The sequence below is a fragment of the Pseudonocardia thermophila genome (genome assembly GCF_900142365.1).
Taxonomy (GTDB): domain Bacteria; phylum Actinomycetota; class Actinomycetes; order Mycobacteriales; family Pseudonocardiaceae; genus Pseudonocardia; species Pseudonocardia thermophila.
Genome location: NZ_FRAP01000013.1, coordinates 115,344 through 171,368, shown reverse-complemented (window position 1 = coordinate 171,368; position 56,025 = coordinate 115,344). Strand labels below are relative to the sequence as shown.

The following is a 56,025-nucleotide window of genomic DNA, read 5'->3' as shown; positions in this document are numbered from 1 at the left end:
GTGGATCGGGCACCTCTGCGGGCTGTGCCTCGCCCTGCGCGACGCGCACGGTCACCTGGCGCGCGTCGCGACCAACTACGACGGCCTGCTGATCTCCGTGCTGGTGGCGGCGCAGACCGGGCAGCGGACCCGGATTGCTGGCCCGTGCGCCCTGCGCGGCCTGCGGTCCGCGACCGTGGCGACGGGGGAGGGGGCGCGGCTGGCCGCCGTCGTCTCCCTCGTGCTGGCCTCCGCCACCCTCAAGGACCACGCCGCCGACGGCGACGGCCCACTCGCCCGGCCGGCCCTGGCCCGCGCCGCCACCCGCCTGGCCGGGCGCTGGGCCCGTCACGCCGCGGCGGACGCCGCCGCCCTCGGGCTGGACACCGCTGTGCTGCTCGACGCCGTCGCGCGCCAACCCGGCCTCGAGCGCACGGCGACATCGCTGCTGGCCGTCACCGAGCCGACCGAAACCGCCACCGCCGCCGCGTTCGCCCACACGGCCGTGCTCGCCGAGCGGCCGGAGAACATCGCGCCGCTCACCGAGGCCGGCCGCCTCTTCGGCCGCCTCGCGCACCTGCTCGACGCCGTCGAGGACCTGCCCGCCGACGAGCGCAGCGGGGCGTGGAACCCGCTCGTGGCCACCGGGACCGACCTGGCCGCCGCCCGCCGCCACGCCGACGACGCCGTGCTCGGGGTGCGGCTGGCGCTCGCGGACGTCACCTGGGCCTCGCGCGCCAGCGGGCGGCTGGCGCACCGGCTGCTCGTGCACGAGCTGGACCGCGCCGTGCAGCACGCGTTCGCGCACGCCGCCAAGCCGTCCCTCGACAAGGAGCCGATCCGCGGCCGTGGTCTGCTCGCGGGGTGCGGGACGGCCGTCGTGCTGTTCTGCACGTGCCAGGTCTGCTGCGGGGAGTACGAGGGGCCGTGGTCGGGCAAGCGCCGCGACGGCTGGTGCCAGAACTGCTCCTGCGACGGCTGCGAGGGCTGCGACGGCTGCTGTGACTGCTGCAACTGCTGCGACTGCGGCAGCTGACCTGCCCGTATCCTCGTGCGGATCCCCCGCCCGGTCGACCCTGGAGGACCCGTGACCGTCGCCCCATACCTCGTGGGGCTCGACCTCGCCGGCCGCCGCGTCGTCGTCGTGGGCGGAGGCACGGTCGCCCAGCGGCGGGTCGCCGGCCTCGTCGCCGCAGGCGCCGACGTCGAACTCATCGCACCCGAGGTGACCCCCGCCGTCGAGGGCATGGCCGTGGCCGGGGAGCTGCGCTGGACCGCGCGCCGGTGGACGCCGGGGGATCTGGCCGGTGCCTGGTACGCGCTGGCCTGCACCGACGATCCCGAGGTCAACGCCGCCGTCTGCGCGGAGGCAGAGCAGCGGCAGGTGTTCTGCGTGCGGGCCGACCACGCCCCGGGCGGTTCCGCGGTCACCCCCGCCGTCGGGCACCACGACGGACTCACCGTCGGCGTGCTGGCGGGGCGTCGGCCGCGCCGGTCCGCCGCCGTGCGGACCGCGATCGTCGAAGCCCTCGCCGCCGGGCTCGCGGACGCCGTCGACGAGGGTGCCGAACCGGTCCGGCCCGGCGTGGCGCTGGTCGGGGGCGGGCCGGGCGATCCCGAGCTGATCACGGTGCGCGGACGGCGGCTGCTCGCCCGCGCCGACGTGGTCGTCGCCGACCGGCTGGGGCCCCGTGACCTGCTCGACGGGCTCGCCGAGTCCGTCGAGGTCATCGACGCCAGCAAGATCCCCTACGGCCGGGCGATGCAGCAGGAGAAGATCAACGAGCTGCTGATCGAGCACGCTCGAGCCGGGAAGTTCGTGGTGCGGCTCAAGGGCGGCGATCCGTACGTGTTCGGGCGCGGGTTCGAGGAGGTCCTCGCCTGTGCCGAGGCCGGAGTTCCGGTCACCGTCGTGCCCGGTGTGACCAGCGCGTTCGCCGTCCCCGCCCTCGTCGACGTGCCGGTGAGCCACCGCGGGGTGGCGCACGAGATCGTCGTGGTCTCCGGGCACGCAGCACCCGGGGACCCGCGCAGCCTCGTCGACTGGGACGCGCTCGCCCGGCTGCGCGGCACCCTCGTGCTGATGATGGCCGTCGAACGGCTCGGCGCGTTCGCGGACGCCCTGCTCGCCGGTGGTCGCGACCCCGAATCCCCGGTCGTGATCGTGCAGGACGGCAGCACCCGCATCGAGCGCGCGGTCCGCGCCACGCTGGCCACGGTCGCCGAGGTCGCACGCGCCGAGGAGGTCAGCCCGCCCGCCGTCGTGGTGATCGGCCCGGTCGCCGGGCTCGTAGATCACCCGGTGACGAGCCGAGCAACCTGATTCGCACCCGAGTCGAGATCGACGTCGCCGTGATCAACGAGGCGACCCGACCACGGCGACGTCGTCCTCGACGGATGCTCAGAACGTGAGCAGGCGCTCGAAGAACTTCCGGTAGCGCTGCATGGCCTGACGCAGGTCCTCGGTCGAGGTGGCCTCGTCGTCGAGACCGCGCTCCAGCTCGGCGCGCTGCGCGGCCAACGCGCGGGTGATCTCGTCGAGCACCTCGCCGACGAGCGTGTCCGCCTTCCGCACCGCTTCCCGCGGCTCGTCGACGAAATCGCCCTTCACCTCGTTCCACCGGGCGGTGAAGCTCTGCGCCCGGTCGGCCGGGACGATCCGCTCCGGCTCGGTGGAGGCGCCGGTCGGGGTCGTGGTGCTGGCGGTCGTGGTGCTGGCCGCCGCGGGCCGGTGCGCCGCGGGCCGGTGCACGGCCGTGCTCTGGGGGCTGTTGTGCGAGCCAGCCGAGTCCGTGCCAGCCGCGTTTGTGCCAGCCGCGTTTGTGCCAGCCGAGTCCGTGCCGGCCGAGTCCGCAGAACCCTTCGCGGTGTCCGTGTCCTTCGCGGTGTCCTTCGCGGTGTTTCTCGCCGTGTCCGCGGCCGGGCTCTCGGTGGTGTCCTCGGCTGGATCCGTCGAGCTCGACGACGTGCCCTCGCCGGATGTCCGGGTGTCCGCGTCAGCCGTGGCCGTGGATCCGGTGTCGTTCGCGGGCGTGAACAGCCCGTGGTTGCCCTGCGCCTCCGCCGTGCCGTTCTGCTGCCCACCGGGTGGCGTGGACGCCGTGGTGGCCTGCTCGGCGTCCGGCGCGTCCGACCGCGCCGTGCTCGATGATCCGGCCGCCCCGGGTTCGGTCCACCCCGACCGGCGGTCACCGAGCCCCGGCACCGGCTGGGGTGCGGGCTGCGCTGATGGCTGGGGCGCTGATGATCGGGGCGCTGACTGTTGGGGCGCTGATGGTTGGGGTGTCGGCTGCGGGCGGCCCTGCGGCGGCACCGGCGGTGCGGCGCCGGGCGTGCCTTCCGCGCCGACCGGGGCCGGAGCGGCACCCCAGCGCGGGATCGGCCCGCGCGCGGTGGCGGCGACCGGTTGCTCGTGGGGCACCGGGCCCTGCTGGTGCGGCACCGGGGAGGTGGGCCGCGGCACCGGGCCCTGCTGCGCCACCGGCCCGGTGCCGAACTCGGCGGGCTCCAGGCCGCTGGCGTGCTGGGCGGTGACCTCGGGCCGGACGTCGGCCGGGTTCGCGGTGCCCGGCGGCGCGGGCCGCTTCTCCCAGCCGTCGGTGCGGGGCTCCTCCTGCTGGTCCGTCGCGTCGGACTGGTCGTCGCGGGTGCCGACGGCCTCCCGCCACACCGACTTCAGCTTGTCGAGGGCGCCGCCGGTGTCTCCGTCGGACGTGGTCATCGGGTCTGCTCCTTCGCGGGCGAGGCGGTGGACGCCGATTGTTCGCCTCCGAGCAGGGCATCGACAAGATCGCGGTACGCGGTCACGGCGTGCCGCTGCGTCTCGGTGTCGACGGGGCCCTGCTCGGTCGCCGACCGGACGGCGCGCGCGTCACGGTAGCGCTGGGCGATCTGCGGGTGGTCGACGGAGATGTCCTCGGTGCGGCGGTCGGCGTCGTCGGTCGGGAAGCCGCGGGTCCGCATGATGTCGACGACCAGCCGGTCGGCGTCGTGCACGGCCCGCACCGGGTCGTCGACGAAGCCGCGCTGGATCTGCGTCCAGTGCCCGGCGAAGCGGTCCCGCTCCTGGTCGGACAGGTCCCGCACGTCCAGCTTCCGGCGGCGGGCCTCGCGCTCGGCGAGGTCCTCCTCGGCGGCCTTGCGGTCGCCGGTTTCGTGCAGTGTGCGCTCGTACTCCGGGCCGTAGCGCTCCTGCAGCTTCTGCGAGCGGCGCGCCCTGGCGAGCAGGGCGCCGCCGACCGCGATGACCACCAGCAGCAGGACAACCACGATGACCAGCACGAGGACGGTCGTGTCCACCTCGCTCACCCCTTCGCGTGTGTCGGATGCCTCAGGTGCATCCCTCCGCAGCGGCGAGGTGAAACATCCCTCGCCCGCACGGCGGCACCGGGGGAGCGGTCAGCAGGTGGCCGGTGGATCGCCCAGCCGGACCGGGCCGTCCGGCGCGGCGGGCTCGGCCGAGCCCGCCCGCAGCGCGTGCCACGACACCCGCATCAGGTGCAGGGCCAGCGCCATCACGACCCCGATCTGGAACGCCATCGACGCCCGCTGCAGCAGTCCACCGAAGTCGACGACGCCGATCGCGGCGAACGCCTCGGGCGCCAGCTCGATGACGCGCGAGGCGATGTACAGGGAGGTGAGCACGCCCGCGCCCAGGGACAGCACCCGCACGATGGGCACCACCGGCTGCCACGCCGGGTTCTCGGCCAGCTGCGCCGCCGCGGCGAGCCCGGCGAACGACAGCAGCATCAGGATCCCGGCCCCGGCGAACTGGTGGACCCACCCGCTGAACGACGTGATGTCCGGGCTGTTGTCCGTCGGGAAGATCGCGGCGAGGATCAGGCACAGCGACCACACCGAGAACAGCACGGTGGGCCGACCGGACATGTGCGCGCCCGCCCACGTCATCCCCACCAGGACGGCGAGTGCGGCGACCGCGAGCGCGACCGCGGCGGACGTGAACGGTGCGCTGCCGCCCTCGACGAACACGTAGTAGCTGGCCGGCGTGCGGATCGGGTTGACCTCGGCGCTGAACTCGAACCCGAGGTAGACCATCGTGATCACGCAGCGGGCCGCCGACAGCAGCGCGAGCACGGCCAACAGCAGGGTGCCGACCCCCCACCATCGGCGTGCCGACCGCGTTCGCACGTGCACCGCCTCTATCCCTTCTCGACCGACCGGGCCGTCCGGAGCGGGCGGAGCACCGGTACCTGCGAGGTTACGCTGCCGTCGATCATCGCGGTACTGACCAACGACCCTGTCGGAACAGGTTCACCCGCAGGTCACTCCAGGCTCGCCAGCGGATCGGCCCGGGTGAGCGCAGGATCGTCGGCGGAGAAGGTGACGGCCCGGCCGGGGCCGGTGCTGCGGGTCTCGAACCGGACGGTGACCCGCCCGTGCCCGGCGCCCTGCACCCACCCGTGCCCGTGGTCGGGATGGTGGACGTCGTCCCCGGTGCGCCAGGGTCGCGGCGGTTCCGGGGCGGGCTCGGTCACCACCGGGAGGGGCGCGGGCGCCGGCGGTGGCTGCGGGTCGAACAGCGCAGGCGGCGGATCGTCGGTGAGCCCGGCGAGCGACACCCCGATCAGCCGCACCCCGCCCGCGGGTACCGCGGACCCGGCCAGCCGCACCGCCGTGGCCGTGAGCGTGGCGAGGTCGGTGCTGGGCAGCGGCGAGGTCTCCGAGCGGCTCGTCGTGGTGAAGTCGGCGGCGCGGACCTTCACGGTGACGGTGCGCGCCGCCCGGCCGCTGGCGAGCAGGCGGCGGTGCGCGGCGGCCGTCATCTTCGCCACGGCCTCGTGGACCGCGGACATGGCGGTCAGGTCGGTGTCGAACGTGGTCTCGGCGCTCACCTGCTTGGCGGCCCCGCGCGGGGCGACCGGGCGGTCGTCGATGCCGTTCGCCAGGCGGTGCAGCTCGGTGCCGACGGCCGTGCCCAGCACCGCGGTGACCTCGCGCAGGTCCATCGCCGCGAGCTGGCCCACGGTGTGCACGTCGATGCTGCGCAGGCTCTGCTCGGCGACCGGGCCGACGCCCCACAGCGCGCGCACCGGCAGCGGATCGAGCACGGCGCGTTCCTCGTCGGGGGCGATGACCCGCAGCCCGTCCGGCTTGGCCAGCTCGGAGGCGATCTTCGCCAGTTGCTTGCCGGAGCCGGCGCCGAGCGAGGCGGGCAGCCCCGTGGCCTCCCGGACGGCCTTGCGCAGGCGGACGCCGAACTCGTGGACGGTGGCGGCATCTGCGCCGGCGAGGTCCGGCGGTTCGAGGAACGCCTCGTCCACCGACACCGGCTCCAGCACGGGCGCGGCCTCGGCGAGCACCGCCATCACCCGTTCCGAGACGGCCGAGTACAGCGGGAACCGGGCCGGGAGCACGGTCGCGTGCGGGACCAGCCGCCGTGCCTGCGCCATCGGCATCGCCGATCGGGCGCCGAAGGCCCGCGCCTGGTAGCTCGCCCCGGCCACGACGGACCGCGGTCCCAGCCCGCCGACCAGTACCGGGCGGTCGGCGAGGGTGGGGCGGGTGAGCTGCTCGACGGATGCGAAGAACGCGTCCATGTCGAGGTGCAGCACCCACCGCCGGCTCACGGCCCCATTGTCCGGTGGCGCACCGACGCCTCCGGGTGCCGCCGGGTCCGAGCCGACGCAACGAACGGCCCTTTCGTCCACTCCAGGTGCACGGAAGGGCCGTTCGTTGCGGTCGGCCGCGGACGCTACGCGCGGATCACGAGCCGGGTCGGCCAGCCCGGCGGCGGTGAACGCGGCCACGACCCCTTCCCGGCTCTCGGTGACGTGGGCCAGCTGTCGCAGTGGTCGGGCACGACCCGGCGGGCGCCGAGGATCCCCGCAGTCTCGGCGGCCCGGGCAACGGTCAGCACGACCGGCTCACCGCCGAACAGGACGGGGATGCGCGGCGGTCCCGGTGGACAGGACGGCGGTGTCGAGCTGCTCGCCGCCCCGGAGACGGTGAACCGGTGGGTCGCCGAGCGCGGCCTCACGCCCGCGGACGCCGACCTGCAGGAGGCGTGCGCGGCGCGGCTGCGTGCGAGGCGCGACCACGTCAGGGCGTTGTTCGCCGCCCGCGTCGCCGGCGAGCCGGCCCGCCCCGAAGCGGTGGCGGCCGTCAACGACGCGCTGAACCGGGCCCCGGTGGGCCCCTCCTGCACCGGGCCGCCGCCGACGGGTCCTACCGCGCCGTGCGGCCGTCACCGACCGGGTAGTCGATCGCGCCCGCGCGCTACTCGCGGACGACGCCGCCGACCTGCTCACGGGCCCGGACGCCGAGCGCCTCGTCGCGTGCGGCTCCCCGCCCTGCACCCGCTACCTGCTGCGCCGGGGCCGGCGCCACTGGTGCTCCACCCGCTGCGATGACCGGGCCCGCGCTGCGCGGGCCTACGCGCGCCGCGTCCAGGCGCGAACCCCGATGATGGCCGGCCTGGGCCGGGCGCGGCGAACGGCACTTTCGTGCGCTCCAGGTGCACGAAAGGGCCGTTCGTTGCGTCTGCCCTGTGCTACCGCAGCAGGGCGTTGCCGTCCTGCTCCACGACGGCCGGGGGTTCGGTGCCGAACCCGGCGACGGCGGCGACGTAGCCGGGGGCCGGGCTGGACTCGTGCACCCACATCGGCTCACCCGGGTCACCGTCGCCGGTCCACTCCTTCACTCGGCCGGGCCCGAGCGTGACCGACTTCATCGGCACGGACAGTCCGTCGCCGGTGGCCTTGAGCACGGCCTCCTTGCGCGTCCACACCGAGAAGAAGCCCTCGGGGGTGGCGCCGGCGCCGGCCGCCAGCTCGGTGTCGGAGAGGGCGTGCTCGGCCATCGCGGTGAGATCGGAGAGCGGGCGGATCTCCTCCACGTCGAGGCCGACGGGGGAGGTGTGCACCGCGACGCCGACGAAGTCGCCGGCGTGGGTCATCGAGAACGCGGGCGCCAACGGCTGCAGCAGCACCGGTTTGCCGTGCTGGCGGCCGCAGCGGCAGGTGCGGTCGAACGTGAGCCGGTCGGGGGGTGCGCCGAGCACGTCGGCGAGGACGACGCGGGTGAGCGCGTGCGCGGCGAGGTAGCGCGCCTGGTCGGCGGGCCGCCGCAGCCGCGCCATGCGTTCGCGTTCGTGGGCGTCGAGCAGTCGCACGAGGTGCGGTGCCGAGGTCGGCTCGACCGGTGCGGCCCAGAAGATCCGGCAGGTCGCCGCGGGGGTGCCCACGCCGCAATCTTCCCAGACGGGCGGGGTGTCGATCGGGGCCGCCGGTCCCGTGGACGCGGGACCGGCGGCCCGATGCGGATCAGCCGGTGCGGCGCACCGGGTTGATCCGCCGGCCTTGCTGAGGCCGCGCGTGCACCGGTGGCTGGTAGCGAGCCGAACCGGGCACGGGGGATCCGCTGGACCGGCCTCGGCCGCGCCGGGCTGCCCGGTTGGTGGGCGCGGGCGCGTCGGCGTCGGCGGTGAGGTCGAGCGGGAGTCGGGGCGATCGGGAGGGGTGCGGCGAAGGATGCGCAGCCATGGGCGGCCTCCGGTACGAGGGATGCGGCTGACGGCAGCTGGTGGCGGCGGTGCCGGCCGGGGAACCGAGGGACGGCGGCGACCGGACCGGTCCGGGGCCGCGGGCTCCGCGTGGCCGCGGGAGCTGCTCGTCACAGGCGCATGAGCAGAAGGTAGGCCCGACCGCGGGAGGAGCGCCATCGATTTACGGCGGTAGCGTCGGGCCGCATGGGGATGCCTGACGCGGTGGTGATCGGGGGTGGGATCGCCGGGGCATCGGTGGCCTACGAGCTGGCCGCCGATCGCGCGGTGGTGCTGGTGGAGGCCGAGCCGGTCGCGGGCCGGCACTCGACGGCGCGGTCGGCCGCGACGTGGGTGCCCGGGCACGGGGTTGCCGATGTGCGCGCGCTGATCGCGGCGAGCGGTCCGCGGTTCGCGCGGCTGGTCGACGAGCTCGGCACGCCGCCGCTGCTGCTGCCGCGGCAGGTGCTGTTCGTCGCCGGCGACGACGAGGCCGAGCGCCGGCTCGCGGAGTACCTGGCTGAGCGGGAGGGCGGGCCCGGGGCTGCGGAGCGGATCGATCCCGCGGAAGCGGAGCGGCTCTGCCCGGCGCTCGCGCCCGGGTGGCTGCGCGCGGCCGCGGTGGTCGACGCCGCGGACGTCGACACCGATGCGCTCCACCAGGGCTACCTGCGCGGGCTGCGGGCGCGCGGGGGAGAGGTGCGGGTGAGCGCGCCCGCCGAGCGGATCGAGCGGACCGGCTCGGGCTGGCGGGTGCACCTGGGCGGGGGAGCGGTGCTGGACACCCCGCTCGTCGTGGACGCGGCCGGGGCGTGGGCGGACGTCGTCGCCCGCCGGGCCGGGGTGACCGAGGTGGGTCTGGTGCCGCACCGGCGCACGATCGCGGTGGTGCGGGTGCCGGATCCGGCGCGGCTGCGCGGGCCCGCCGAGCGACTGCCGTTCGTGATCGAGGCGGCCGACCGCTTCTACTTCAAGGCCGACGGCGACGACCTCATGTGCTCCCCGGTCGACGAGAGCCCGGCCGAGCCGGGTGACGCCAAGCCGGATCCGCTCGACGTCGCGCTCGCGCTGGAGCGGGTGGAGGAGGCGACGAGGCTGGGGCTGCGCTCGGTGCGCACCAGCTGGGCCGGGCTGCGGTCGTTCGTGGCCGATCGGCGGCCGGTCGTGGGCTCCTGGCCGGACGCGCCGGGGTTCGCGTTCGTGGCCGGGCAGGGCGGCTCCGGCATCGAGACCTCGCCCGCGCTCTCCGCGTACGCGGCCGCCGTGCTGACCGGGCGGCAGCCGGCCGCGGATCTGCCCCAGGACGTCGCGCTCTTCGCCCCGGCCGAGGCCCGGTTCCGCATGTAGGCTGGCGCTCACATCTGCATGTGAGCGACTGCTTACATCGATCCGAGGAGACCGGTGACCGCTTCCGCCACGCTCTACGAGGGCGACTTCTGGCACGACCCGTACCCCGCCTACAGCGCACTGCGCACGGACGATCCCGTGCACCGCATCGAGCTGCACGGCACCCCCGCGTGGGTGCTCACGCGCTACGACGACGCGCGCGCGGCACTGGCCGACCCACGGCTGTCCAAGGACTGGCGCTACACCCTCCCGCCCGAGCAGCGCGCCACCGCGCCCGGGCCGCCGGTCAAGATGATGATCCTGATGGACCCGCCGGAGCACACCCGGCTGCGCAAGCTCGTCTCGCGCACGTTCACGCTGCGCCGCATGGAGGAGCTGCGGCCGCAGATCCGCCGGCTCGCCGACGAGCTGATCGACGCACTCCCGCAGTCCGGCGAGGTCGACCTGCTCGCCGAGTACGCGTTCCCGCTCCCCGTCTTCGTGATCTGCGAGCTGCTCGGGGTGCCCGCCGAGGACCGCGAGGACTTCGCCGCCTGGTCCAACACCATGGTCGACGCGTCCGACCACCAGCAGGCGATGGAGGCGATGGGCAAGCTCAACGGCTACATCGTCGAGCTCGTCGCAGCCAAGCGGGAGAATCCCGACGACCGGCTGATCAGCGGCCTGATCGAGGTCGCCGACGACGGTGACCGGCTCTCCGAGGACGAGCTCAACGCCATGGCGATGATGCTGCTCATCGCCGGGCACGAGACCACCGTCAACCTCATCGGCAACGGTCTGCTCGCCCTGTTCACCCACCCCGAGCAGCGCAAGCTGCTGCTCGATCAGCCCGAGCTGATCACGAGCGCCGTCGACGAGTTCCTCCGCTTCGACTCCCCGGTGCACACCACGCCCGCCCGGTTCACCACCGAGGACGTCGAGTACAGCGGTGTGACGATCCCCGCGGGGTCGCAGGTGCTGCTGTCCCTCGCCGCGGCCAACCGGGACCCCTCGCGGTTCTCCGATGCCGATGAGCTGCAGGTCGATCGGGACGCCTCCCGGCACGTCGCGTTCGGCCACGGCGTGCACCACTGCCTCGGGGCGCAGCTGGCGCGGATCGAGGGACAGGAGGCGATCGGGCGGTTCCTGGCTCGGCGGCCGGGGACCGAGCTCGCGGTGCCGGCGGACGAGTTGGTGCACCGGCACTCGAACCTGGTTCGGGGGTTGACGAAGCTGCCGGTGCTCATCGGGCCGGAAGTCTGAGGCTCTTCCGCATCAGCGTCATCGTTGCTTCGTGGCGGACCACCCTGCCGTCCGGGGTTTCGGTGTCCCACGCGGCCCGCGTCTCGCCGTACGCCCGGTAGCCCAGGCGGTCGTAGAGAGCTCGTGCTCTCCTGTTCGTCGTCTCCACGGCGAGCTCTGCGCGGTTCCTCCTGCGTGCCCTGATCCTCTCCTCGGCTGCTCGGACGAGGAAGGTGCCCAGTCCGCAGCCGCGCAGGGCCGGGTGGATCGTCAGCTGGGCGATCGTCCCGACGTCTTCGTCGTCGGTCCAGTCGATGTAGGCGAGGCCCACCGGGAGGTCGGACGGCGGGCAGAGGGCCAGGTAGTCGATCTCTCCTCGGTCTGCCCGGGCCAGTTCGGCTCGGACGTAGCGCAGGTGGGTGGGGGTGCCGGACCAGGTGCAGGACGGCAGGTCGTCCGTGGTCAGGGGCCGGATGGTGAAGGGGATGGGGATCTCGGGCACGGTTGGACGGTAGGGCCTCGCCGGGGCCCTACCGCCAGGGCTCGGCCCCTGGTCACCGGGCCTCTCGAGCGGCGCTCGTCGGCGGCTGAGCGGGCTGCGGAACCGAGGTGATCTTGCCCGAGGTGATCTTGGAGGAATGCGGCTCTCCGCCGGGAGACGGCGGGAAGCCACAGCGCTGACTTGCGCCCGGCTCCGTCGCGTTGATCTGCGCCCGGTTCCTTCGTCGCCGGCTCGCGGCTCGCGCGTCCCCCGCGTCGACGACGGCTCCGCACGGGATCGGTGCTCGCGGCCTGGTGAGTCGTCGAGGTGCTCGCGCCCTCGTTCCTTCGGCGCTGCGCGTCTCCTCCTCCTCCTCCTCCTCCGCCGTCGTCGACGCGCGCGAGCTGTGTTGATTGCGCTCGGCTCCTCCGTCGCCGAGCGCGGGCTCGCGCGCCTCGGGTGTCGACGACGGCTCCTGCGGTGCTCGCGCCCTCGTTCCTCGGGCGCTGCGCGCCTCCTCCGCCGTCGTCGACGCGCGCGAGCAGGCGGCCACCTTGCGGTGGTGCTCGGCCCGGTGCGGTGCGGCGCAGTGCGGTGCGCGAGGCGGGTGGTGGAGGTGGATCACGTCTGCAGGAGCTCCTTCCCGGCGGCTCGAGCTGATCCCTCCCGGCGGGTGGCCGGGGTCGTCTGGGGCGCCTCGCCGCGCCCCGGGGATTCGGGTGGCGGCTTCCGGGCAGGCGGTGCGCCGTAGGCTCGGGTGCCGTGCGGACAGTCCTGGTGCCTGCGGCGACGGTCGCGGCCGCCGTTGTGCTGCACGGCGATCGGATCGGCCTGCGGGGCGGGCCGGCCGACCGGGTGCCGATGATCGGGCTGGTCGCGCTGCGGCCGTACCTGACGGTGGCGACCGCGGTGGCGGCGGTCGGGCTCGCCCGGCGGCGGCCGCGGTCGGCGGCGGTGCTCGGTGGGCTGGCCGCGGCTGCCGTGCCGTCGTTGGTGCGGCGGGCCGCAGCGCCGGTGTGGGCGCCGGAGGAGCCCGCGGACGTGACGGTGCTGGCGGTCAACGTGTGGCACGGGCGGGTCGAGCCGGCGGCGTTCGCGGCGCTGCTGCAGCGGGAGCGACCCGACCTCGTGGCGTTGTCGGAGGCCGGACAGCCGTTCCTCGACCGCATGGGGCCGCACCTGTCGCTGCTCGGGTACCGCGGGTGGACGTCGGCGCCGCCGAGCGCGCCCGACGGGGAGGGGGTCGCGGTGCTGGCGGGGCCGCGGGCCGGCCGTGTGCAGGTGACCGGTGGGCCCGAGCTGCGGTCTCGGCATCTGCGGGTGCGGGCCGAGGTCCTCGGGCCGCGGTCGCTCGTGGTGGCGCACACCGCTGCGCCGACGACGCCCGCACTGGCGCGGCAGTGGCGCGAGGATCTGGCGCACTTGGCGCGGTGGAGCCACGAACCGGTCGCGCCGATCATCGCGGGGGACCTGAACGCCACGCTCGACCACGCGGCGCTGCGGGCGGTGCTGGGGCCGGTGGTGTCGGCGGCGGCGGAGAGCGGGCACGGATTGACCGCGACGTTCCCGACGCCGCTGCGGTCCGGGTGGCCCGCGCTGCTCGGCATCCAGATCGATCATGTGCTGGTGCCCGCCGGGAGTGCGGTTTCGCGCTGCGCGGTGCTGGACGTCCCCGGCAGCGATCACCGCGCGGTGCTGGCGCGGGTGCGGCCGCCGCGCGTCGGAGATCAGCGAGAGGAGCGTTCGCGATGACCGGCCCCCTGTTCGACCCGCTGCTCGGCGCCGACCGGGTGGCCGAACGCCTCGACGCGGCGTCGTGGGTGGCCGCGCTGATCGCCGTCGAGGTCGCGCTCACGCAGGCCGCGGCGGAGCACGGGATCGTGGCGCAGGCGGACGCCGACGCCGTGCAGAAGGCCGCGGCGCAGCTGCGGATCGATCCCGCCGAGCTGGGGAAGCTGGCCGTCGAGGGTGGCAACCCGGTGATCCCGCTGGTGCGCACGCTGCGGGCCGCCGCCGGGCCGGCCGGGCGCGCGGTGCACCCCGGCGCCACCAGCCAGGACATCATGGACACCGCCGCGATGCTGCTGGTCGGCTGGGCCGGCGAGGTGGTCCTGGACGATCTGCGCGGGGCCGCCGACGCCGCCGCGCGGCTGGCGGCGGAGCACCGGGACACCCCGATGATCGCCCGCACCCTCGGCCAGCAGGCCGTTCCCACGACGTTCGGACTGGTGGCCGCCGGATGGTGCGCAGGGCTGGACCGGGCCCGCACGGCGCTGGCGGTCGAGCTGGCCCACCGGTCCGTGCAGCTGGGCGGCGCCGCCGGCACGCTGGCCGCGCTGCACCCGCACGGCCCGGCCGTCGCGGCGTCGCTCGCGGCCCGGCTGGGGCTCGCCGACGCTGCGCCGTGGCACACCGAGCGCACCCGGCTCGGGGCGCTCGCGTCCGCGCTGGCCGTGGCGGCCTCCGCGTGTGCCACGCCCGCCACCGACGTCGTGCTGCTCGCGGCCACCGAGGTGGGGGAGGTGCAGGAGGCGGCGCCGGGGGACTCGTCGTCGATGCCGCACAAGCGCAACCCCATCGCCGCGATCACCGCGCGGGCCGCCGCGCGCCGGGCCCCCGGGCTCGCCGCCGTGATCATCGGTGGGGAGCACGAGCACCAGCGGGCCGCCGGGGCGTGGCACGCCGAGTGGCAGGCGCTCACCGACCTGCTCTGCGCGGCAGGGGGAGCCGCCTCCCGGCTGCGAACGAGCCTCTCCGGGCTGAAGGTCGACACCGACCGGATGGCCGCCAACCTGGCGCTCACCGCGGGCGAGTTCGATCCCGGGCACGCGGGCGAGCTGGTCGACCGGCTGCTGAAGGAACGCCCGTGAGCCACCGCGACACCATCGAGCGGTACTACCGCGGCTGCTCGACCGCCGACGTCGACCTCATGCTGAGCACCCTGCACCCCGACGTCGTGCACTACTTCCTCGCGCCCAACACCGGCACCGCCCCTGTCCGCGGCGGCGAGCACCTGGCCCGCTACTGGCGCAAGGTAGCCGGGCTGATCGACGCTCGCTGGGTCGTCGACCACTGCCTGGAAGGCCCGGACGAGGCCGTCATCGAGTGGACGATGTTCTGGCGGCCCGGCGGCACCGGCGAGCGCATCGCCACCCGCGGCGCCGAGTGGTTCACCTTCGCCCCCGACGGCCGCATCACCGAGATCCGCAGCTACTACCAGCAGCGCGACCGCACCACCGAGCTGGACGGCTTCCCGTACACCGAACGCGGCTACAGCACACTGGACGGGTGATCCCCACCTTCGCCGACGTCCAGGCTGCCGCGGACCGCCTCCGCGGCCACGCCCACCGCACCCCGGTGCTCACCTCCCGCCGCTTCGACGCCGAGGTGGGGGCCGAAGTGCTGGTCAAGGCGGAGAACCTGCAGCGGATGGGGGCGTTCAAGTTCCGCGGCGCCTTCAACGCGCTCGCCAAGCTCGACGCCGACCAGCGCCGCGCAGGTGTGGTCGCCTACTCATCCGGCAACCACGCCCAGGCCGTCGCGCTGGCCGCCCGCATCCTCGGCATCCCCGCGACGATCGTCATGCCGCACGACGCTCCCGCGGTGAAGGTCGCCGCGACCAAGGGCTACGGCGCGCAGGTCGTCACCTACGACCGCTACACAGAGGACCGCGAACGGCTCGGCGCCCAACTGGCCGCCGAGCGCGGCCTCACCCTGATCCCGCCCTACGACCATCCCGACGTCGTCGCCGGGCAGGGCACCGCCGTCATGGAGCTGATCGAGGACGCCGGCCCGATCGACGCGCTGTTCGTGCCGCTCGGCGGGGGCGGCCTGCTCGCCGGCTCGTGCCTGGCCGCCCGCGCGCTCAGCCCGCAGGTGCGGATCTTCGGCGTCGAGCCCGAGGCGGGCGACGACGGGCGGCAGTCGTTGGCCAAGGGCGAGATCGTGCACATCGACACCCCCGTCACCATCGCCGACGGTGCTCAGACCCAGCACCTCGGGGCCACCGGCTTCCCGATCCTGCAGCGCGAGGTCGCCGACGTGCTGACCGCGAGCGATGCCGAACTGGTCGAGGTCATGCGGATCTTCGCCGCCACCTACAAGACCGTCGTGGAGCCGACCGGTTGCCTCGGCATGGCCGCGGTCCGCGCGCTCGCCGGGCGGCTCCCCGGCCGCCGCATCGGCGTGGTCGTGAGCGGCGGCAACGTCGACATCGAGCGCTACGCCGCGCTGCTCGCCGGCGCCTGACCCGGAGCCGTCCGCGCTACAGCCACCCCCGCTCGGTGGCCAGGCGCGCGGCCTCCACCCGGTTGCGCACCCCGAGCTTGGCGATCACCGTCGAGAGGTAGTTGCGCACCGTGCCCTCGGCCAGGTGCAGCCGGGCGGCGATCTCCGCGTTGGGCAGCCCTTCCGCGGCCAGCCGCAGCACCTCCCGCTCGCGGTCGGTCATCGGGTCCGTGCCCTCCCACGCCGCCACAGCCAGCTCGGGATCGATCACCCGGCCACCGGCGTGCACCCGCCGCACCGCGTCGGCGAGCCGGTCGATCGGCGCGTCCTTGAGCACGTAGCCGGCCACCCCGTGGTCGAGCGCGCGGCGCAGGTAGCCGGAGCGCGCGAACGTCGTCACCACCACGACGCGGGGCGCGTCCGGTTCGTCAGCGAGCCGCGCGGCCAGGTCCAGGCCGGACGCGCCGGGCATCTCGATGTCGGTGAGCAGCACGTCCGGGCGGTGCTCGCGGACGGCGCGCAGCGCGGCGTCCCCGTCGGCCGCGGTGGCGACGACGCTGATGTCCGGCTCGAGGTCGAGCAGCTGGGCGAACGCACCGCGCACCATGCCCTGGTCCTCGGCCAGCACGACCCTGATCACGTCGCTCACGTCGCCACCGCCGCAGGCACCGCAACGGTCAGCGCCGTGCCGTTCCCCGTCCGCCGGGACACCTCGCCGCCGATCGCGGCGATCCGCTCGCGCATTCCGGTCAACCCGTGCCCCTCCGGTGCGGACCCGCCGATCCCGTCGTCGCGGACCTCCAGGACCACGCGGTCGCCGTCGCGCCGCAGCGCCACCGTGCAGTGCTTCGCCCCGGCGTGCCGCACCACGTTGGTGACGGCCTCGCGCAGCGCCAGACCCAGCGCGGACGCGACCGACGGCGTGAGGGTGATCCCGGGGTCCCGCTCGACGTGCAGCTCGACGTCGACGGCGGCGAGCGCCCCGGTCGCTGCAGCCAGCTCGTCGTCGAGGTCGACGTGCCGCCAGCCCGCGACGGTGGCCCGCACCTCGGCCAGCGCGTCGCGGGCGATCCGTTCGATCTCGCGCATCTCCTCGACGCTGCGCTCCGTGTCGAGCGTGGCCAGCCGCTGGGCGAGCTGCGAGCGCACGACGATGCCGGTGAGCGTCTGGCCGAGCAGGTCGTGCAGGTCGCGGGCGATGCGCTCGCGCTCGGCGACCCGAGTGAGGTGCTCGACCCGGGCGTTCTGCAGCCGCAGTTGCGCATAGGTCCGCGCGTCCTCGGCACCGCGCACGCACAGCATGCCGATCACCCAGATGAAGATCGCCGACGGGACGAACGACAGCGCCGCGTACGGGTGGCTGACGGCCGCGAGCACCGCCGCTACGGCGTTGACGACGGTGAGCGCTGTGAACCAGCGCAGCGCCGTCGCCTTCGGCAGGTAGCGGCCGGCGCACGCGGCGGCGTAGACGAACAGGACCGAGGCGGAGTTGTTGAGCAGGACCGTGGCCGCGGCCAGCACGGTGAACGCGACGTGGCCCCACCGGCGCAGCGGCCCGTCCCACCACTCCACCTCGATCCACAGCACGGCCGCGGCCACCGCTGTCCCGGCAGCCAGCGGCCAGCCCCACGGAGTGGGCGCGAACAGCGGCTGGAAGCACAGGAACCCCAGATAGGCCAGCGGCCACAGCTCACCGGTCGGGAAGTCCGACCAGCGCCGCCGGGTCGCCGTGCCCGTCATACCCGCAGGTTACGGTAGGCCCATCCGGCTAGACCGCCGGTGACGACCGTCGCCGCGAGCAGCACGAGCACGTGCGCCGCCGCGGGAGCCCCGGTCAGCTGCGCCAGCGCCAGCTGGGCGAGGTGGTAGGTCGGCAGGAACGGCGCGATGCCGCCCACCCAGGCGGGCATGGCCTCCAGCGGGATCCACAGCCCTGAGGCGATCACCATCGGGAACAGGATCGCGTTGAGGATCGCCGTCGTCGCGTTCGCCGAGGCCAAGAACCCGACGGCGAGGCCGAGGCAGGCGAACGGCAGCGACCCGAGCAGCAGCACCACGACCAGCCGAAGCCACGGGCCCACGCCGATCACCGGCCCGACCACGGCGAGCGCCACCGCGGTGAGCGCGGCCAGCACCGCCAGCGCGTACGGCAGCGCGGCGAGCACCTTGCCCGCGATCGTGATCCACACCGGCGCCGCGGACACCTTCTTCATCCGCAGCCAGCCGCTCTCGCGGTCGGACGCGACCGAGATCCCCGGGTTGAGCTGCATCACCGACACCACGCCGAACGCGCCGAACGTGGCGAGCATCGACGCGGCGACCGGCAGCCCGTTCGGTGAGGGCATGCTCCCGAACAGCGCGGTGAACATCGTGAAGAACAGCACCGGCACGACGACCGAGAAGAACAGCGCCGCCGGCTCGCGGATCACCCCGCGCAGCCCCTCGGCGACCTCGACGCCGAGTACGGCACCGGCACCCGGCGCGGTCATGCGAACACCCCCGCCCGCTCGGTCAGCACCACCAGCGCCTGCTCCAGCCCCGCTCCCTCCACGCGCAGATCGGAGAGCCACGGGTCGGCGGCGAGCCAGGCCCGCAGCAGCTCCTCGGGCGCTGTCGACGAGACCCGCAGCAGCTCGCCGTCGTTGCTCACCGACAGCGCCGCCGGCAGGTCGGCCACGGCGCACGCGGGGAGCGTCGTGCGGGCGGTGACGGTGCGGTCGGGCAGCAGCGCGATCAGCTCCGCCGGGCTGCCGGCGGCGATCACCCGGCCCTCGTGCAGCACCACGACCTGATCGGCCACCGCCGCCGCCTCCTCCACGACGTGCGTGGTGAGCAGCACGCCCGCGCCGGCGTCGCGGCGGGCGGCCACGGTCTGCCAGAACTCCCGCCGCGCCGTCACATCCAGCCCGACCGTCGGCTCGTCGAGCAGCAGCAGCTGCGGGTCGCCGACCAGCGCCATCGCCAACGCGACCCGCTGCTGCTGGCCGCCGGAGAGCTTGGCGGACCGCCGGTCGGCGAGCTCGGTGATGCCGACCTCGGCCAGCGCCCCGAGCGCCGCCGTCGCCGGCCGGCCCGCCCGCACCGCGGCGCCCCGGACCAGCTCGGCCACGGTCAGCGTCCGCGGGAAGCCCAGCTGCTGCTGCACCACCCCGAGCAGCCGGCGGGTCGCGGCCCGCCGCGGATCCCGGCCCTTCACCGCGACCCGGCCGGTCTGCACGGCGAGCAGGCCGGTGGCCAGCCCGATCAGGGTGGTCTTACCGGCGCCGTTGGGGCCCAGCAGGGCGACGCACTCCCCGGGCGCCACCTCGAGGTCCACCCCGCGCAGCGCCGGTACGTCCCCGTACGCGTGCTCGATCCCGGTCGCCCGCAGCGCCGGTTCGCCATCCCTCGTCACGCCCATCAGCGTGGCCTGCGGGCGGCGCGCGCGGCAGTCATCGTCGTCAGGGTCTCGACCTGACGAATGTCATGGCCGGGCAGACTTTCGGAGGTGGCCGACGACCTCCTCACCGCCCGGGCGCTGAACCGGGCCGTGCTGGCCCGCCAGCTGCTGCTCGACCGGTCGTCCCTACCGGTGCCGCAGGCCGTCGAGGCCGTGGCCGGGTTGCAGACCCAGTACGCCCCGTCCGGCTACATCGCGCTCTGGTCACGGCTGGCCGGGTTCCGCCGGGCCGATCTCACCGAAGCGCTGCACGCCGGTGCCGTCGTGCAGAGCTGGGCGATGCGCTGCACGATCCACATGACCTCGGCCGCCGATCATCCGGTGCTGTGCGCGGCGGTGCGCGAGGCCCGGCGGGCGTGGTGGCGCCGCACGGTGATCGGCCGGCAGGAGGTCACCGAGGACGACCTCGTCGCTGCGGCCGGCGCCGTCCGCGGCTACCTGGCCGCCGGGCCGCTGAAACAGGCGGAGATCCAGCGCCGGCTGGCCGAGGACGGGTTCGGGAAGGCGGTCTGGCCGGGTGTGCAGCTGTGGGTCGAGCTGGTGCGCGTGCCCCCGGCCGGCACGTGGGAGCAGCCGCGGGCGCACCTCTACGGGCTCGCGCCCGACCCGGATCCTGAGCCGGACGTCGCCGCGGCCCGTGCCCACCTGGTGCGGCGCTACCTGCGCGGGTTCGGCCCGGCCTCGACGAAGGACGTGGCGTCGTTCTGCGGGTGGACGGTCACCGAGGCTCGGGCCGTGCTCGCCGGGATGGAGCTGCGCCGGTTCCGCGACGAGTCCGGCGGCGAGCTGCTCGATGTGCCGGATGCGCCGCTGCCGGATCCCGAGATGCCCGCGCCGGTGCGGTTCATCGGGCAGTGGGAGGCGATCCTGCTCGCCCATGCCCGGCGCGCGCAGGTGCTGCCCGAACAGCACCGCGGCAAGGTGTTCTCCACGACGATGCCGCGGTCGGTGCCGACGTTCCTCGTCGACGGGCAGGTGGCGGGCACGTGGCGGTTCGACGAGGAGCGCGCCGCGGTGGGGTGGGAGCCGTTCGCGCCGCTGCCCGCGTCCGCGGTGGTCGAGGTGGCCGCGGAGGCCGAGCGGCTCACGGAGTTCCACCGCGCCGGCTGATCCGCACCCGCTCTCCACACCGCTGATTCACACCGGCGGGTCCTCGCGGTAGTCGCGGAGTGCGCGCAGCTCGGCGAGCTGGCGTTCCCGGTCCTCGTGCGGGATCCAGCTGACGGTCGGCGCACGGCGGACGAGTTCGGCTGCGACGGCGACGGCGGTCAGCAGGGTGAGGATCATCAGCAGGGTCGTCATGGCAGGAAGTCTTCGCCAAATCAGATCCTGCCACGAGTGGCACCGATGCCCATGACAGGCAAGAAACCGCCAACTAGGCTGCGCTCATGCTGCGCTCGGTCGCGATGCTGATGGTCGGTCCAGTGGCGCCGTTCGAGGCGGCCACCATCTGCGAGGTCTTCGGCATCGACCGGACCGAGGACGGGGTCCCGCCGATCGACTTCCGCACCTGCGGGCCGGTCGCCGGCGAGCCGCTGCCGACCCGGACCGGAGGACTGCAGATCGTGCCCGCGTACGGCCTGGACGGCCTGGAGGGCGCCGACCTCGTGGCGGTCGCGGCCACCCCGGGACGCGAGTTCCCCGAGGAGGCCCTAGCAGCGCTGCGACGGGCGCACGCGGCCGGCGCGACGCTGCTGGCGGTCTGCTCGGGCGCGTTCCTGCTGGCCGCGGCCGGGCTGCTGGACGACCGCCCGTGCACCGTCCACTGGATGCACGCCGAGGAGATGCGGCGGACCTACCCGCGGGTCCGCGTCGATCCCGACGTGCTCTACGTCGACGACGGCGACATCATCACCAGCGCCGGCACCGCGGCGGGCATCGACGCCTGCCTGCACCTGGTGCGCCGCGAGCTGGGCAGCGCCGTCGCGAACACCATCGCCCGCCGGATGGTGGTGGCGCCGCAGCGCGAGGGCGGGCAGCGGCAGTTCATCACGATGCCGGTGCCGACCGGTCGGTCCGACGGGCTCGCCCCGGTGATGGAGTGGATGCTCGACCACATCGCCGAGGACCACACGGTCGCCGAGCTGGCCCGCCGCGCCGCGATGAGCGAGCGGACGTTCGCCCGTCGGTTCGTCGCCGAGACCGGCACGACGCCGCACCGGTGGCTCACCACCCAGCGGGTGCTGCTCGCCCAGCGGCTGCTGGAGGCGACCGACCTGAGCATCGACGCGGTCGCGGCGCGGTGCGGGTTCGGCAGCGGCGCGCTCCTGCGCCACCACTTCCGCAACGTCGTCGGTGTGTCGCCGGGCGATTTCCGCCGGACGTTCCGGCTCGCCGCCTCCTGATCAGGCCGGGGGTCGGTATCAGGTCAGTGCTGCGAGCTGGGCCCCGGCCGCGCTCAGCACGCCGGCGCGGTTCTTGTGCTTCTCCTCGAACGCGACGATCGCGCGCACGTCGTCTGCGTCGTCGAGGCGGCGGATCGCGGCGACGCAGTCGGCGGCGGTGCGCTCCTCGTAGCGGGTGATCGGCAGCTCGCCGGCGGACAGCGCGCCGATGCGGGCCCGCGCGGTGTGCGCGGCGTCGGCCACGGCGGGTGCCTGCTCGCGCTCGGCCACCTCCTCGGCGCGGGCCAGGGCGGCGTCCCGGCCGGCACCGCCCACCTCCTGCGCGCCGGCGACGAGGCTGCGCAGGCTCTCGACCGTGCCCTGCAGCGCGCCCTCCACCTGTGTCCGCGCGGCGCGGCCCCGGCGGCCGAGCGCGTCGACGGTCCGGTTCACGCGCTCGACGGCGACCCGAGCGGGCAGTCCGGCCAGCCGGGTCGCCCCGCCCGTGATGCGCTGCACCGGCGTCGGCTCCAGCGCCCGCGGGCCGCCCGCGGCCTCTTGCGCGAGCACGGCGTGCAGCCACTCGACGGTCTCGGAGTGCGCGTCGGTCAGCTTCTCGGCCAGCGCGACGACGGCGGGCAGCCCGAGGTGCCCGGCCAGCCCACGGGTGTAGCGGGCGCGGTCGAGCAGCTGCTGCTCCAGCACCAGATCGGCCAGCACGGCCTCGTCGACCGGCTGCGCCTGCTCGGCGACGGCCTTGGCGAGGGCGAGCACTCGGCCCACCAGCGGCGCGACGACGTCGGGGACCGCATCGAGCGAGCGCAGTGCGTCGGCGAGCTCGGCGGCGCGCCGATCGGCGGCCGCGGCGTTCTGCTCCAGCTCGCGGCGCACCGTCGAGGTGCGGGCCTGGGCGGTGCGCAGGCGGGCGATGCGGGCCTCGGTGCGGGTCAGGTGGTCCAGCGCGCGCAGCTGCGCGACCAGCGCGGAGATCCGCAGCTGCCGGTCGGTCGTCTCGGTCGGGGTAGCGATCGTGGCGGTCATGGGCATGGGGTTGCCGCGATCCGTCCCGTCATGCCCGAACGGAGTGTGACCCGAATCTCGTTCCGCCGGCCCTGGACGGGCTAGGGTCTGGGTGATGGGTGATCGCGTGCTGTGCACCGTCGACGGTGGCGTCGCCGACGTGCGTCTGAACCGGCCCGCGAAGCTCAACGCCCTCGACTCCGAGATGTTCGCCGCGCTCGCCGAGACCGGGGAGGCGCTGCGGGCCGAGCGAGGCCTGCGTGCGGTCGTGCTGTCGGGGGAGGGGCGCTCGTTCTGCGCCGGCCTGGACACGTCGGCGTTCGGTGCGATGGCGCAGGGCCGCGAGTGGCGGCCCGCAGGCCGGGAGCCCGCGGATCCGGGCGCGCCGTCCCGCGGCCAGCGCGCCGTGCTCGCCTTCCGCGATCTCCCGGTGCCGGTGATCGCCGCGGTGCGGGGGCACGCGCTGGGCGGCGGCCTGCAGCTCGCCCTCGGCGCCGACATCCGCATCGCCGCCCCCGGCGCCGTCTTCGCCGTGCTGGAGGTGCGCTGGGGGCTCGTGCCCGACATGGTCGGCACGCAGCTGCTGCCGCGGCTGGTCGGGCCGGACGTCGCCGCCGAGCTGATCTTCACCGGCCGCCGCGTCGACGCGGCCGAGGCCCACCGGATCGGGCTCGTCACCCGCATCGCCGATGATCCGCTGGCGGCGGCGCACGAGCTGGCCGCCGAGATCGCCGCCCGCAGCCCGGACGCCGTCCGCGCCGCGAAGGAGCTGCTCGCGATCACCGACTACGCGGCCGGGCTGGCCGCCGAACGGGCCGCTTTCGCCCGGCTCGCGGGCAGCCCCAACCAGCGGGAGGCCGCCGCGGCGAGCCTCGCCCGGCGCGCACCTCGGTTCGCCGATCCCGAGGAGCAGCCATGAGCGACGCGGTCCTGGCCGACCTGGACGCCGACGGTGTGCTCACCCTGACGTTCAACCGGCCGGAGCGGCGCAACGGCTGGGACGCCGACCTGCACACCGCCTACTCCGAGCACGTCGTCGCGGCCGCCGGGGATCCGCAGGTGCGGGCGGTCGTCGTGACCGGCGCCGGATCGACGTTCTGCCCGGGTGCGGACCTGGCGCGGCTGGCCCGGCTGGCCGCGCCGGGCGCCACGCTGCCGCGCAACCCGACTGAGCACCTGCGCACGTTCCCCAAGCCGATGATCGCGGCGATCAACGGGGCGTGCGCCGGGATCGGGCTGGTGCTCGCCCTGTTCTGCCACGTCCGCTTCGCCGCGGAGGGCGCGAAGTTCGCGACCTCGTTCGCCCGCCGCGGCCTGCCCGCCGAGTACGGCATCGCGTGGCTGTTGCCGCGAATGATCGGGCACGAGAACGCGTTGGACCTGATGCTGTCGGGGCGGACGATCGACGCCGCGGAGGCGCAGCGGCTCGGGCTGGTCAGCCGGGTCGTGCCGGGCGCGGACGTCGTGACCGCCGCGCAGGCCTACGCCCGCGACATCGCCGTCAACTGCGCTCCGCACGCGGTGGCGGCGATCATCGAGCAGGTCCACGAGGCCGGTCACTCCAGCTACGAGGCCGCGCTCGACCGGGCGTGGGAGCGGGTCACCACCTTCATCGGCGGCCCCGACCTGCGCGAAGGGTTCACCGCGTACGTCGAGGAACGGGCACCGCGGTTCCGCCCGTACCCGGAGCCCCCGCAGCAGCCCGGGTAGCCCTGGGCGGAACGCATGCCTCGCGGCGACGGCCGCACCCCGGCAGGATCGAGATCATCACCCGCAGGAGTCCCCAGATGACGTCAGCACCCCACTCCGATCCCGCACCGCGCCGTCGCATCGCGGTGGTCGGCGCCGGACCGTCCGGGCTCTACGCCGCCGCCGCGCTGGCGGCGTCCGGCCGGCCCGTCGACGTCGACGTGATCGACCGGCTGCCCGCCCCGTACGGGCTGGTGCGGTACGGCGTGGCGCCCGATCACGTGAAGATGAAGTCGGTCATCCGGGTACTGGCCAAGCCGTTCGATCCGGCCACCGTCCGCTTCCTGGGCAACGTCCGCGTGGGGGAGGGCGGCGTGCCGCTGGAGGCGCTGCGCACCTGCTACTCCGCGATCGTGCACGCCACCGGCACCTCCGTCGACCGGTCCCTCGGTGTGCCGGGGGAGGACCTGGAGGGCTCGATCGGCTCCGGGGCGTTCGTGAGCTGGTACTCCGGCCACCCCGACTTCACCAAGCTCGACCCGCCGCTGGACCACCCGGGGATGGCCGTCGTCGGGGCCGGCAACGTCGCGCTCGACGTGGCGAGGGTGCTGGCGAAGTCGGCCGACGAGATGGCCGACACCGACATCCCCGATCCGGTGCTCGACGCGCTGCGCGCCAGCAAGATCCGCGACATCCACATCGTGATCCGCCGCGGCCCGCAGCACGTGAAGTTCACCCCCGCCGAGCTGCGCCAGATCGGCGAGCTGGCCAACGCCGACGTCGTCGTGCACGACGACGGGCTGCTCGCCGCGGGGGTGCCGGAGCCGGAGGAGCGCCGCCAGCAGCAGAACCTGGCGATGCTCACCGAGTGGGCGGCGCGGGAGTCGAAGGACCGGCCGCGCTGCATCCACCTGCACTTCCTGCGCTCCCCAGTGCGCCTGGTCGGCACCGACGGGCGGGTGTCGGCGCTGGTCGTCGAGCGCAACGTCGTCGACGGCGACCGGGTGCGCGGCACGGGCGAGGAGGAGGTCCTCGACGTGGGGCTGGTCGTGCGGGCCATCGGCTACGCCGCCGAACCCGTCCCCGGCCTGCCGTTCGACGCCGCCACCGGCACCGTCCCGAACGCCGCCGGCCGGGTCCTCGACGGCGACACGCCCGTCCCCGGGGCCTACGTGACCGGCTGGATCAAGCGCGGCCCGACCGGGGTCATCGGCACCAACAAGAGCTGCGCCCACGAGACGGTCGCCGCCGTGCTGGAGGACCTCGACTCCCTGCCGGTCCCCGAGGCCGACGTGGAGGCGGTGCTCGCCCAGCACGGCGCGGAACCGGTCGACTGGACGTCGTGGCTGCGGCTGGACGCCGAGGAGGTGCGCCGCGGCGGCCTGCGCGGCACTCAGCGGGTCAAGGTCGCCGAGCTCGACGAGATGCTCGCCGCGGCCCGGGCGGCCGACTCCGCCCTCAGCAGGGGGTGACGGCGATGACGTTCGGCATGGCCGACAGCCGCTGCGAGAACGTCTCGCACTCGCTGCCGGTCAGCGACACCGTGCAGGTGATGGAGCTGTAGGGGACACCCTCGCGCACCTCGGCCGCGAAGTCGCGGACCGGGAAACCGCAGTCCGCGAGCGCGGCCCCGACGCGCAGCACGCCCTCCATCCCGTCGGTGATGACGATCTCGTGGCGCCGGTGCATGCGCGGCGTCCACGTGGTCCGAGGGCGTTCGTCGATGACGGACATGGGGTAGAACTCCTTGGCGGGATCCGTGGGAGAAGGGATCCGAGCCAGGTCTCGGAAGAGAGGAAGACTCCGGGACGTGCGCGCCGGCTTCCTGGCTCAGCCGACGCGCGGCGCTACGGCCGCGTCGAGGGCGAGAGCGAGGGTGGTACGCATGGGCCCCACGGTAGCAACCCGTCGTGATCGTGGCCACCCTAGGGGTCTCATCGGGACGGGCGACCACCCGATCGAGAGGTCAGGTCCCGTGGCCGCGGTGCAGCCTCCCCCGATCTCCTCGCACGGTGGGAGCGCCGCCGCGCCCGCACCGGTGGCGATCGTCGCCCTCCCGCGGGCACGTGGTCGTGCTCGCGATCTGCCCTGTGCGGGCTCGGCGCGGCCGTCGCAGCCCGGTCACCTGATCGCACCGCTCCGTCCGGACCACGGGCTCCCCGTCGCGGCCGCCCGCCGGTGAGCGCTCGGTGGCCCGCGCTGACCGTCCTCGTCGCGACGGCGGTCAGGAACGGAACGGGCCCCGCCGGAGAACTCCGGCGGGGCCCGTTCGGGTCGTGCTGCGGGTCAGTGCTGGGCTCAGTCGCCCGCGGTCAGCGCCCGGTCGCGGTCCTTCGATTCGGCCCCGGCCTGCTCGGCCTCGCCGTTCGTCCGGGCCTCGAGCTCCTTGCGCGCCGCCTCGGCCCGGGCCGCCTCCAGGCGGGCGACCTCCTCCGGGTCGTCCGGCGTGAGCAGCGAGCCGGGGACCGGGTGGCCACCGAAGCCGAGCTGGTTCATCCGCTTCGGCACCGGGGCGCCCTGGTACTCCAGCGGGATCGCGTGGCCGTGTTCATCGACGCCGCCCAGCGGCTGGTGCACCTCGATGAACTCACCGTGCGGCAGCCGCTTGATGATGCCCGTCTCGATGCCGTGCTCCAGGACCTGGCGGTCGCTGCGCTGCAGGCCGATGCAGATCCGGTAGGTGACCCAGTAGCCGATCGGCGGCAGGATCAGCAGCCCGATGCGGCCGGCCCACGTCGTGGCGTTCAGCGAGATGTCGAAGAAGAACGCCACCCAGTCGTTCACGCCGCAGAGCGCCAGCCAGACGTAGGTGATGATGGCCATCACGCCCAGCGAGGTGCGCACGGGCACGTCACGTGGCCGCTGCAGCAGGTTGTGCAGGGCGTTGTCCTTGGTGAAGCGCCGCTCGATCGCCGGGTAGGCACCCGCGATCACGAACAGCACCGGCAGGAACAGGGCCGTGGCCCAGAACGCCGCCGGGACCAGGTAGTTGCCCAGGTGCAGCTCCCAGGCCGGGAAGATGCGGGCCATGCCCTCGGAGAAGAGCATGTACCAGTCAGGCTGCGAACCCGCCGAGACGTGCGCCGGGTTGTAGGGCCCGAGGTTCCAGATGCCGTTGATCTGGAAGATCCCGCCCATGATCGCCAGCACACCGGCCGTGACGGCGAAGAACGCGCCGCCCTTGGCGGCGAACGCCGGGAGGATCCGCACGCCCACGACGTTCTTCTCGGTGCGGCCGGGGCCGGGGAACTGCGTGTGCTTCTGGTACCAGACCAGACCCACGTGCACCGCGATCAGCGCCAGCAGGATGCCCGGGATCAGCAGCACGTGGACGATGTAGAGCCGCGGGATGATCTCGTGGCCCGGGAACTCGCCGCCGAACAGCGCGTAGTGCACCCAGGTGCCGATCACCGGGACCGACAGCGTGATGCCCGACGCGATGCGCAGACCGATGCCGGAGAGCAGGTCGTCCGGCAGCGAGTAGCCGGTAAAGCCGGCGAACACGCCGATGAACAGCAGCAGGACGCCGATGACCCAGTTCGTCTCGCGCGGCTTGCGGAACGCGCCGGTGAAGAACGTCCGCAGCATGTGGGCGACCATCGCGCCCATGAACAGCAGCGCTGCCCAGTGGTGGACCTGCCGGATGAACAGGCCACCGCGCACGTCGAACGAGATGTTCAGCGTCGACTCGTACGCGCGGCTCATCCAGACGTCGCGCAGGTTGTCGAACGAGCCGTGGTACTGCACCTCGGCCATCGACGGGTCGAAGAACAACCCGAGGAACGTGCCGGTGAGCAGCAGGATGATGAAGCTGTAGAGGGCGACCTCACCCAGCATGAACGACCAGTGGGTGGGGAAGACCTTGTTGAACTGCTTGCGCAGGCCGGCCGCCGGATGGAACCGCTGGTCGAGTTCGTCCAGCGCCGTTGCGGCCTTGGCCTGCAGTCCACCAGGCGAGCCGGTGGGCGTCGTGATCGAACTCATGAGCGCCCTCGATTCCAGAATCCGGGCCACTCCCAGAAGCCGGGCCCGATCGGTTCGTTGAAGTCACCGCGGGCGATGAAGTAGCCGTCCTCGTCCACGGTAATGGGAAGCTGCGGCAGCGGGCGAGCTGCAGGACCGAAGATGGGCTTGCCGTACTCGGTCGCCAGGAACTGCGACTGGTGGCACGGGCACAGGATCCGCTGGGTCTGCTGCTCGTACAGCGAGGTCGGGCAGCCGAGGTGGGTGCAGATCTTGGAGAAGGCGTAGAAGTCGCCGTAGTGGTAGTCCTCCTGGCCCTCGCGGTGGACCACGGGAGTCCCGGGACGCAGCCGGATCAGCATCACCGGAGCGTCCGAGCGGCGCAGGGCCGCGTGCAGCGCCTCCTCGTCACCGCGCTCGGACTCGCGGAACGGGAAGACCGTCTCCATCGAGCCCGCCTCCTGGTCCTCCGGGCGGACCAGCGAGATCTCGCTCGGGTCACCGGTGTCGCGGCGCAGGTAGACCTTCTCGCCGTTGATCGAGCGCCACGGGGTGACCCACAGGTCGGCGTCGTCGCGGCCCTTCCACGGGTTGTGGATCAGCGGCGCGACCGCGGCCACCCCGACGCCCAGGCCGAGCACACCGGCCGCGGCGCCCGCCGACCGCTTGATCAGCGAGCGGCGGGCGATCGTGGTGTCCTGGCCGGCCTTGACCAGCTGCGCCACGACCGTGCGGCGGGCGACCTCGTCGGACGGGCCGTCGTGGCGCTGCTGCACCGAGACCTCGTCCGGGAAGAACTTCTTGACGTAGGTGATGACCGCGACGCCGAGCGACAGCACCGCCAGACCGAGCAGGAGGCCGATCAGCGGCGTGTAGAGCGTGTAGACGAAGTAGCCGGGCTGGTCGGGCGCGACGTACTCGAACGGCCAGAACAGGTAGACCCCGAGGAAGGCGAGGCCGGACAGCGCCGAGATGACGAACCACGTCGCCACCGCCCGCTCGGCACGCCGCTCGGCGCGGGTGCCCGAGATCGGGAACTTGGGCGTGTTCTTGACGACGACCACGTCGTCGAGGTTCGCGGCCAGCGTCGCGACCTGGTCGGGAGTCATCTCGTCGAGCTCGGCCGCCGTCGGTGTGCGCGGCTTCTCGTGCGGGTTGGTGGCGGTGCTCAATTCTTCGCTCCCAGCCAGAGGGCGAAACCGATCATGGCGGCGACGCCGACGATGAAGGTGATCACTCCTTCGGACGTCGGACCGATACCGCCCAGCGGGTTGCCGCCGGGGTTGTTGTTGCCGTTCGTGACCGACTTCACGTACGCGATGATGTCCTTCTTCTCGTCCGGCGTGAGCTGCCGGTCGGAGAACTTCGGCATGTTCTGCGGCCCGGTCAGCATCGCCGTGTAGATCTCCTTCTCGGTCGGCGCGTCGAGCGTGGGGGCGTACTTGCCCGACGACAGCGCTCCGCCGCGACCGGTGAAGTTGTGGCACGACGCGCAGTTGAGGCGGAACAGCTCGCCACCGCGGGCCGGGTCGTCACCGCGCAGCGCCAGACCGTCCTCCGCGGGGGCCTTGGGGCCGCCGCCGTTGGCCTGGATGAACGCACCGAGCGCCTCCAGGTTCTCGGCCGCCTCCGCGGCCTTCTCCTCGTCGGCCTGGTGGATGTTGAACTGCGGCATCGGCGGCTTGCGCTCGGCCTGCGCCTCCTGGCGCGCCATCGGCATGCGACCGGTGGCGACCTGGAAGTAGACCGCCGCGTCACCGACACCGATCAGGCTCGGGCCCCGGTCCTGGACGCCCTGCAGGTTGGCGCCGTGGCAGGTGATGCAGTGGTTGGTGTAGAGCTCCTGGCCCTTGGCGATCAGCGCGGTCTGGTCCTCCTGCGCCTGCGCGACCTGGGCCTTCGGCGTGAAGGCGGTGTACAGCGACCCCGCGGAGAGCAGGGCGATGCCCAGCGCCAGCATGCCGGCGAAGCGGCGGCGGGCTCGGCTGCGTGGGCCGCGAGCCCGCCTGCGAGACGTCTCAGGGGGCGCCGTGGAGGTGGTGGTCATCGTCAGCGACTTCCAAGCTTCTGATCGTCGGTGGGGCGGTCTGAAGAAAGCAGCGGGCGGCTCAGCGGATGAAGTAGATGACCGTGAACAGGCCGATCCACACGACGTCGACGAAGTGCCAGTAGTAGGACACGACGATCGCCGCGGTCGCCTGCTGAGGCGTGAACTTCGTCATCCGGGTGCGGATCAGCAGGTAGATGAAGGCGATGAGCCCACCGGTGACGTGCAGGCCGTGGAAGCCGGTCGTCAGGTAGAAGGCGGTGCCGTACGCGCTCGACGACAGCGTCACGCCGTCGTGTGAGGCCAGCATGTAGTACTCGTAGGCCTGACCGAGCACGAAGAACGTGCCCATCGCCAGCGTGAGCAGGTACCAGCGGCGCAGCCCGAACACGTCGCCGCGCTCGGCCGCGAACACGCCGAACTGGCACGTGAAGGAGGACGCCACCAGCACGATCGTCACGGCGAGCGCGTAGGGGACGTTGAGGACGGGCTCGTAGAGGCCGAGCTCTGCGGACTCGGGCGTCGCGGGGACCCAGTGCTCACCGGGCGCGACCTGGGCGCGCGCGGTGAAGTAGATCGCGAACAGCCCGGCGAAGAACATCAGCTCGCTGGACAGCCAGACGATGGTGCCGATGCTGACCAGGTTGGGCCGGTTCAGCGAATGGATCCGCGCGCTGATGTTGGGGGCGGCTGTCGTCACGAGGGGCATTATGGCCCCCGGTGAACTTCTACAACGTGTAGGGGTCGTCACTAGCCGCCCAGATGAGAACGAGCGACCACCCACTAGAGTTCCGGACAGACCAGTCGTGCCGGTCGATCGGCGCGACACGCGAGTTCACCAGGAGCGCCCGTGACGAGCCCTGCCGAGACGCAGTCCCTGACCGTCCTGGTCTACAGCCACCGTGCCGAGGTCCGCGACGCGATCATCACCGCGGTCGGCCGGCGTCCGGCGCCCGATCTCCCGCGCGTGAAGTACGTCGAGGCCGAGGGCGTGGCCGACGTCATCCTGGCCGTCGACCGCGGCGGGATCGACCTGCTGATCCTCGACGGCGAGGCGCAGCCCACCGGTGGGATGGGTGTGTCGCGCCAGCTCAAGAACGAGATCGACGACTGCCCGCCGATCGTGATCACGGTCCGCCGGCGCGACGACCGTTGGCTGGCCACCTGGTCGCTCGCCGACGCCGTGCTCGTCCACCCGCTCGACCCGCTGGCCGCCGCCGAGACGGTCGCGGAGGTGCTGCGCCGCTCCACGGCGCGCACCGTGGCACGGGCGTGAGCGCGGCGGCGGACGGGCCGGGCGCCGCGCCGACCTGGCCGAAGCTCATCGGGCGGTTGATCGGCAAGCAGGACCTCGACGCCGCCGAGACCGCATGGGTGATGAACCAGGTGCTCGGCGGTGAGGCCTCCGCCGCGCAGCTCGCCGGCTTCCTCGTCGCCCTGCGCGCGAAGGGGGAGACGCCCGCGGAGATCACCGGGCTCGCCGAGGCGATGCTCGAGCACGCCCGCCGAGTGCGGGTCTCCGGCCGCGCTGTCGACATCGTCGGCACTGGCGGGGACCAGGCGCACACCGTCAACATCTCCTCGATGTCGGCCGTCGTGGTCGCCGCGGCCGGCGCGCCCGTGGTCAAGCACGGAAACCGGGCCGCGTCCTCGTCCAGCGGTGCGGCCGACGTGCTGGAGGCGCTCGGCGTCGCCGTCGACCTGCCGCCCGCCGGGGTCGAGGAGACCGTCGAGAAGGTCGGCATCGGGTTCTGCTTCGCCCCGGTGTTCCACCCCTCGTTCCGCCACGCCGGCCCGGTCCGGCGCGAGCTGGGCCTGCCGACCGCGTTCAACGTGCTCGGCCCGCTGACCAACCCCGGCCAGCCGAGCGCTGTGCTGGCCGGCTGCGCCGACGCGCGGATGGCGCCGGTGCTCGCGCAGGTGTTCGCCGGCCGCGGCACGTCGGCGCTGGTCGTGCGCGGCGACGACGGCCTCGACGAGCTGACCACCACGACCACCAGCACGGTGTGGGTGGTCGCGAACGGCGAGGTGCGCATCGAGACGCTCGACCCGGCCGCGTTCGGCATCCCCCGGGTCACCCGTGAGGACCTGCGCGGCGGTTCGCCCGAGCACAACGCGCGGGTGTTCCGCGACCTGGTGGCCGGCGCCCAGGGGCCGGTGCGCGACGCGGTGCTGCTCAACGCGGCCGGCGCGCTCGTCGCCTTCGAGGGCGCGACCGACGATCTGGCCGCCGCGTTCCCGCCCGCGCTGGAGCGGGCGGCGCGGGCCATCGACTCGGGCGCGGCGGCGGAGCTGCTGGACTCCTGGATCAAGGTCTCCGGCGCGCTGCGCTGACGACCGCCGCTAGCCGACCCCGATGGCGAAGCCGCCCTCGGTGTCGGCGCGCGAGTAGGAGCGGAAGGCGATGTGGGTGTCGGTCGACACCACGCCCTCGATCTTGCTGAGCCGGCCGGCGATCACGTCGGCCAGCTCCTCGTGCTCGCGGACCTTCACGATGGCGATGAGGTCGACGTCCCCTGCGCAGGAGTACACCTCGCTCACGCCGTCGAGGTCGGCGATCGCCTGCGCGGTCTCGGGGATGCGGTCGGCAACGGTCTGCACCAGGACGATCGCGGTGATCACGGAGGCTCCTCACGGTCGAGTGTGATCAGGCTAGCGCGGGCGTGCGGGTCAGTCGGGGAGCGGGCCGACCGGCCGCGCCCGCTCCGCCCAGCTCGTCCACGCGGCAGCGCTGCGGGCCGGTTCGGCCCAGGCCGGTTCGCAGTGGACGAGCCGGGTGCCGCCGGTGGAGAGCCAGCGGTGCAGCAGCCACACCTCCTCGGCGGGGGCGCCGCGCAGCGGCCCGTCACCCGGGATGACGGTCTGGGCGCCCGCGCGCAGGGCGTCGATCACCGGCATCGGCGGCACCCCGCGGCGGGCCACCCCGGCCGCGGCCAGCCTCCCGCACCGGATGACGGCGATCTCCCAGCCGCCGGTGCCGTCGGGGCGGGCCCCGATCAGCTCGTCGACGGCGGCGAGCGCGGCCAGGCGCTGGCTGCGGGTGAGCGCGACGATCAGCCCGGCGAGGCGGTCGCGGCGGCGCACCGCGGCCTCGTAGCGCTGCTTCTCCCCGAGCGCGGCGACCTCGTCGGCGAGGCGGCGCAGCGGCCCGTCGTCGCGGCCCTCGACGAGCGCGGTCGCCGCGGCCACCGCGGGTGCGTACTCCTCGACGGTCTGCAGGCCCGCGCACGGCGCCCCGCAGCGGCCCAGCTCGTGCAGCGCGCACGGGCTCGCCGCCGCACCCCTCGCCGGGATGCGCTGGGTGCACGAGCGCAGCGGGACGGCGTCGAGCACGGTCTCCATCGCGGCCACCGCCTGCTGGCGGGACCGGAACGGGCCGAACGCGCCGTCCCGCGGCGTGGTGACCACCGAGAACCGGGGGAACGCCTCCGCGGTGAGCGCGACCCACCACGCGCGCAGTGGCGTGCGGGAGCGGCGGTTGTAGCGCGGCTGGTGGCCAGCGATCAGCCGCAGCTCGTGGACGGCGGCCTCCAGTGCGTGCGCGCACACCACCGAGTCGACGCGCTCGGCCTGCGCCACCATGTCGCGCACCCGTCTGCGCCGCTCGCCCGAGGTGAAGTAGCTGCGCACGCGGCGGCGCAGGTCACCGCTCGTACCGACGTAGAGGACCTCGTCGCGGGCGCCGCGGAACAGGTACACGCCCGGCGCGGACGGCAGCGACTCGGCCAGGACCCGCTTGCGCCGCTGCTCCGTCGTGGGGCGGTGGGGGGTGGACTCGCGGGCGAGGTCGAGCAGCTCCTCCAGGCTCTGCACGCCGACGTTACCCACGCGTTCGAGCAGGCCGTGCAGGACGTCGACGGTGGCGCGAGCGTCGGCGAGCGCGCGGTGGATCGGCGCGGTGGCCGCCCCGAACAGCCGGGCCAGCGCGCCCAGCCGCACGCTGGGGGCCTCGTCGCGGGAGAGCACGGCGCGGGCGAGCCGGGCGGTGCACAGCACCGGGGGCCGTGGCCAGGTGTGTCCGTGCTGCTCGCAGGCGGCCCGGAGGAACCCGACGTCGAACGCGGCGTTGTGGGCGACCAGCACCGCGCCGGACAGGAACTCCAAGAGCGTCGGCAGCACGGCCTGGATGCGGGGCGCACCGGTCACCATCGCGGTGGTGATGCCGGTGAGCGCGACCACCTGCGGCGGCAGCCCACGTCCGGGATCGACGAGCGTGGCCAGCTCGCCAAGCTGCTCGCCGCCGCGCACCTTCACCGCGCCGATCTCGGTGATCGCGTCGTCGCGGTGGGAGCCGCCGGTGGTCTCCAGGTCGAGCACGACGAACGTGACCTCCCGCAGCGGGGTGCCGAGCTCGTCGAACGACAGCTGGCCGGGGCGGGCGGGGCGCCGGCGGGGGAGGACGCCGGGAGGGGAGCTGTCGAGGAGCACCACGGCGGCGGACGCTAGCGGGCACCCCCGACAGAACCCGGGTGACGAACGCGCCGTCCGCGCAGTGTTCGGCGCCGAACGCCGCTAGCCTGGTGCAATGTCCGCGCTGCCTGAGCCGTCCTTCGGCGACGGTGGCCGCGACCGGACCGGCGAGGGGGGCGCCGATCCGGCCACGAGCCGCCCCCCAGCCGAGGACGGGATCGATGCAGAACCCGTTGCAGAACCCGCTGCCGAGAACGTGCCTCCCGTCGACTGGGACCGGTTGCCCGAACCGGTCCGGCTCCGCATCGCCGAATCCGCGTCCACCGCGCTGACCGGGCTGCCCCCGGCCGAGGTGCCGCTGCGGCTGCGGCGGTTCGTGCGGTTCGCCCCGGCGAAGCGGGCCAGGCTCGCCGCGGGGCCGCTGCTGCACGAGCTGGCCGAGTCGCCGGCGTTCCGCACGGCGGTGGTGGCGTGGTGGGACGAGCACCGGCCCGGTGAGCTGGACGCCTCCGCAGACGACCGCCGCACCGCTGCGGCCGCCGCGGTGCTGCGGGAGCTGCCGGAGGCGCCGCAGGTCGTGGCGGAGGCCGCGCGGGCGGGGGAGGCCGCCGAGCTGCGCGCGGAGCTGGACGCGGCGCTGTCGCGGGTGGAGAAGCTGACCGCGGAGCTGGAGCGGCTGCGCGGCGAGCTCGCGGAGGCGCGGGCGCAGGCGCGGGAGGCGGGCTCCGCGCGCGAGCACGAGTACCAGCAGCTGCGCCGGCGGGTCTCCGAGCAGGGTGCCCGGCTGCGCACGGCCGTCGAGGCGCAGGCCGCCGCCGAGGCCGCCGCCGAGGCCGCCAGGTCGGAGGCGGCAGAGCAGCTGGCGAGGGCCGCCGAGGAGGTCGCCAAGGAACGGGCCCGGGCAGAGGCCGAGAAGGAGCGCGCCGACCGGGCGGCCGCGCAGGTGCTGGCCGCCCGCCAGGCCGCGCGGGAGGCGCGGCAGGCCGACGAGGTGCGCCTTTCGCTGCTGCTCGACGCCGTGAGCGGCGCCGTCGAGGGGCTGCGGCGGGAGCTGGGCGTCACCGGCGGGGGCGGGCCGCGGCCCGGCGACCTCGTCGAGAACGCGTCGGTGCTGCACCGTGGCGCCATCGTGGAGACGCAGCCCGCCCTCGACGCGGTGCTCGCGGTGCCGGCGCTGCACCTCATCGTCGACGGCTACAACGTCAGCAAGACCGGCTACCCCGAGCTGACCCTGGCCGACCAACGCTCCCGGCTGGTCGGCCAGCTCTCCGCGCTCGCGGCGCGCACCTCGGTGGAGATCACCGTGGTGTTCGACGGGGCCGGTGTCGTCACCGCGCCGCCGCGGGGCGCGCGGGGGCTGCGGGTGCTGTTCAGCGACCCCGGCGTCCTCGCCGACGACGTGATCCGCGCCCTGGTGGCCGCCGAACCGGAGGGCCGCCCGATCCTCGTGGCGACGTCGGACCGGGCCGTGGTGGCGTCGGTGCGCAAGCACGGGGCGTACGCGGTGCCCTCGGCGGTGCTGCTGACCCGCCTTACCCGGCCCTGATCTGTGTCCTGACCTCACGAACGACACCTTCGTGAGGATCGGTGCTCACGAAAGTGCCGTTCGTGGATCTTCCCGAGCATGGATTGTGGTCTGAGTCACACTCTGTTGCCGCGGTCCCGGAAGACTGTCGGTGCTCGTCCCTAGCGTGCCTGCCAGGTCGATCCCCGGCCGAACGGAGGCATGATGATCATCGACTGCGACAGGTGCGCGGTGCGCGGGATCGCGTGCGGCGACTGCGTGATCGGCGTGTTGCTGAGCACCCCGGAGGATCCGGTCCGCGGTCGGCGCGAGCGCGCCTCGGGGCCGGCGGCCGAGCCTGGTCCGATCGGTCCGGACACGCGGTTCATTCCCGTGGACGCGCCGTCCGGCGCGCCCACGGTGCAGTTCAGCGCAACGGAGCGGCGAGCATTGGACCTGCTCGCAGATCAAGGGTTGATCCCGAGATTGCGGTTGGTGGCCGAGGATCCGCGCCGAGCGTCATACCCCACTGACGTTCTGCGCACGGAGCGCAACGTCGGGTAGCGAAACGGCGTAGCCGTTCGTCGCAACGGTGCGCAGTCGGCGCAACGGGAGCTGTGCGGACGGACGACACGCGCACCGGGGGTGGGTGTGGACGTCGCGTCGCGTCCCTCGTAATCTCGCCGAGACCTTGCGGCCGTCAGCCATTCGACCCCCGAAGGCGACGCAAGGTCACCGCCAGACTGGGCCGTTCGGGTTCCCCCTCTGCTCCGAACGGTACGGCAGGTGGTCTCCGAAAGGAGAGATTGCTCCCCGTGGCGACGCTTCGGCGTACCCCGACCGGTCGCCCGCGGTGGCTCCGCCGCGTCCCGGCGGCCGCCGTGGCTGCGATCGTGGCGCTCGTGCTCGTTCCCGTGGGCGCCTCCCCGGCGCTCGCGGAACCCGTGCCGCCCACTCCGAGCCCGCCGACGCCCACCACTGCGGCTGAGGCGCAGAAGCACCTCGACGAGGTGCTGAAGGAAGCGGAAGCGCTCACCGAGCAGTGGCACGCCGCGACCGACGATCTGAACGCGAAGCGCGAGCAGGTCGAGGACCTGCAGGCGGCGGTGGGCCCGGCGCAGGAGGCGGCGGAGAAGGCGAAGGCCGACGAGGAGGCCTATCGCCGGGAGATCGACGTCTTCGCGCTGTCGACGCTGGACAGCAACCTCGACCAGTTCAGCGCCCTGCTCGACAGCCACGACCCGCAGGAGTTCCTCGACCAGATGTCGGCGCTGCACACGCTGGCCGCCGACCACAAGGAGGTCCTCGACCGGCTGCTCGCGGTCGTGGAGACCACGCGGCGGGCCGTGGAGGAGGCTGACGCGGCGGTCAAGCGCGCCCAGGCCGCCGTCGAAGCGGCAGAGGCCGCAGAGCAGGAGCTGGCCAAGCGCAAGCGCGAGGCCGAGATCCGCATCGACGAGGCGGAGAAGCTGCTCGACCGGCTCAGTCCGGCAGAGCGGCGCGCCCGCACCGCCAACGGTGCGGCGACCCCTGCGCTCCCCTCCGGCAGCAGCGTCGGGCTGGTGGCGCTGCGGGCGGCGGCCACCCAGGTCGGCAAGCCCTACATCTGGGGCGCGTCCGGCCCGAACGGCTACGACTGCTCCGGTCTCACATCCTGGGCGTTCAAGCAGGCCGGCGTCACCCTGCCGCGGTCGAGCAGCGCGCAGGCCACCGTCGGCCGACCGGTGTCGTGGGACGAGCTGCAGCCCGGTGACCTGGTCTTCTACTACAACCCGGTCAGCCACGTCGGCATCTACGCCGGGAACGGGCTGTTCATCAACGCGCCCGAGAGCGGCGACGTCGTGAAGTTCCAGAAGGTGAACCCCAAGGTCTTCTCCGGCGCCCGGCGGCTGTAGCCGGAGCGCCTTCGAGCCAAGTCCGCTCCCCAGGGCGCTGGGCGGCGACCGGCCCACCAGCCGGTCGCCGCCCCCGCTCCCGAGCCGGGCGATAGCGTCGGCGTGTGCCGACGCTGCTCGTCACCAACGACTTCCCGCCGCGGGTCGGCGGTATCCAGTCCTACCTGCAGGCGCTCGCCGACCGGCTGCCCCCCGGAGAGCTGGTCGTGTACGCCTCGACCTGGCCGGGTGCCGCCGAGCACGACGCACAGCAGCCCTACCCGGTGCACCGGCACGCCACGAGCCTGCTGCTCCCGCTGCCGGACGTGGCCGCGCGCGCCGCGGCGCTCGCCCGCGCCCACGGCGTCGAGACCGTGTGGTTCGGCGCGGCCGCCCCGCTGGGCCTGCTCGGTCCCGGACTGCGCCGCCGGGCCGGTGTCGAGCGGATCGTGGCCAGCACCCATGGGCACGAGATCGGCTGGTCGATGCTGCCCGGCGGCCGGCAGGCGCTGCGCCGGATCGCCTCGACCGCGGACGTTCTGACCGTCGTCTCGCGGTACACGCGGCGGCGGCTCGCCCCGGCCTGCGGACCGGAGGCGGTGCTGGAGCTGCTGCGGCCCGGGGTGGACACCGCCGTCTTCCGGCCCGACCCCGGGGCGCGCGAGGAGCTGCGCTGCCGCTACCGCATCGGCTCCGCACCGCTCGTCGTCTGCGTGGGCCGGCTCGTGGCGCGCAAGGGCCAGGACGTGCTCGTGCGGGCGCTGCCGCGGATCCGGGCCGCGGTGCCGGGGGCGCGGTTGCTGCTCGTCGGCGACGGCCCCGACGCCGGCCGGCTGCGCAAGCTGGCCGCGTCGGCCGGAGTGGCCGACGCCGTGGTGTTCGCCGGGGCCGTGCCGCCCGCTGAGCTGCCCGCCCACCAGGCCGTGGGTGACGTGTTCGCGATGCCGTGCCGCACCCGCGGCGGCGGCCTCGACGTCGAAGGGCTGGGAATCACGTTCCTCGAGGCGGCGGCGTGCGGGGTACCGGTGGTGGCGGGCCGGTCCGGCGGCGCTCCCGAGACGGTGCGGCCGGGGCGCACCGGCGAGGTCGTCGACGGGCGCGATCCGGCGGCGGTCGCCCGGACCGTCGCCGGGCTGCTGGCCGACCCGGACCGCGCCGCGGCGATGGGCGCAACCGGTCGGGCCTGGATGGCCGCCGAGTGGACCTGGGACGCGGCTGCGGCGCGCCTGCACGACCTCCTGACCGGTCGGCTGGGCGCCCCGGTGGGAGACTCCGGGCATGCCCTCGGTTGACGTGGTCGACGAGACCTTCCTCGCCGTCCCGCCCGCCGTGGTCGCCGCGGAGTTCGCCGACCCGGCGCGCTGGCGGGTGCTGTGGCCCGATCTCGACCTGGAGGTCGCCGCGGCCCGCGGGGTGGAGGGCCTGCGCTGGACGGTGAGCGGGGCGCTCGTCGGCAGCATGGAGGTCTGGCTCGAACCCGTGCTCGACGGGACGGTGCTGCACTACTTCCTGCGTGCCGACCCGCCCGGCCCGGACGGGACCCCGCAGCCGTTGCCGCCGCGCCGCGGTGCCGCCGTCGCCGCCGAGCGCCAGCGGGCTGCGAAGGCCATCGCGTTCGCCCTCAAGGCCCGGCTGGAGGGGGACCGGGCACCGGGTGAGCCGCCGCGACCGTCGCCCGAAGAGGCCGTTTCCGGGTAGTGTCGGCTCATGCGTGTGCACGTGGTCTCCGACGTGCACGGCAACGTCGACGCGCTCGCCAAGGCGGGTGTGGGGGCTGATGCGCTGATCGTCCTGGGCGATCTCGTCGACTTCGTCGACTACTCCGATCCCAGCCGCGGGATCATGGGCACGGTGCTCGGTCCCGAGGTGAGCGACACCTTCCGCCGCCTCCGCAAGGAAGGCAAGCCGGGGGAGCTGCGCGCGTTCGCCGCCGAGGCCTGGTCGCGCATCGACGACCCGGCCGCGGTGATCGAGCAGGCCGTGCGCGACCAGTACACCGAGCTGTTCGCAGTGCTGCCCGATCCCACCTACGCGATCCCCGGCAACGTCGACATCGCGCGGCTGTGGCCGGAGTTCGCCCGCCCGGGCGTGCACATGGTCGACGGGCAGGTCGTGGAGCTGGGCGGGCTGCGGTTCGGCTTCGTCGGCGGGGTGCCGCTGCCCCCGGGCATCCCACCTGTTCCCGGGCGCGGCTGGACCCCGTACCTGCGCGCGGCCGAGGAGCACGACGCGGCGGTGCGCGCGCTCGGCCCGGTCGACGTGCTGTGCCTGCACGCGCCGCCCGCGGTGCCCGAGCTGCGCTACGACGTGATCACGCGGCGGCCCGAGCTGGCGTCGACGGCCGCGGTCGAGGTGATCCACGAGCACGAGCCGCGCGCCGTCGTGTTCGGTCACGTGCACCAGCCGCTGGCTCAGCGGATGCGGATCGGGCGCACGGAGTGCGTCAACGTCGGGCACTTCCGCCGCACGGGCACACCGTACGTCCTGCGCTGGTGACCGCTGGGTAACCTGCGTGCATGGCCGACGCCACCTCGTCCACCATCCGCATCGACGCGCCGCCGGAGCAGGTCATGGCGGTGATCGCCGACTTCCCCGCCTACCCGACGTGGGCCGAGCAGATCAACGGCGTGGAGATCGTCTCCGAGGACGGGGAGGGCCGGGCCGAACGGGTCAGGTTCACGATGGACGCCGGGCCGATCAAGGACACCTACACGCTGGACTACACCTGGGCGCCGGACGGGATGTCGGTGCGCTGGACGCTGGTGAAGGGCCAGATCCAGCGGGCCCAGGACGGGTCGTACGTGCTGGAGGAGGTCGAGGAGGGCGACGGCGTCCGTACCGACGTCACCTACACGCTGTCGGTGGACCTCGCGATCCCGATGATCGGGATGCTCCGCCGCAAGGCCGAGAAGGTCATCATCGACACGGCGCTCAAGGGGCTGAAGCGGCGCGTCGAATCGCTCCGCGGAGCGTGATGGAGCGGCCTGCCGGGAGTGCCCCGGTCGGGGCCGGATACCGTGCTCGGCGTGCGCGTCGTGCTGTTCACCGGCAAGGGCGGCGTCGGCAAGACCACACTGGCCGCCGCCACCGCCGCGCGCCTGGCGCGGTCGGGTCGCAAGACCCTCGTCGTGTCCACGGACCCGGCGCACTCCCTCGGCGACGCGCTGGAGGCCGATCTCGGCGGTGAACCCACCGAGCTGATGACCGGCCTGCACGCGGCGCACATCGACAGCCGGGCGCTGCTCGACTCGTCCTGGACGACCCTGCAGGGCCACCTGCGCACGCTGCTCGCCGGGGCCGGGGTCGACGAGCTGGTCGCCGACGAGCTGACGGTCCTGCCCGGGGTGGAGGACATCCTCGCCCTCGGCGAGGTCGCCCGCGCTGCCACGACCGGGGCGTGGGACGTCGTGGTCGTCGACTGCGGGCCCACTGCCGAGACGCTGCGGCTGCTCGGGCTGCCCGAGGCGCTCAGCGGTTACCTGGAGCGGTTGTTCCCGGCGCACCGGCGCGCGGTGCGCGGCCTGCTCGCGGGGATGTCCGGCGGTGCCAAGGAGGCCGCAGCCACCTGGGACTCGACGGTCGACGCGCTCGACAGGCTGGCCGACCACCTGCGGGAGCTGCGAGCCCTGCTCGCCGACCACGCGCGCACGTCGATCCGACTGGTGCTCACCCCGGAGCGGGTGGTCGCAGCCGAGACCCGGCGCACCCTCACCGCGCTCGCCCTGCACGGCCTGCGGGTCGACGGAGTCGTCGTGAACCGGCTGCTGCCCGGCCCACCCCCCTCGCTGCGCGGGCCCGCGGCGCGCTGGCTGCGGGAGCGGCACACCGAGCAGCAGGCGGTGCTGGCCGAGATCGCCGCGCTGGACTACGCGCCGGTGCGCACCGCCCCGTACACCGCGGCCGAGCCGACCGGCGTCGAGGCGCTGCTCGGGATCGCCGACGCGCTCTACGGCGCCGACGACCCGGCCGCCCCCGGCACGCCCGGCCCGCCGCTGCTGACGGTCGAACGCACCGCAGGCTCGGGCACCTCGCCCGACTCGGAGTTCGAGCTGTCCCTGCGCCTGCCGGGTGCCGCCGACGGGCCGCTGGAGCTGGCCCGGGTCGGCGACGATCTCGCCGTGTCCCTCGGCGGGGTGCGCCGGATGGTCGCACTGCCGTCGGTACTGGTCCGCTGCACTGTGGTCGCGGCGCGGCTGGAGGGCGACGACCTGAAGATCACGTTCGTGCCCGATCCGCAGTTCTGGCCGCAGTCACCGGAGGGGGCGGCCCGTGGCTGAGCAGACCTGCGGGCACGGCCCCCAGCTGGGCGAGCTCCGCGACGACTTCCGTGAGGTGCTGCTCGACAGCATCGACCGGATCACCCCGATCCTCGACGCGGCGCGCAGCGGCCCGCCGTCCGCCGCGCACGCCACGACCTGCGCCGTCTGCCCGGTGTGCGCGGTGCTCGCCGCCCTGCGCGGGGAGCGCACCGAGCTCACGATCCGGCTCGCCGAGCACGCCAGCGGCCTGCTGGCGGTGCTGCGCGCGGCGCTGGAGGAAGGCGACCCGCAAGCGCGTGCTGATCGGCCGGAGCCCGAGGGGTCGAGGCCGGGCGGCCGCAAGGTCCAGCACATCCCGGTGGTGCGGTGAGCCCGCCCGCCATCCCGCGAGTTGTCCCGTCCGACCCGGCGAGTCGTCCCGTGCGGGCGGGCGAGTTCCCCGTTCCGGCCCGGCGAGTTCCCCGTTCCGGCCGGGCGAGTTGCCCCGTCCGGCCCGGCGAGTTGTCCCGTCCGGCCCGGCGAGTCGTCCCTTCGGGAACGGCGAGTCGCCCCCTCCGGGACGCCGGGTCGTCCTTCTCGGGACACCGCCCCGTCCCGCCCGACGCGTCCCCGTCGGGCGAACTCACCCTCCTGTACGGGGCAACTCGCGGCTCGGCCCCGGGCCGGGCACCGCACGGAACGGGCGAACGGGGGACACGATGAGCAGGGGCGTGGCGATCGGCGTCGACGTCGGCGGGACCAGCGTGCGCGCCGGCGTCGTCGACGCCGACGGCACCGTGCTGGACACCGTGCGCACCTCGACCCCGGGCTCCGATGCCGCGCTCGAGGACGCGATCGCCGGCCTGGTGGAGACGCTCGCCCGCCGGCACCGGGTGACCGCCGTCGGGCTCGCCCTCGCCGGGTTCATCACCCCCGACCTGCGCGGCGTGCGGTTCGCACCGCACCTGTCCTGGCGGGACGCGCCGGTCGCCGACCGGATCTCGGCGCGCATCAAGCTGCCCGTCGTCGTCGAGCACGACGCGAACGCCGCAGCGCTGGGGGAGCGGTACTTCGGGGCGGCGGCGGGCGCGTCCAACACGGTGTTCATCGCGCTCGGCACCGGCATCGGCTCCGCGCTGCTGCTCGACGGCTCGCTGTACCGCGGCGCGTTCGGGGTGGCGCCGGAACTGGGGCACCTGCGGGTCGTGCCGGACGGGCGGCCCTGCCCGTGCGGGAAGTCCGGCTGCTGGGAGCGCTACTGCAGCGGCACGGCGCTGGCCACCACCGCCGTCGAGCTGCTGGCCCACGACCCGGGCCGGTCCCCGGAGCTGCGCCGCCTCGTCGCCGAGGACCCGGGCAGCGTTACCGGACGGCGGGTGGCGGCCGCGGCGCTGCGCGGCGACCCGGTCGCCGTCGAGGCCATGGCCGACCTGGCCCGCTGGCTGGGCGAGGGTCTCGCGCTGGTCGCGGACGTGTTCGATCCCGAGCTCGTCGTGATCGGCGGCGGGGTGTCCGGGTCGGCGCCGCTGTTCCTCGACGAGGCCCGCGAGCACTACGCCGCGACCGTCACCGGCGCGGGCAACCGTCCGCTGGCGCGCATCCGCACCGCCCAGCTCGGGGAGGCGGCCGCCGTCGTAGGGGCGGCGCAGCTGGCCAGGGAACAGCTGCGCCGCAGCTGAAGGGCTAGACGATCGCTCCGTTGTCGGGATCGTCGTCGCGGTCGACGGCGGACACCGAATCGGGCCACAGCCGCAGCACGAGCCACCCGAGGCCCGCGGCCAGCGAGATCAGGCCGAGCGGCAACCCGTAGACCTCGCTCATGCCCAGCCAGGACGGGGTGATCACCAGCAGGAGGCCGAGCATCAGCAGCACGGCGCCGACGATCGCGGGTGGCCCGATCCGGGGCAGCGGCGGCGGCTCCGGCGGGATGTAGTGCTCCTGGTCGTCGTCCCACGGCCGGGCGGGCGTGAGCGGCACGGGGACCGTGGTGGCGTCGGGGCCGACCACCCAGTGCGGCTGGGTGGCGGGATCCGCGGGCGGGGCCGGCCACTTCGGCACCGGGCCCTGCGCCTTCAGCTGCGCGACGATGGCCTCGAACTCGTCGCGGACGGGGTCGCGGCCGAGCTCTCGTCCGCCCTCCTGGTTCGAACCACCGCTCACCGAACACCCCCAATCCCTGCACGCCGGTCGCCGGTCGCCCGCCGTTGGTCCATCCTGGCATCTCGAAGCCGTGTTGAGGAGGGGCTTCGCCGGTCCGGTCGGGGCATGCGCGCGTGATCGATCGGCCCGCGTTGTCGATCGACTTCCGTTGTTCGTAGGCTTGCGAGCACGAACTCGAGAGGGGCCGCGTCCGGGTGCTGTACTGGTGCTTGAAGTACGTCCTGCTCGGCCCCCTGTTGAGGCTGTTCTGCCGGCCATCGGTCGAAGGACTCGAGCACATCCCGCAGCGCGGCGGGGCGATCCTCGCGAGCAACCACCTCGCGGTCGTCGACTCGTTCGTGCTGCCGCTGATGGTGCCGCGGCGGATCACGTTCCTGGCCAAGCGTGAGTACTTCACTCAGCCCGGGCTCGTCGGCAAGGCGAAGAAGATCTTCTTCACCGGGGTCGGACAGGTGCCGATCGACCGCTCCTCGGGATCGGCCGCCCAGGCGGCGCTCGACACGGCCGTGCGACTGCTGCGCGAGGACAAGCTGCTGGGCATCTACCCGGAGGGCACCCGGTCGCCGGACGGCCGGCTCTACAAGGGCAAGACCGGCGTGGCCCGGATGGCCCTGGAGGCCGGTGTGCCGGTGATCCCGGTGGCGATGATCGGCACCGATCGGGTCAACCCGATCGGCTCGCGGATGTGGCGGCCGCGCAAGGTCCACATCCGCATCGGGGAGCCGCTGGACTTCTCCCGCTACGCGGGCCTGGCCGGCGACCGGTTCACCGAGCGGTCCATGACCGACGAGATCATGTACGCGCTCATGGAGCTGTCCGGCCAGACCTACGTCGATCAGTACGCTGCGTCGGTCAAGGAACGGGCTGCGGCGGCGTAGCGGTCGAAGGCCTCGTGATGGCGGGCGCCCGGGCCGGGGCGGTGGCCGGTGTCACCCGTTCGACGGGCAGATCCCGGTTGCGTTCTGTAATGCCGGGCCGGGCGCGATCGATGTTTCTCACGTGGCTTCCGGCATCGATCGCGTGGGTGCTCCGCCCGTGCCGTACCCGCGTCAGCCCGGACCACACTCCCGGACGAGTCCCTCACCCGGTCCGATGACTCCCAGGGGACCCAAGCCTCCGGTCGGGGGACCCACGGGTCCGAAGCAGACCACCCATTTGTCGGTAGCGAAGGCTCCAGCTAGTATGCCTCCGACCACGGAGGGGTACTCGATGCGGGATGATCGTACGGCGGTCGTGCAGCCGCCCCGGGTCGCTCCCCGGCCCGCCGCGGCGCCGCCCGCGGTTCCGACGACGGTCGTGCGCGCACCGCAGCCGCCGCGCCCAGCCGTTCCCCAGGCAGCCCCGCACGCTCCTCGCCGGCCGGTGCAGCCGCCTACGGCGGCGCAGGCCACCACGGTGATGCCGGGCCCGCCGCGGCCGCCGATGGGTCCGCATCCTGACGCGACCGCCCTCGCCGGGCCGATCGTGGTGCAGGACCGGCCGCACGAGCGCCCGTACGTCGGATCCCGGCGCCCGGCGCGCACCGGCGCCGCGGCCTACGCGAAGTCGCTGGCCCCGCTGGTCGGCATGAGCATCGTCGTGGTCGTCGTCATCGCCGGCGTCACGGCGTGGATCTCGTCGTTCCAGGAGCGCGAGACCCCGACCGTGCCGCGGCCGGCCGCCGACATCACCGCCCCGGCGGCACCGATCACCACGGTCGCGCCGAGCCCGAAGGTCTCCACCTCCGCGAAGCCGAAGGCCAAGGCCGTGGCGCCCACGACGAAGGCGCCCGCGAAGACGACGACGAAGGCGCCGGTGACCACCACCGCGCCGAAGGCCACCACGACCCAGCGCGGGGTGGCCCCGAGCAGCGGCGCCAGCTCGTCGGCGGACGAGGACACTCCGGCCACCCTGGCGAACCGGCGCTGCAACATCTTCATCCCGAGCTCTTGCGACTGACGTCCGCGGCAGCGCCGGACCGAACCGTGCGGCCCGTGCTCGTCGAGAACGAAGTCGTGGCTGTTCGAGACGACGGGAAACCTCCACGACTTCGTTCTCGACGCGGGTGGCCCGGCCCACCCCGGCCACCACGGGGGGCGGCTCAGCGCACGGCCGCGTTCGCCGCGTCCTGCGCCTCCTGCAGCCCCGGGCCGACCGCGATGCGCCCGGCGAAGATCTCGTTGAAGATCGGCTCCATCGCGGCGTCCGCGGCGCCGTACTTCGGGCCGGACGGGGCGGGGATGGTCAACGTGCCGCCCTCTGGGCCGAAGAACCGGGTGTCCACACCGCGGGAGTGCCAGTAGTCGTAGAACGCCTGCTGCGCGGCCGTCACGGCGGGCAGCGCCGCCCCCTCGGCCCCGACGAACCGGGCGCCCTCCTGCGAGCCCAGCCACCGCAGCACCCGCAGCGCCGCCTCCCTGCGGGGGCTGGCCTCGTGCCCGGCGGCGATCACGCTGTTGACGACGCTGACCCGGCCGACCGGCCCGGCGATCATCGGCGCGATGCCCCACTCGAAGCGGGCGCCGTCGGCGATGTTCTTCAGGTTGTAGGTGCCCGACTGGAAAAGCGCCATCTTGCCCTGGATGAACTGGTCGCGGCTGAAGTCGCCGTTGGAGTTCGTATCCGCTGCGGGCGGTGCCACGTGCGCGGTGTTGATCAACCCGACGAGGTAGGTGAACGCCTGCTCGGCCTGCGGGTTCGCGAAGACGAACGCGTCGTCCTCGTCCTGGAACCGTCCGCCGTTCGAGCCGACGAAGTTGTAGTAGATCGCCTGCAGGTCGCGGCCGGCGTTGAACCCGTACTGCACGATCGACTTGGGATCGAAGTCGGGCTGGTCGGCGGTGCGGCCCGCGGAGTCCTTCGTGAGTCTGCGGGCGGCCGGCAGGAACGTGTCGGCGGCCGGGTCGGTCGGGTGCCAGGTGAGGTTGTTCGGATCGACGTCGGCCTCGGCGACCATCGCCTTGTTGTAGTAGAGCGCGATCCGCCCGTCGGTCAGCGCGGGCACGCCCCACAGCGTGCTGTTGCGGGTGTACTGCTCCACCGCCGCCGGCACGAACCCCGGCACGAGGTCGGCGAGCTCCTTGCCGACGTCGATCAGCCGCCCGGAGTCGGCGAACGCCCCGAAGTACGTGGTGTTGACCCAGAAGACGTCGTCGACGGTGCCGCTGGAGACGTCCAGGGGGAGCTGGGTGAAGTAGTTGCTGTACGGCACGACGTTGAGCTTCACCGTGATGTCCGGGTTGCGCCGCTCGAACTCGGCGAACGACTTCTCGTAGGCGGCGGCGACCTGCTGGTCCCACAGCCGCACCGTCACGGTCGTCGGGCCGTCACCCTGGGCCGGCTCGTCCGCCGGCGCGACCGGGGAGCACCCCGTCACCGCCAGCGCGATCGCGGCCGTCACCGCGGCCGCGAGGTGGGTGATCTTCATTCCGCTCTCCTCATCGGAAGCCGGTGATCGTGATCGACCGGACGACGTTGCGCTGGAAGACCAGGAACAGCACCAGCAGGGGCGCGACGGCCAGCGTCGTCGCCGCCGTGACGACCGTCCAGTTGCCGTTGTACTGGCTCTGCAGGCCCGCGGTCGCCACCGTGATCACCCGCCACTGCGGTCCCGCGGTGATCACGAGCGGCCACAGGAAGTTGTTCCAGTGCGTCACCACCGTGATGACGGCCAGCGTCGTCAGGATCGGCTTCGACACCGGAACCACCACGTGGCGCAGGATCCGCAGCGTGCCGCAGCCGTCCAGCCGGGCGGCGTCGATCAGTTCGCCGGGGATGCCGCGGAAGTGCTCGCGCAGCAGGAAGACCGCGTACGGTGACCCGAACAGGTACGGCAGCACCAGCGCCCAGAACGTGTTCCGCAGCCCCACCGCCGTCATCATGGAGTACAACGGGATGATCGTGACCGCCTGGGGCACCATCAGCGTCGCCAGGTACACCCAGAACAGCGCGTCGCGGCCGGGGAACTCCAGCCGCGCGAACGCGTACGCGGCGAACACCGAGAACACCAGCTGGCCCACGAGGATCACGAGCACGACCTGCGCGGTCACCACGACCGGGGTGACGAACTCGTAGCGGGTGAACAGCTGCGCGTAGTTCGCCCCGGTGACCGGGTCCGGCCACGACAGTGGCCCCTCCGCCGCGAACTGCTGCGGCGAGGTGAGCGAGGTCAGCACGGACAGCAGGAACGGGGCGAGGGTGAGCGCTGCGCCGGCGAGCAGGGCGAGGTGGCTGGCGAGCACCCCGAGGCGGGAGCGGAGCACAGCGGTCACGTCGACAGGTCGTAGGTCGTGCGCCGGGCGAACCAGCGCTGCTGGACGACGGTGACGACCACGAGGACCACGAAGAGCCCGAGCGCCATCACCGCCGCGTTGCCGACGGCCCGCGACTCGAACGCCTCGTAGTAGATCCGGCCCGCCACCACGTCGGTCGACAGCTGCGGCCCGCCCTTCGGGGTGAGCGCGTACACCGCGTCGAACGTCTGGAAGCTCGCGATCACGCCGGTGACCAGCACGAAGAACGTGGTGGGGCGCAGCAGCGGCAGGGTGATGCGCCAGAAGCGCTGCCAGGGACCCGCACCGTCGAGCACCGCGGCCTCGTGCACGGCCGGCGGGATCGCCCGCAGCCCGGCGACGAAGAACAGCGCGACGTACCCCACCTGTGTCCACACGGACACCGCGGCCACGGACGGCAGCGCCAGCGCCGGGTCGGCCAGCCACTCGATCCGCGTGCCCAGCAGGGTGTTCAGCGCGCCGTCGGTGGGGGCGAGGATCCACCGCCACACCACGCCGAGCGCGAGCGGCGCGCAGATCCACGGCAGCACGAGGACCACCTGGTAGATCGCCGAGCCGCGCAGGCCGCGGTTGATCAGCAGGGCGGCAGCGAGGCCCAGCACGGTCTGCGCGGGGATCGTGAACGCGACGAACACGGCCGTGACCACCAGCGAGTGCAGGAACCGCCCGTCCCGGGCGACCTCGACGACGTTGGCGAGCCCGACGAACGTGCTCGGCGTGAGGATGTCCCAGCGGTGCAGGGCGAGCCACAGCACGACCAGGATCGGCAGCACCAGGAAGACGGCCACGCCGAACAGGCTCGGGGCGAGCAGGAGGTAGGCCGTCGCCGTCCGTCCGCGCCACCCCCGCACGCGCCGTAGCCAAACGCGCACCCACGGTGTCGTCAAGCCGCAGCGCCGTGACGTCGGCGATCAGTGGGACGCCGAGCGGGACGTTTCGCGGGTGCTGCGCATAGGCTCTGCTCGTGCGCTACTTCTACGACACCGAGTTCATCGAGGACGGCAGGACCATCGATCTGGTGTCGATCGGGGTAGTCGCCGAGGACGGGCGCGAGTTCTACGCGGTCTCGACGGAGTTCGACGCGAGCAAGGCCGGCCCGTGGGTGCGGGCCAACGTGCTGCCCAAACTGCCGTCGCCCAGCGACCCCGCGTGGCGCTCCCGGGCCCGCCTGCGGGCCGATCTCCTGGAGTTCCTCACCGCGGGGCCCGGCGAGGTGGAGCTGTGGGCGTGGATCGCCGCGTACGACCACGTCGCGCTCTGCCAGCTGTGGGGGGCGATGCCGGCCTTGCCGCGGGCCCTGCCGCGGTTCACCCGTGAGCTGCGCCAGCGCTGGGAGGACCGGGGCCGTCCAGCCCTGCCCCCACCGACGGCCGACGCCCACGACGCCCTGGCCGACGCGCGGCTGAACCTGCGCCGCTGGCAGGTGATCGAGGCCGCGGCTGCTGCACCGACCGGCTGACGGGCGCTCGCACCGACCGCTTAGGCTCGTCGTTCGTGAACTGGACCGTCGACGCCCCGGTCGAGAAGCTGCCCGAGCTGCCGCCGCTGCCCGCCGACCTGCGGGCCCGGCTCGACGACGCGCTCTCCCGGCCGGCCGCGCAGCAGCCCGACTGGCCGGACCCCGAGCAGGTCAAGCACGTGCGCGCGGTGCTGGAGAGCGTGCCGCCGGTGACGCTGCCGCCGGAGATCGACCGGTTGCAGACCCGGCTCGCCGAGGTCGCCGAGGGCCGCGCGTTCCTGCTGCAGGGCGGCGACTGCGCCGAGACCTTCGTCGACAACACCGAGCCGCACATCCGGTCCACGATCCGCACGCTCCTGCAGATGGCGGTCGTGCTCACCTACGGCGCGTCGATGCCGGTGGTGAAGATCGGGCGGATCGCCGGCCAGTACGCCAAGCCGCGCAGCTCCCCGGTCGACGCGCTCGGCCTGCCGTCCTACCGGGGCGACATCGTCAACTCGCTGACCCCGGACCCCGCGGCGCGCGTACCCGACCCGTCGCGGATGGTGCGGGCGTACGCGAACGCGGGCGCGGCGATGAACCTGGTGCGGGCGCTGACCGCCACCGGCATGGCCGACCTGGCGCAGGTCCACGACTGGAACAAGGACTTCGTGCGGCAGTCGCCCGCCGGGGCCCGGTTCGAAGCGATCGCCCGGGAGATCGAGCGGGCGCTGCGCTTCATGGACGCCTGCGGGGTGGACGACCACAACCTGCACAGCGTCGAGCTGTACGCCTCGCACGAGGCGCTGCTCATCGACTACGAGCGGGCGATGCTGCGGCTGGACACCCGCGAGGCGGCCAACCCGAAGCTGTACGACGTCTCCGCGCACTTCCTGTGGGTGGGGGAGCGCACCCGCCAGCTCGACGGCGCGCACATCGCGTTCGCCGAGCTGATCGCCAACCCGATCGGGCTCAAGATCGGGCCGTCGACCACGCCCGAGCAGGCTGTGGAGTACGTCGAGCGGCTCGACCCGCACAACATCCCCGGCCGGTTGACGCTGATCAGCCGCATGGGCAACACCAAGGTCCGCGACGTGTTGCCGGGCATCGTCGAGAAGGTCACCTCGTCCGGGCACAAGGTGATCTGGCAGTGCGACCCGATGCACGGCAACACCCACGAATCCACCACCGGCTACAAGACCCGCCACTTCGACCGCATCGTCGACGAGGTGCAGGGCTTCTTCGAGGTGCACAACGCGCTCGGCACGCACCCCGGCGGCATCCACGTCGAGGTCACCGGAGAGGACGTCACCGAGTGCCTCGGCGGCGCCCAGGAGATCTCCGACGACGACCTGGCCGGCCGCTACGAGACCGCGTGCGACCCCCGGCTCAACACCCAGCAGAGCCTGGAGCTGGCGTTCCTCGTCGCGGAGATGCTGCGCGGAGGCTGAGTCCCGCCCGGGATCGGCGGTCAGAACGTGATCAGCCGAACCGTCGATCCCGGCTCGACCTCGGTGCCCGGCGCGGGGTCCTGCGCGACCACGTTGTGCGAGCCCAGGCCGAACGGCAGCCGCTGCCGCTCGACCGCCTTCAGCCCGCGGTCGGCCAGCTCGGCCTCGGCCTCGTCGAACGACATCCCGATCAGCGACGGCACCCGCACCTTCTTCGGCTTCGGCCCGGCGGAGACCACGAGGGTGACCGCGCCACCGATGTTCAGCGCCGTGCCCGCACCCGGCTGGGTGCGCACGACCGTGCCCTCAGCGGCGGTCTCGCTGTGCTCGCGGGCCGACGCCGACCGCACCGGCTGCAAGCCCGCCGCGCGGATCGCCTGCTCGGCGTCCGCCACCGGGGTGCCGGGCACGATCTCGGGGACGGTGGGGCGGCCCGACGACACGGTGACGGTGACCGTGCTGCCGCGCAGCAGCCGGGCGTCCGCCGCCGGGTCGGTCGTCTTCACGATCCCGGCCGCGATCGCGTCGTCGAACTCCGTCGTGATCGACGCGACGAGGTCGGCATCGGCGAGGGCCCGTTCGGCCGCGGCCCGGTCCAGCCCGACCAGCGCGGGCATCGCGGTCCAGCGGCCGCTGCCCATCCACCACGCCACCAGCCCGACGACCAGGGCCAGCATCAGCACGAGCGCGATCCCGGCGGCGAAGAAGCGCCGACCGCGCCGCGCGGTCCGCGCGTGCGCCGCGGCGTCCTCGACGGGTGCGCCGACCAGCGTGTGGCCGTGCTCGTCCCGGGGGAGCGCCCGCGTGCCCGCATGTCCGGCCGGGCGGGGCACCTGCGGCTCGGTGACCTGCTCCTCGATCGGGCGCACCGGCGGCGCCGGCACCGGCACGCGGGGCACCTCCAGCGCGATCGCCAGCGCGCGCAGCTCCGCGAGCATCGCCGCGGCGTCCGGGGGGCGGGCGGCCGGGTCGCGGCGGGTGGCCCGCAGCACCAGCTCGTCCAGCTCCGGCGGCACGTCACCCGCGATGAGCGACGGCGGCGGCACGTCGGAGTGCACGTGCTGGTAGGCGATGGAGAGCGGGGTGTCGCCCGTGTACGGCGGCGCCCCGGTGAGCAGCTCGTAGAGCATGATCCCGGCCGCGTACACGTCGGAACGGCTGTCCGCCGAACCGGTCGCGACCTGCTCGGGGGAGAGGTACGCCGCGGTGCCCAGGATCATGCCGGCGTGGCTCTGCCCCGCCTGCGCGGCCGCGGTGACCAGGCCGAAGTCGGCGACCTTGAGCTCCCGCTGCGCGCTGATCAGTACGTTCTCCGGCTTGACGTCGCGGTGCACCATGCCCAGCCGGTGCGCCTGCGCGAGCCCGGAGAGCACCCCGTCCATCACCGCGAACGCAGCCGGCACCCCGATCGCGCCGCGAGACCGCAGGACGTCGCGCAGCGTGCCGCCGTCCACGAGCTCCATGACGAGGAAGACGGTGGGGTCCGCCGGGTCGGACGCGTCGATTCCGTGGTCGTACACGTCGACGACGCAGGGATGGTCGATGCGCGCAGCCGTGCGCGCCTCCCGCTGGACGCGGGTGCGGAACGCGGGGTCCGCCGCCAGGCGGGGATCCATCAGCTTCACCGCCACCGGCCGGTCCAGGCGCGTGTCGATGCCCCGGTGCACCACCGACATGCCGCCACGGGCGATGACCGACCCCAGCAGGTACCGGCCGTCGAGCAGCGTGCCGGTCGCGGACGGGGCGTTCACGCCCCGACGGTACCGTCCGCGGGATTTCCGCCCACCAACCCCGGTGGCGTGGCGCGCGTTCTGTGGCATTGTGTCGGGCTGTGAACGGGATGTCGTGCGTGATGTCCGACGGGGCCGCCGCATGAACGAGGTGTCCGAGCTGTCGATCGACGTCGAGGCGCTGCCCCTCAAGGCCGTCGCTGAGCTGTTGGGCATTCCCGTCACCCGGGTGCACCAGCACCTGCGGGACGGGCTCTACCTTGCGTTCCGCCGCGACGGCGAGGCTTGCGTGCCGGCCGCGTTCTTCCACGGGAAATCCGTGGTCAAGGGCTTGCAGGGCACGATCGTCCTGCTCCGGGACGGCGGGTTCGCCGACCCGGAGATCCTCCGCTGGCTGTTCACCGAGGACGACTCGTTGCCCGGCACCCCGATCGAGTGCCTGCGGGCCGGCCGGCACCGGGAGGTCAAGCGCCGCGCCCAGGCGATGGCGTTCTGAGCCGTGGCGGGTCCTCGGCGGGTCGCGCGTTCCGCCCGGGCGAGTCGCGCGATCGGCCTGGCGAGACCTGCGTGTGGCCGGGCGGGTCGCGCGACTCGCGCGGGTCAGGGCGGGGCCGTCAGCGAGCCCGGGCCCTGGCGAGGATCGCCCGCGCGAGCGCCGGCCCGGCGACCACGGCCCTCCGCGCCGTCGACACGCTGACCCGGCGGTGCAACGGGTACCCGGCCCGCTCCAGCTCGTGCAGGATGCGCCGGTACAGCACGAACGCGGCGCCGACGCACGCCCGCGACACCGGCTCGAGCAGCGCGATCCCCGGTCGCGCCTGCTCGTACACCCCATGGGTGTGCGCGGCGAGCTCGCGCAGTGCCGCCTGCACCCGCGGATCGGTCCGCTCGGTGCGCCGGCACCACGCCAGTAGCTCGCGATCGACCCCGTGCGCGCTCAGGATGTCGGCGGGGACGTAGACCCGGCCCCGGTCGAGGTCCTCACCGACGTCGCGCAGGAAGTTCGTGAGCTGGAAGGCCACGCCCAGCGCCGCGGCCGCTGGCTCGGCGTCGGCACGCGGGCCCACCGTGCCCAGCACCGGCAGCATCTGCAGCCCGATGACCGCCGCCGAGCCGTGCATGTACCGACCCAGCTCGTCGAGATCGGCGTAACCGGTGACGGTGAGGTCCATCCGCATCGACGCCATGAAGTCGGCGAAGAGCGCGGCGGCGATGCCGTACCGCGCGGCGGTGTGGGCGACGGCGCGCACCACGGGTTCGGCCTCGCCCTCGGCCCCGCCGGCCAGCGCGGCCTGCAGCCGGGCGTCGAGCGCGTCGAGGCGTTCTCTGCGCGCCTCCCGGGGCGTTGTGTCCCTCAGATCGTCGACGACCTCGTCGGCGTAGCGGGCGAACCCGTACAGGGCGTGCACCGCCGGTCGCCGCGCCGGTGGCAGCAGGCGCGTGGCCAGGAAGTAGGTGCGGCCGTGCTGCGCGAACAGGGCACGGCAGCTCAGGTAGTCCCGTTGCAGCTGCGGGTCGGTGACACCGGCGGCGCGGAGCTCCGCCAGCTCAGCCCGCGTGCTGCTGGGCACCGGCCGCTGCGGGCCCGGTCGGTTCCTCGACCGGGACGGGCTCCGGGAGCGCCGGCTCCTCCGGCGACGGTACGGCGGTGAGCGTCGAACCGCTCGCGGCGACAGCCGCGGTACCCGGTCCGGCGGCCGGCCCGGCGTCGTCGTCGCGACGGTCGCGCGCGCCCGCCGCGAGGCGCAGCGGGTCGGGGCGAGCGAGCGAGATCGCCGCCAGCAGCGACAGTGCCGCGCACAGCAGCAGGTAGGGCGGGTTGTAGAGGGCGTCCTCGCCGTTGGGGTAGTAGGTGATCACCAGCATCGGCGAGGCGAACACGATGAGCTGCAGCCAGCGCAGCGACAGCGCGGTGGCGGCCAGCAGCGTGACGCCCCAGCTCACGTACCACGGCAGCAGCGCGGGGGAGAGCAGCGCGACCGCCAGCAGCACCACCCCGGTGCGCCGGACGATGTCGGCGTCGTCGGAGTCGCGGGCGGCGAGCCACTGCTTCACCGCGATCACCACCAGCACGAGGGCCCCGACCGCGCGCGCGACGTTGATGAACGGCTGCTTGGGCACCGGGAAGAGGACCGACGTGAGCGTGTGGAACAGCTCGCCGATCCCGGTGGGCAGCGACATCCAGTTCACGATCATCGACGGCGCGGACAGCGCCGGTAGCCAGCCCAGGTTCACCCCGGCGGCCAGCGTGCACGCCGCGAACGTCACCGCGAACAGCGCCACGCCCGCCGTGATGGCCTTCGCCAGCCGCGCGAGCAGCGAGCCCCGCAGGCGCTTCGCCCAGATCAGCACCAGGAACGGCAGCGCCACCCCGGCGGTGGCCTTGATCGCCATGCCGAGCGTGACCAGCACGATGCCCAGCGCGGGACCGACGTCGCGGCCGGCGATCTCGACCCGGCGCAGCGCCAGCACGGCGCCGACCGCGAGCAGGCCGATGACCAGCAGGTCGTTGTGGCCGCCCCCGATCATCAGGATGACCATGACCGGGTTGGCGACGAGCACCCAGAGCGCGACGGGCACCCGGCCGCCGAGGCGGCGGGTCAGCTCGGGGATCGCCCACACCAGCATCACCAGCCCGGGCAGCAGCACGAGCCGCATGAGCAGGACGCCGAGGATCATGTCCTCGCCGACCAGCGCGGCGACGCCCTTGGC

Annotated in this window: 56 protein-coding genes and 2 pseudogenes (2 of these 58 running past the window's edge); 32 read left to right on the top strand and 26 right to left on the bottom strand. The window is 74.0% G+C overall.

Annotated features, from left to right (window positions below):
- Positions 1-1,015 carry the 3' portion of a DUF5685 family protein gene (locus tag BUE41_RS17775; protein ID WP_073458241.1) on the top strand. The gene continues 56 nt to the left of window position 1, outside the view, so 1,015 of the gene's 1,071 nt are visible here — the last part of the coding sequence; the start codon falls outside the window, past its left edge; the stop codon is at positions 1,013-1,015.
- Between the two features lie 51 nt (positions 1,016-1,066).
- Positions 1,067-2,302: a uroporphyrinogen-III C-methyltransferase gene (gene cobA / locus BUE41_RS17770; RefSeq protein WP_073458240.1), complete on the top strand. Its 1,236-nt coding sequence runs from the start codon at positions 1,067-1,069 to the stop codon at positions 2,300-2,302.
- A gap of 78 nt (positions 2,303-2,380) precedes the next feature.
- On the opposite strand, the gene BUE41_RS17765 is transcribed toward cobA, so the two are convergent.
- From BUE41_RS17765 to BUE41_RS17750, 4 genes are all read right to left on the bottom strand, one after another.
- Entirely contained in the window at positions 2,381-3,700 is a 1,320-nt protein-coding gene (locus tag BUE41_RS17765) for a hypothetical protein (protein WP_073458239.1), read from the bottom strand.
- Positions 3,697-4,278, bottom strand: coding sequence for a hypothetical protein (locus BUE41_RS17760; protein WP_073458289.1), 582 nt, complete (start codon positions 4,276-4,278; stop codon positions 3,697-3,699). Before BUE41_RS17760 ends, BUE41_RS17765 begins: the two co-directional genes overlap by 4 nt.
- 99 nt (positions 4,279-4,377) lie before the next feature.
- Positions 4,378-5,073: a DUF998 domain-containing protein gene (locus BUE41_RS17755; RefSeq protein ID WP_234997379.1), complete on the bottom strand. Its 696-nt coding sequence runs from the start codon at positions 5,071-5,073 to the stop codon at positions 4,378-4,380.
- 188 nt (positions 5,074-5,261) lie between these two features.
- Positions 5,262-6,566, bottom strand: a complete 1,305-nt coding sequence (locus BUE41_RS17750; protein ID WP_268794497.1) for a DNA polymerase IV — start codon at positions 6,564-6,566, stop codon at positions 5,262-5,264.
- Between the two features lie 318 nt (positions 6,567-6,884).
- Between BUE41_RS17750 and BUE41_RS32030 the strand changes: the two are divergent.
- Positions 6,885-7,130: pseudogene (locus BUE41_RS32030) on the top strand (ABATE domain-containing protein); the annotation flags it as partial.
- A gap of 109 nt (positions 7,131-7,239) precedes the next feature.
- Positions 7,240-7,326: pseudogene (locus BUE41_RS32700) on the top strand (hypothetical protein); the annotation flags it as partial.
- A gap of 163 nt (positions 7,327-7,489) precedes the next feature.
- Here the strand turns inward: BUE41_RS32700 and BUE41_RS17735 are convergent.
- Positions 7,490-8,182 (bottom strand): 4'-phosphopantetheinyl transferase family protein, encoded by a 693-nt coding sequence (locus BUE41_RS17735; protein ID WP_073458236.1) that lies wholly within the window; start codon positions 8,180-8,182, stop codon positions 7,490-7,492.
- A gap of 504 nt (positions 8,183-8,686) precedes the next feature.
- On the opposite strand from BUE41_RS17735, the gene BUE41_RS17730 reads away from it, so the two are divergent.
- Positions 8,687-9,826 (top strand): NAD(P)/FAD-dependent oxidoreductase, encoded by a 1,140-nt coding sequence (locus BUE41_RS17730; RefSeq protein WP_073458235.1) that lies wholly within the window; start codon positions 8,687-8,689, stop codon positions 9,824-9,826.
- 54 nt (positions 9,827-9,880) lie between these two features.
- The gene (locus tag BUE41_RS17725) at positions 9,881-11,068 is read left to right on the top strand and encodes a cytochrome P450 family protein (RefSeq protein WP_073458234.1); all 1,188 of its coding nucleotides are present in this window, start codon (positions 9,881-9,883) and stop codon (positions 11,066-11,068) included.
- Here BUE41_RS17725 and BUE41_RS17720 read toward each other — a convergent pair.
- Positions 11,049-11,549 (bottom strand): GNAT family N-acetyltransferase, encoded by a 501-nt coding sequence (locus BUE41_RS17720; RefSeq protein ID WP_073458233.1) that lies wholly within the window; start codon positions 11,547-11,549, stop codon positions 11,049-11,051. The two genes, BUE41_RS17725 and BUE41_RS17720, sit on opposite strands and share 20 nt — an antisense overlap.
- Positions 11,550-12,290: 741 nt before the next feature.
- On the opposite strand from BUE41_RS17720, the gene BUE41_RS17715 reads away from it, so the two are divergent.
- From BUE41_RS17715 to BUE41_RS17700, 4 genes are read left to right on the top strand one after another with little or no spacing between them, the layout of a single operon-like run.
- Positions 12,291-13,280 carry an endonuclease/exonuclease/phosphatase family protein gene (locus tag BUE41_RS17715; RefSeq protein WP_143172213.1) on the top strand — a complete coding sequence of 330 codons (990 nt, stop codon included), beginning with the start codon at positions 12,291-12,293 and terminating at the stop codon, positions 13,278-13,280.
- Positions 13,277-14,398 (top strand): lyase family protein, encoded by a 1,122-nt coding sequence (locus BUE41_RS17710; protein WP_073458231.1) that lies wholly within the window; start codon positions 13,277-13,279, stop codon positions 14,396-14,398. Before BUE41_RS17715 ends, BUE41_RS17710 begins: the two co-directional genes overlap by 4 nt.
- Positions 14,395-14,820 carry a nuclear transport factor 2 family protein gene (locus BUE41_RS17705; RefSeq protein ID WP_073458230.1) on the top strand — a complete coding sequence of 142 codons (426 nt, stop codon included), beginning with the start codon at positions 14,395-14,397 and terminating at the stop codon, positions 14,818-14,820. The genes BUE41_RS17710 and BUE41_RS17705 overlap by 4 nt, the downstream gene beginning before the upstream one ends.
- Entirely contained in the window at positions 14,817-15,776 is a 960-nt protein-coding gene (locus tag BUE41_RS17700; protein WP_073458229.1) for a threo-3-hydroxy-L-aspartate ammonia-lyase, read from the top strand. The genes BUE41_RS17705 and BUE41_RS17700 overlap by 4 nt, the downstream gene beginning before the upstream one ends.
- A 16-nt stretch (positions 15,777-15,792) precedes the next feature.
- Here the strand turns inward: BUE41_RS17700 and BUE41_RS17695 are convergent, their stop codons facing one another.
- The 4 genes from BUE41_RS17695 to BUE41_RS17680 are packed head-to-tail and all read right to left on the bottom strand — an operon-like array spanning position 15,793 to position 19,155.
- The gene (locus BUE41_RS17695) at positions 15,793-16,395 is read right to left on the bottom strand and encodes a response regulator transcription factor (protein ID WP_073458287.1); all 603 of its coding nucleotides are present in this window, start codon (positions 16,393-16,395) and stop codon (positions 15,793-15,795) included.
- A gap of 5 nt (positions 16,396-16,400) precedes the next feature.
- Positions 16,401-17,495 carry a sensor histidine kinase gene (locus BUE41_RS17690; RefSeq protein WP_073458228.1) on the bottom strand — a complete coding sequence of 365 codons (1,095 nt, stop codon included), beginning with the start codon at positions 17,493-17,495 and terminating at the stop codon, positions 16,401-16,403.
- A complete protein-coding gene (locus BUE41_RS17685; protein ID WP_073458227.1) occupies positions 17,492-18,244 on the bottom strand; it encodes an ABC transporter permease in 753 nt (250 codons plus the stop codon). The genes BUE41_RS17690 and BUE41_RS17685 overlap by 4 nt, the downstream gene beginning before the upstream one ends.
- Positions 18,241-19,155, bottom strand: coding sequence for an ABC transporter ATP-binding protein (locus BUE41_RS17680; protein WP_073458226.1), 915 nt, complete (start codon positions 19,153-19,155; stop codon positions 18,241-18,243). Before BUE41_RS17680 ends, BUE41_RS17685 begins: the two co-directional genes overlap by 4 nt.
- 87 nt (positions 19,156-19,242) lie before the next feature.
- On the opposite strand from BUE41_RS17680, the gene BUE41_RS17675 reads away from it, so the two are divergent.
- Positions 19,243-20,304 (top strand): winged helix DNA-binding domain-containing protein, encoded by a 1,062-nt coding sequence (locus BUE41_RS17675; RefSeq protein ID WP_234997359.1) that lies wholly within the window; start codon positions 19,243-19,245, stop codon positions 20,302-20,304.
- Between the two features lie 27 nt (positions 20,305-20,331).
- Here the strand turns inward: BUE41_RS17675 and BUE41_RS30845 are convergent, their stop codons facing one another.
- Complete coding sequence (locus BUE41_RS30845; RefSeq protein ID WP_159444929.1) at positions 20,332-20,496, bottom strand: hypothetical protein; 165 nt, start codon at positions 20,494-20,496, stop codon at positions 20,332-20,334.
- A gap of 86 nt (positions 20,497-20,582) precedes the next feature.
- Here BUE41_RS30845 and BUE41_RS17670 point away from each other — a divergent pair, with 86 nt between their 5' ends.
- Positions 20,583-21,539 carry a GlxA family transcriptional regulator gene (locus BUE41_RS17670; RefSeq protein WP_073458224.1) on the top strand — a complete coding sequence of 319 codons (957 nt, stop codon included), beginning with the start codon at positions 20,583-20,585 and terminating at the stop codon, positions 21,537-21,539.
- A gap of 18 nt (positions 21,540-21,557) precedes the next feature.
- Here BUE41_RS17670 and BUE41_RS17665 read toward each other — a convergent pair whose 3' ends face one another.
- The gene (locus BUE41_RS17665; RefSeq protein WP_073458223.1) at positions 21,558-22,559 is read right to left on the bottom strand and encodes a DUF8129 domain-containing protein; all 1,002 of its coding nucleotides are present in this window, start codon (positions 22,557-22,559) and stop codon (positions 21,558-21,560) included.
- A gap of 94 nt (positions 22,560-22,653) precedes the next feature.
- Between BUE41_RS17665 and BUE41_RS17660 the strand changes: the two genes are divergently transcribed.
- From BUE41_RS17660 to BUE41_RS17650, 3 genes are all read left to right on the top strand, one after another.
- Positions 22,654-23,457 (top strand): crotonase/enoyl-CoA hydratase family protein, encoded by an 804-nt coding sequence (locus tag BUE41_RS17660; protein ID WP_073458222.1) that lies wholly within the window; start codon positions 22,654-22,656, stop codon positions 23,455-23,457.
- Positions 23,454-24,248, top strand: a complete 795-nt coding sequence (locus BUE41_RS17655; RefSeq protein WP_073458221.1) for an enoyl-CoA hydratase-related protein — start codon at positions 23,454-23,456, stop codon at positions 24,246-24,248. Before BUE41_RS17660 ends, BUE41_RS17655 begins: the two co-directional genes overlap by 4 nt.
- A 77-nt stretch (positions 24,249-24,325) precedes the next feature.
- Positions 24,326-25,699 carry an FAD-dependent oxidoreductase gene (locus BUE41_RS17650; RefSeq protein ID WP_073458220.1) on the top strand — a complete coding sequence of 458 codons (1,374 nt, stop codon included), beginning with the start codon at positions 24,326-24,328 and terminating at the stop codon, positions 25,697-25,699.
- Here BUE41_RS17650 and BUE41_RS17645 read toward each other — a convergent pair.
- From BUE41_RS17645 to ctaE, 5 genes are all read right to left on the bottom strand, one after another.
- Positions 25,686-25,961, bottom strand: a complete 276-nt coding sequence (locus tag BUE41_RS17645) for a hypothetical protein (RefSeq protein WP_073458219.1) — start codon at positions 25,959-25,961, stop codon at positions 25,686-25,688. The two genes, BUE41_RS17650 and BUE41_RS17645, sit on opposite strands and share 14 nt — an antisense overlap.
- Positions 25,962-26,525: 564 nt before the next feature.
- Positions 26,526-28,211 carry a cytochrome bc1 complex cytochrome b subunit gene (gene qcrB, locus BUE41_RS17640; RefSeq protein ID WP_073458218.1) on the bottom strand — a complete coding sequence of 562 codons (1,686 nt, stop codon included), beginning with the start codon at positions 28,209-28,211 and terminating at the stop codon, positions 26,526-26,528.
- Positions 28,208-29,362: a cytochrome bc1 complex Rieske iron-sulfur subunit gene (gene qcrA, locus BUE41_RS17635; protein WP_268794496.1), complete on the bottom strand. Its 1,155-nt coding sequence runs from the start codon at positions 29,360-29,362 to the stop codon at positions 28,208-28,210. Before qcrA ends, qcrB begins: the two co-directional genes overlap by 4 nt.
- Positions 29,359-30,237 (bottom strand): cytochrome bc1 complex diheme cytochrome c subunit, encoded by an 879-nt coding sequence (gene qcrC, locus BUE41_RS17630; protein WP_073458217.1) that lies wholly within the window; start codon positions 30,235-30,237, stop codon positions 29,359-29,361. Before qcrC ends, qcrA begins: the two co-directional genes overlap by 4 nt.
- Positions 30,238-30,298: 61 nt before the next feature.
- On the bottom strand, positions 30,299-30,946 hold the full coding sequence (gene ctaE, locus BUE41_RS17625) for an aa3-type cytochrome oxidase subunit III (protein WP_073458216.1): 648 nt from the start codon (positions 30,944-30,946) through the stop codon (positions 30,299-30,301).
- A 141-nt stretch (positions 30,947-31,087) separates the two neighbouring features.
- Here ctaE and BUE41_RS32020 point away from each other — a divergent pair, with 141 nt between their 5' ends.
- The gene (locus BUE41_RS32020; protein WP_073458215.1) at positions 31,088-31,513 is read left to right on the top strand and encodes a hypothetical protein; all 426 of its coding nucleotides are present in this window, start codon (positions 31,088-31,090) and stop codon (positions 31,511-31,513) included.
- The gene (gene trpD / locus BUE41_RS17615; RefSeq protein WP_073458214.1) at positions 31,510-32,571 is read left to right on the top strand and encodes an anthranilate phosphoribosyltransferase; all 1,062 of its coding nucleotides are present in this window, start codon (positions 31,510-31,512) and stop codon (positions 32,569-32,571) included. Before BUE41_RS32020 ends, trpD begins: the two co-directional genes overlap by 4 nt.
- A 9-nt stretch (positions 32,572-32,580) precedes the next feature.
- Here trpD and BUE41_RS17610 read toward each other — a convergent pair whose 3' ends face one another.
- Positions 32,581-32,859 carry an Lrp/AsnC family transcriptional regulator gene (locus BUE41_RS17610; RefSeq protein WP_073458213.1) on the bottom strand — a complete coding sequence of 93 codons (279 nt, stop codon included), beginning with the start codon at positions 32,857-32,859 and terminating at the stop codon, positions 32,581-32,583.
- A 48-nt stretch (positions 32,860-32,907) separates the two neighbouring features.
- Positions 32,908-34,665: a DEDD exonuclease domain-containing protein gene (locus tag BUE41_RS17605; protein ID WP_073458285.1), complete on the bottom strand. Its 1,758-nt coding sequence runs from the start codon at positions 34,663-34,665 to the stop codon at positions 32,908-32,910.
- Positions 34,666-34,762: 97 nt separating this feature from the next.
- On the opposite strand from BUE41_RS17605, the gene BUE41_RS17600 reads away from it, so the two are divergent.
- The 10 genes from BUE41_RS17600 (at position 34,763) to BUE41_RS17555 (ending at position 43,942) form a co-directional block, all read left to right on the top strand.
- On the top strand, positions 34,763-36,193 hold the full coding sequence (locus BUE41_RS17600; protein ID WP_084755279.1) for an NYN domain-containing protein: 1,431 nt from the start codon (positions 34,763-34,765) through the stop codon (positions 36,191-36,193).
- Positions 36,194-36,373: 180 nt separating this feature from the next.
- Entirely contained in the window at positions 36,374-36,715 is a 342-nt protein-coding gene (locus BUE41_RS29755) for a hypothetical protein (protein ID WP_143172212.1), read from the top strand.
- Between the two features lie 338 nt (positions 36,716-37,053).
- Entirely contained in the window at positions 37,054-38,046 is a 993-nt protein-coding gene (locus BUE41_RS17590; protein ID WP_143172211.1) for an NlpC/P60 family protein, read from the top strand.
- Between the two features lie 104 nt (positions 38,047-38,150).
- Positions 38,151-39,317, top strand: a complete 1,167-nt coding sequence (locus tag BUE41_RS17585; RefSeq protein WP_073458210.1) for a glycosyltransferase family 4 protein — start codon at positions 38,151-38,153, stop codon at positions 39,315-39,317.
- A complete protein-coding gene (locus tag BUE41_RS17580; protein ID WP_073458209.1) occupies positions 39,304-39,723 on the top strand; it encodes a polyketide cyclase / dehydrase and lipid transport in 420 nt (139 codons plus the stop codon). The genes BUE41_RS17585 and BUE41_RS17580 overlap by 14 nt, the downstream gene beginning before the upstream one ends.
- A 9-nt stretch (positions 39,724-39,732) precedes the next feature.
- Entirely contained in the window at positions 39,733-40,521 is a 789-nt protein-coding gene (locus BUE41_RS17575) for a metallophosphoesterase family protein (protein ID WP_073458208.1), read from the top strand.
- A 20-nt stretch (positions 40,522-40,541) separates the two neighbouring features.
- Complete coding sequence (locus BUE41_RS17570) at positions 40,542-41,000, top strand: SRPBCC family protein (protein WP_073458207.1); 459 nt, start codon at positions 40,542-40,544, stop codon at positions 40,998-41,000.
- Between the two features lie 51 nt (positions 41,001-41,051).
- Entirely contained in the window at positions 41,052-42,302 is a 1,251-nt protein-coding gene (locus BUE41_RS17565) for an ArsA family ATPase (protein ID WP_073458283.1), read from the top strand.
- A complete protein-coding gene (locus BUE41_RS30840; protein ID WP_084755277.1) occupies positions 42,295-42,654 on the top strand; it encodes a hypothetical protein in 360 nt (119 codons plus the stop codon). Before BUE41_RS17565 ends, BUE41_RS30840 begins: the two co-directional genes overlap by 8 nt.
- A 328-nt stretch (positions 42,655-42,982) precedes the next feature.
- Positions 42,983-43,942 (top strand): ROK family glucokinase, encoded by a 960-nt coding sequence (locus tag BUE41_RS17555; RefSeq protein WP_073458206.1) that lies wholly within the window; start codon positions 42,983-42,985, stop codon positions 43,940-43,942.
- 4 nt (positions 43,943-43,946) lie between these two features.
- Here the strand turns inward: BUE41_RS17555 and BUE41_RS17550 are convergent, their stop codons facing one another.
- The gene (locus BUE41_RS17550) at positions 43,947-44,423 is read right to left on the bottom strand and encodes a hypothetical protein (RefSeq protein ID WP_073458205.1); all 477 of its coding nucleotides are present in this window, start codon (positions 44,421-44,423) and stop codon (positions 43,947-43,949) included.
- Positions 44,424-44,617: 194 nt separating this feature from the next.
- Between BUE41_RS17550 and BUE41_RS17545 the strand changes: the two genes are divergently transcribed.
- Both BUE41_RS17545 and BUE41_RS30835 read left to right on the top strand, forming a co-directional pair.
- On the top strand, positions 44,618-45,301 hold the full coding sequence (locus BUE41_RS17545) for a lysophospholipid acyltransferase family protein (RefSeq protein ID WP_073458204.1): 684 nt from the start codon (positions 44,618-44,620) through the stop codon (positions 45,299-45,301).
- A gap of 484 nt (positions 45,302-45,785) precedes the next feature.
- Positions 45,786-46,361 carry a hypothetical protein gene (locus BUE41_RS30835; protein WP_073458203.1) on the top strand — a complete coding sequence of 192 codons (576 nt, stop codon included), beginning with the start codon at positions 45,786-45,788 and terminating at the stop codon, positions 46,359-46,361.
- 142 nt (positions 46,362-46,503) lie between these two features.
- Here BUE41_RS30835 and BUE41_RS17535 read toward each other — a convergent pair whose 3' ends face one another.
- From BUE41_RS17535 to BUE41_RS17525, 3 genes are read right to left on the bottom strand one after another with little or no spacing between them, the layout of a single operon-like run.
- Positions 46,504-47,829, bottom strand: a complete 1,326-nt coding sequence (locus BUE41_RS17535; protein WP_073458202.1) for an ABC transporter substrate-binding protein — start codon at positions 47,827-47,829, stop codon at positions 46,504-46,506.
- A 10-nt stretch (positions 47,830-47,839) separates the two neighbouring features.
- On the bottom strand, positions 47,840-48,673 hold the full coding sequence (locus BUE41_RS17530; protein WP_073458201.1) for a carbohydrate ABC transporter permease: 834 nt from the start codon (positions 48,671-48,673) through the stop codon (positions 47,840-47,842).
- Positions 48,670-49,545 carry a carbohydrate ABC transporter permease gene (locus BUE41_RS17525; protein WP_073458200.1) on the bottom strand — a complete coding sequence of 292 codons (876 nt, stop codon included), beginning with the start codon at positions 49,543-49,545 and terminating at the stop codon, positions 48,670-48,672. The genes BUE41_RS17530 and BUE41_RS17525 overlap by 4 nt, the downstream gene beginning before the upstream one ends.
- A 113-nt stretch (positions 49,546-49,658) precedes the next feature.
- On the opposite strand from BUE41_RS17525, the gene BUE41_RS17520 reads away from it, so the two are divergent.
- Together BUE41_RS17520 and BUE41_RS17515 are read left to right on the top strand one after the other, a co-directional pair.
- Positions 49,659-50,153, top strand: coding sequence for a polyadenylate-specific 3'-exoribonuclease AS (locus BUE41_RS17520; RefSeq protein ID WP_073458199.1), 495 nt, complete (start codon positions 49,659-49,661; stop codon positions 50,151-50,153).
- A gap of 35 nt (positions 50,154-50,188) precedes the next feature.
- Complete coding sequence (locus BUE41_RS17515) at positions 50,189-51,583, top strand: class II 3-deoxy-7-phosphoheptulonate synthase (RefSeq protein WP_073458198.1); 1,395 nt, start codon at positions 50,189-50,191, stop codon at positions 51,581-51,583.
- 20 nt (positions 51,584-51,603) lie between these two features.
- On the opposite strand, the gene pknB is transcribed toward BUE41_RS17515, so the two are convergent.
- Positions 51,604-53,334: a Stk1 family PASTA domain-containing Ser/Thr kinase gene (gene pknB / locus BUE41_RS17510; protein WP_073458197.1), complete on the bottom strand. Its 1,731-nt coding sequence runs from the start codon at positions 53,332-53,334 to the stop codon at positions 51,604-51,606.
- Positions 53,335-53,455: 121 nt separating this feature from the next.
- On the opposite strand from pknB, the gene BUE41_RS17505 reads away from it, so the two are divergent.
- Entirely contained in the window at positions 53,456-53,809 is a 354-nt protein-coding gene (locus BUE41_RS17505; RefSeq protein ID WP_073458196.1) for an Rv2175c family DNA-binding protein, read from the top strand.
- Positions 53,810-53,927: 118 nt separating this feature from the next.
- Here BUE41_RS17505 and BUE41_RS17500 read toward each other — a convergent pair whose 3' ends face one another.
- On the bottom strand, positions 53,928-54,884 hold the full coding sequence (locus BUE41_RS17500; RefSeq protein ID WP_200803973.1) for a phytoene/squalene synthase family protein: 957 nt from the start codon (positions 54,882-54,884) through the stop codon (positions 53,928-53,930).
- Positions 54,862-56,025, bottom strand: partial view of a polyprenol phosphomannose-dependent alpha 1,6 mannosyltransferase MptB gene (gene mptB / locus BUE41_RS17495; protein WP_234997358.1) — the 3' portion only. 543 nt of this gene lie beyond the right edge of the window; the window shows 1,164 of its 1,707 coding nt (coding positions 544-1,707); its start codon lies off the right edge, out of view; it ends in the stop codon at positions 54,862-54,864. Before mptB ends, BUE41_RS17500 begins: the two co-directional genes overlap by 23 nt.

What these genes read in the sequence shown, in the direction of transcription:
- BUE41_RS30845 (WP_159444929.1), bottom strand. Translation starts at nt 20,496, where the DNA reads ATGACGACCCTGCTGATGATCCTCACCCTGCTGACCGCCGTCGCCGTC.
- BUE41_RS17570 (WP_073458207.1), top strand. Translation starts at nt 40,542, where the DNA reads ATGGCCGACGCCACCTCGTCCACCATCCGCATCGACGCGCCGCCGGAG.
- BUE41_RS17680 (WP_073458226.1), bottom strand. Translation starts at nt 19,155, where the DNA reads ATGGGCGTGACGAGGGATGGCGAACCGGCGCTGCGGGCGACCGGGATC.
- BUE41_RS17575 (WP_073458208.1), top strand. Translation starts at nt 39,733, where the DNA reads ATGCGTGTGCACGTGGTCTCCGACGTGCACGGCAACGTCGACGCGCTC.
- BUE41_RS17660 (WP_073458222.1), top strand. Translation starts at nt 22,654, where the DNA reads ATGGGTGATCGCGTGCTGTGCACCGTCGACGGTGGCGTCGCCGACGTG.
- qcrC (WP_073458217.1), bottom strand. Translation starts at nt 30,237, where the DNA reads ATGACCACCACCTCCACGGCGCCCCCTGAGACGTCTCGCAGGCGGGCT.
- BUE41_RS17650 (WP_073458220.1), top strand. Translation starts at nt 24,326, where the DNA reads ATGACGTCAGCACCCCACTCCGATCCCGCACCGCGCCGTCGCATCGCG.
- BUE41_RS17600 (WP_084755279.1), top strand. Translation starts at nt 34,763, where the DNA reads ATGTCCGCGCTGCCTGAGCCGTCCTTCGGCGACGGTGGCCGCGACCGG.
- ctaE (WP_073458216.1), bottom strand. Translation starts at nt 30,946, where the DNA reads ATGCCCCTCGTGACGACAGCCGCCCCCAACATCAGCGCGCGGATCCAT.
- BUE41_RS17670 (WP_073458224.1), top strand. Translation starts at nt 20,583, where the DNA reads ATGCTGCGCTCGGTCGCGATGCTGATGGTCGGTCCAGTGGCGCCGTTC.
- BUE41_RS17730 (WP_073458235.1), top strand. Translation starts at nt 8,687, where the DNA reads ATGGGGATGCCTGACGCGGTGGTGATCGGGGGTGGGATCGCCGGGGCA.
- BUE41_RS17765 (WP_073458239.1), bottom strand. Translation starts at nt 3,700, where the DNA reads ATGACCACGTCCGACGGAGACACCGGCGGCGCCCTCGACAAGCTGAAG.
- BUE41_RS17645 (WP_073458219.1), bottom strand. Translation starts at nt 25,961, where the DNA reads ATGTCCGTCATCGACGAACGCCCTCGGACCACGTGGACGCCGCGCATG.
- BUE41_RS17665 (WP_073458223.1), bottom strand. Translation starts at nt 22,559, where the DNA reads ATGACCGCCACGATCGCTACCCCGACCGAGACGACCGACCGGCAGCTG.
- BUE41_RS17505 (WP_073458196.1), top strand. Translation starts at nt 53,456, where the DNA reads ATGAACGAGGTGTCCGAGCTGTCGATCGACGTCGAGGCGCTGCCCCTC.
- BUE41_RS17535 (WP_073458202.1), bottom strand. Translation starts at nt 47,829, where the DNA reads ATGAAGATCACCCACCTCGCGGCCGCGGTGACGGCCGCGATCGCGCTG.
- BUE41_RS17655 (WP_073458221.1), top strand. Translation starts at nt 23,454, where the DNA reads ATGAGCGACGCGGTCCTGGCCGACCTGGACGCCGACGGTGTGCTCACC.
- BUE41_RS29755 (WP_143172212.1), top strand. Translation starts at nt 36,374, where the DNA reads ATGATGATCATCGACTGCGACAGGTGCGCGGTGCGCGGGATCGCGTGC.
- BUE41_RS17685 (WP_073458227.1), bottom strand. Translation starts at nt 18,244, where the DNA reads ATGACCGCGCCGGGTGCCGGTGCCGTACTCGGCGTCGAGGTCGCCGAG.
- BUE41_RS17690 (WP_073458228.1), bottom strand. Translation starts at nt 17,495, where the DNA reads ATGACGGGCACGGCGACCCGGCGGCGCTGGTCGGACTTCCCGACCGGT.
- BUE41_RS17555 (WP_073458206.1), top strand. Translation starts at nt 42,983, where the DNA reads ATGAGCAGGGGCGTGGCGATCGGCGTCGACGTCGGCGGGACCAGCGTG.
- qcrB (WP_073458218.1), bottom strand. Translation starts at nt 28,211, where the DNA reads ATGAGTTCGATCACGACGCCCACCGGCTCGCCTGGTGGACTGCAGGCC.
- BUE41_RS17710 (WP_073458231.1), top strand. Translation starts at nt 13,277, where the DNA reads ATGACCGGCCCCCTGTTCGACCCGCTGCTCGGCGCCGACCGGGTGGCC.
- BUE41_RS17580 (WP_073458209.1), top strand. Translation starts at nt 39,304, where the DNA reads ATGCCCTCGGTTGACGTGGTCGACGAGACCTTCCTCGCCGTCCCGCCC.